Here is a 44,156-nt window from a genome sequence, read left to right as displayed (position 1 = left end):
CGGCGGCGCTGCTCGACGCGGTCCGGTCCGGTTCGCCCCGGGCGGTCGGCCAGCTCACCGAGGTCCGCCGCCGGCTCGTCCCTGGCTGCCGCCGCGGCCGGGGCACGGGCTGCGCGGACCCCGGTCACGACGCCCCCGGGCCGCCCCCGGCGCGCCACGCCGACCCGGCGACACGACGGGACCGGCGGGGACCGGCTAGCGTTCTGGCGTGACCCACGCTGCTCCCGTCTCCCCCGTCGACCGCGCCGGCCTGCGCCAGCGGATCGACAAGTCGCTCACCGAGTTCCTCGCCGGCCAGCGGGGCTGGCTGACGGCCGTCGACGACGGCCTGGTGCCGGTCGCCGAGGCGATCGAGGCGTTCGTGCTCGGCGGCGGGAAGCGGCTGCGCCCGGCCTTCGCGTACTGGGGCTACCGGGGCGCCGGCGGGGTCGACTCCGACCAGGTGGTGAGCGCCCTGGCGGCGTTGGAGTTCGTGCAGGCCAGCGCGCTGATCCACGACGACCTGATGGACCGCTCGGACACCCGGCGCGGCGAGCCGGCGGTGCACCGGCGGTTCGCGGCCCGGCACCGGGCGGCGGGCTGGGGTGGCGATCCGGACGGGTTCGGGGACGCGGCGGCGATCCTCCTCGGCGACCTCTGCCTGGTCTGGTCGGACGAGCTGCTGCACTCGGCCGGCCTCGACCCGCGTACGGTGGCCCGGGCCCGGCCGGTCTTCGACGAGATGCGCACCGAGGTGACCGTCGGGCAGTACCTGGACGTGCTGACCCAGGCCACCGGGGACACCTCGCGGGAACGGGCCGGCAAGGTGGCCCGCTACAAGTCGGCGAAGTACACGGTCGAGCGGCCGCTGCTGCTGGGCGCCGCGCTGGCCGACGCGCCGGCCGAGGTGCACGCCGCGTACTCGGCGTACGGGCTGCCGCTGGGCGAGGCGTTCCAGCTCCGCGACGATGTGCTGGGCGTCTTCGGGGATCCGGAGCGCACCGGCAAGCCGGCCGGCGACGACCTGCGCGAGGGCAAGCGGACCTACCTGGTGGCGGTGGCCCTGGAGGCGGTCGACGAGACCGGCCGGGACCAGCTGCTCGGCGGGCTCGGCGATCCCGGGCTGGACGCCGACGGGGTGACCCGGCTGCGCGAGCTGATCACCGCGTGCGGGGCGCTGGAGCGTACCGAGCGGCGCATCACCGCGCTGACCGAGAGCGCCCTCGCCGCCCTGGCCACGGTCGACCTGGACACCGAGGCCCGGCAGTCCCTGGTCGACCTGGCCATCGCCGCCACCCGCCGCACCGACTGACCCCCACCCCCACCCCCATCCCCCGCCCCCGCCCCGCGGCGGTCGATCATGAAGTTGACGGCGAAGTAGATCTCCGTAGGTGCCGCCAACCTCATGATCGACGAGGGGCCGGGCGGGTCAGAAGCCGAGGGCCTGGGCGCGGCGCTTGACCTCGCGGGCCTGGTCGCCGGCGAGGGTGGCGGCGGGCGTGCCGGCGGCGAGGGTCGGGTCCTCCTCGTAGAGCCAGCGCAGCGCCTCCTCGTCGTCGTACCCGGCGTCGGCGAGCAGGTTCAGCACGCCGGGCAGGTGCTTGAGCACGGTGCGGTTGGCCACCAGGTCGGCCGGCACCCGGCGGACGCCGTCGCGGCGCACCGCGATCAGCTCGCGGTCCCGGATCATCTGGTGCACCTTGCTGATCGACAGGTCGAGGCGCTCGGCCACGTCGGGCAGGGTCAGCCAGCCGGCCGGATCGGTGGGCCCGGGCAGGTTGGCGGCAGCCGGGTCGGCGGGTACGAAATCGCTCACCCGACCACCCTGCCACGCGCCTCGCCGGACCCCGCACCGGCACCCCGTCGGAGGCGGACGACCGCCCTGGTCGCAGGGCCGGGCGTGCGCGCCGGGACCGTCCGGTCGCATCCCGGCTGTAGCATCCTGTTCAACCTTCACCCCACGGACACATAGACTCCCTGCCGATGGACACACAGGTCGCCGACACGTTGCTGGGCTCGCTGATCGACGGGCGCTACCGCATTCGCGGTCGCGTGGCCCGTGGCGGCATGGCGACCGTGTACACCGCCACCGACGAGCGCCTGGAGCGCACCGTGGCGGTCAAGATCATTCACCCGACCCAGGCGCCCGAGGCCCGGGCCCGCCTGGCCGGGTTCGTGGCGCGGTTCACCGACGAGGCGAAGACCATCGCCCGGCTGACCCACCCCAACGTCGTGGCGGTCTACGACCAGGGCACCCACGCCGGCCTCCCCTACCTGGTGATGGAGTACGTGCGGGGGCGCACGCTGCGCGACGTGCTGACCGAACGGCGCCGGCTCAACCCGGACGAGGCGCTGGCCATCGCCGAGCAGATGCTCGCCGCGATCGCCGCCGCGCACCGGGCCGGCCTGGTGCACCGCGACGTCAAGCCGGAGAACGTGCTGGTCGCCGAGGCGCCGACCGGCGGCCCCGCGAACCTGGTGGACAGCGTGGTCAAGGTGGCCGACTTCGGGCTGGCGCGGGCGGTCGAGGCGAGCGCCGAGGAGGAGAACGGCAACCAGCTCATGGCGACCGTGGCGTACGTCGCCCCGGAGCTGGTCACCGAGGGTCGTGCCGATCCGCGCACCGACGTCTACTCCGCCGGCATCGTGCTGTTCGAGATGCTCACCGGCCGGGTGCCGTACGACGGCGACCGCCCGGTGGAGATCGCCTGGCAGCACGTGGACCGGGACGTGCCGGCCCCCTCGACGCTGGTCCCGGCGCTGCCGCAGGCCGTCGACGAGCTGGTCGCGCGGGCCACCCGCCGGGATCCGGGCACCCGCCCCGCCGACGCCGGCGCGCTGCTGGCCGAGGTGCAGGTGGTCCGGGACGAGCTGGGCAACCCGAACTCGCACACCGCGGTGCTGCGCCGGGTGGCGGACGAGACCACCCCGGTAGCCCAGCCGACCATGGTGGTCGCGGCGGTCCGACCGGCCGACCGCCCCGCCTGGGCCCGGCTGCCCGAGGGGGGCGGGCAGCGCTCGCACCGCCGCCGGGCCGCCACCGGGAGCGAGGGCCTGGGTGCCCAGCTGGCCGGCCTGCGTACCCGGGTGATGGGCTCCCCCCGCGGCCGGCTGGCGGTCGCCGCGGCGGCCGTGGTGCTCGGCCTGGTGGCCGCGGTCGGCGGCTGGTGGTTCGGGATCGGCCGCTACACGGTGGCCCCGCAGCTGGTCAGCCTCACCAAGACCGAGGCGCAGGCGCAGGCCGCCCGGGGCGGCTTCACCCTGAAATACGCCGAACCCCGCTACGACGACAAGGTGCCGAAGGACAGCGTGCTGGGGCAGAATCCGGCCTCCGCGGCGCGGATCCTCAAGGGCGGCACGATCACCCTGACCCTCTCCCTCGGCCCGGAGCAGCTGCCGGTGCCGGACGTGGTTGGCCAGGACTTCGAGCTGGCCAAGACCCAGCTGACCGACGCCAAGCTGGTCCCGGTCAAGGGCACCGCCCGGTACAGTGACGAGCTGCCCGCCGGGGTGGTGCTGGACACCGACCCGAAGGTGGGCACGGTGGTCAAGCCGGGCGCGAAGGTGACCCTGGTGCTGAGCAAGGGCCGGGCCCCGATCAGCGTGCCGAACCTGGTCGGCAAGAACCTCAACGAGGCCCGGAACATCCTCGCCCAGCTCGGGTTGACCCCGGTCGAGACGTACAAGGACTCCGACAAGCCCAGGGACGAGGTCCTCGGCCAGAGCCCTGCCGACGGCACCGGCGTGGAGAAGGGCACCCAGGTCAAGCTGGAGGTCAGCAAGGGTCCGGCGCAGGTGACCGTCCCGCGGGTCGTCGACCTGCCCTGCCAGCAGGCGAAGCAGGTGCTGGAGAGCCAGGGCTTCCCGGTCAACATCCAGCTCAACCCCAACGGGACGGCCCGCTTCCAGAACCCGGGCGAGAACACGCCGGTGCCCCCGGGCACCACGGTCACGGTGACCTGCCTGTGAGCGCGCGGCGGCGGGTGGGCTCGCACACCCCGACCTCCGGTGGCCTGGCGAAGGCGGCACTACCGTACGTCGACGCGGCCGGCTCCGAGGTCGTGCAGGTCTACGTCTCCAACTCCCGGGGCTGGGCCCTGCCGGCGGGCGACGCGGCGCAGGACGCCCTGTTCCGGGACGGCTGCGGGGAACGGGCGGTGCCGGTCTTCATCCACGCCTCGCTGCTGGTCAACCTGGGCTCGCCCACCCCGGCCACGGTGGAGCGGTCGGCGCAGACCCTGGCGCACGCGCTGCGCCGGGGCCGGGCGATCGGCGCCGAGGGGGTGGTCTTCCACGCGGGCAGCGCGGTGGACGCCGGCCACGCCGAGGCGGCGATGCGACAGGTACGCGAGACCCTGCTGCCGCTGCTGGACGAGCTGGCGGCGGCCGGCGGGCCGATGCTGCTGGTGGAGCCGAGCGCCGGGGGCGGCCGCTCACTGGCCAGCCGGGTGGAGCACCTGGGCCCCTACCTGGACGCGGTGGACCGGCACCCCATGATGGGCGTCTGCTTCGACACCTGCCACGCCTGGGCCGCGGGGCACGACCTGGCCGCCGAGGGCGGGATGACCACGACGCTGGACACCCTGGTCGCCACGGTCGGGGCGGACCGGTTGAAGCTGGTGCACGCGAACGACTCGAAGGACCTGTGCGGCTCGACCCGGGACCGGCACGAGAACATCGGCAAGGGCACCATCGGCGAGCCGGCGTTCGCCGAGCTGATGCGCCACCCCGCCACCGCCGGCGTACCGGTCCTGGTGGAGACCCCGACCGAGAAGCACATCGGCCACGCCGCCGACATCGCCGCCCTCAAACGCCTCCACCCCTGACCCACCCCCATCGGCCCCCGCCGCGCCGCGCTTGGCCGGCGTTGATCAAGGGTTTGCGTCGGCGGAAGCGCGGATCCTGACGCAAACCCCTTGATCAACACGAAGATCGCGGGGTGGGGGTTAGGCGCGGAGGAGGGTGGTGAGGGTGTCGGCGGCGCGGGTGATGGCGTCGTCCGGCACGTCCAGGTGGGTGACCAGGCGGGCGGTACGGGGGCCGAGGACCGAGATCAGCAGGCCCTGCGCCCGGGCGGCGGCCGCGAGGGCCTTCGCGTCGAGCGGGTGCTTGGTCAGGTCGAGCGGCACGATGTTGGTCCGCACCGGGCTGGCCAGCACCCCGAACGGGGCGACCGCCTCGGCCAGCCGGGCCGCCTTGGCGTGGTCGTCCGCGAGCCGCTCGACGTGGTACGCCAGCGCGTACCGGCCGGCGGCGGCGAGGACGCCGACCTGCCGCATGCCGCCGCCCATCCGCTTACGGACGAACCGGGCCCGGGCGATCTTCTCCGCGCTGCCCACCACCAGCGAGCCGACCGGCGCGCCGAGGCCCTTGGAGAGGCAGACCGACAGGGTGTCGAAGAGGGCGCCGTACTCGTGCAGCGGGACGCCGTCGGCGACGTGCGCGTGCCAGATCCGGGCGCCGTCGCAGTGCAGGGCCAGCTCGTGGTCGTCGGCGATCCGGCGCAGCTCGCGCAGCGTCGCCAGGGGGATCACCCCGCCACCGCCCCGGTTGTGGGTCTGCTCGACGGCGATCGCCCGGGTCGGCACGGCGAAGTAACCGTCCGGGCGCACCATTCCGGCCACCAAGTCCGGGTCGATCTCCGCGCCGACCGCCGGCCAGGTCCGCGACGAGATCCCGCCGTACGCGGCCGCCGCGCCGATCTCGTACGTGACGACGTGCGCGTCGGCGTCGCAGAGCAGTTCGTCCCCGGGCGGCACCAGCAGCTGGAGAGCGATCTGGTTGGCCATCGAGCCGGTCGGGGCGAAGAGCGCCGCCTCGTGCCCGAAGAGCGCGGCGACCTCGGCCTCCAGTTCGGCGACGGTGGGGTCCTCGCCGTACACGTCGTCGCCGACCTCGGCGGTGGCCATCGCCTCCCGCATCCCGGCGGTGGGCCGGGTCACGGTGTCCGAACGAAGATCGATCAGGTCAGCCACGCTCACTCCTCCGGTCAGCCACGGAGCATCTCCGCGACCAGGAAAGCCAGCTCCAGCGACTGCTGGGTGTTCAGTCGCGGGTCGCAGGCGGTCTCGTACCGGTCGGGCAGGTCGAGATCCTCGATGCCCTGGGCGCCGCCGAGGCACTCGGTGACGTCCTCGCCGGTCAGTTCGACGTGCAGGCCGCCCGGGTGGGTGTCCAGCCCGCGGTGCACCTCGAAGTAGCCCAGCACCTCGTCGACGATCCGGTCGAAGTGTCGGGTCTTGTAGCCGTTCGAGGACTCGTGGGTGTTGCCGTGCATCGGGTCGCACTGCCAGACCACCTTGGCGCCGGCCGCGGTGACCTTGGCGACGATCGGCGGCAGGGCGTCCCGGACCCGGTGGTTGCCCATCCGGCTGATCAGGGTGAGCCGGCCGGGGACGTTGTCCGGGTTGAGCTTCTCGCAGAGCTCGATGGCCTCGTCCGGCGTGGTGGTCGGGCCGAGCTTGACGCCGATCGGGTTGGCGATCCGGGAAATGAAGTCGATGTGCGCGCCGTCGATCTGCCGGGTGCGCTCGCCGATCCAGAGGAAGTGCCCGGAGAGCCCGTACGCCCGGTTGCCGGAGATCCGGGTGAGCGCCCGGTCGTACTCCAGGGCGAGGGCCTCGTGGGAGCAGTAGAGGGTGACCGTCCGCAGCGCCTCGTCGTCGGTCATCCCGCAGGCCCGGATGAAGGCGATGGCCCGGTCGATCTCCCGGGCGATCGCCTCGTAGCGTTCGCCGGCCGGCGACTGCCGGACGAAGTCCTTGTTCCAGTCGTGCACCGCGTGCAGGTCGGCCAGCCCGCCGGCCAGGTACGCCCGGAGCATGTTCATCGCGGCGGCCGAGTTGGCGTACGCCCGGATCATGCGCTGCGGGTCGGCGACCCGCGCCTCCGGCGTGGCCTCCAGCGAGTTGATCATGTCGCCGCGGTACGCCGGCAGGCCGCGCGCGTCGGTCGGCAGCGACCGGGGCTTGGTGTACTGGCCGGCGACCCGGGCCACCTTCACCACCGGCAGGGACGCGCCGTAGGTCAGCACGATCGCCATCTGGAGCAGGGTGCGGCCGTTGGCCAGCAGGTGGCTCTCGGTGTTGTCGGCGAAGGTCTCCGCACAGTCGCCGCCCTGGAGCAGGAACGCCTTGCCCTCGCAGACCAGCGCGAGGCGCTGCCGGAGCTGGTCGACCTCGTACGGGGCGACCACCGAGGGCACCGTGTCGAGCACCTTGCAGACCTCGGCGACCTGGACCGGGTCCGGCCAGGGCGGGGTCTGCGCGCGGGGCAGGTCCCGCCAGCGGTCCAGGCCGAGGGCCGCGTCCTCGGCGGAGTCGACGGTCGGACGGCTGGTCTGCAGGCTCGGGCTGCCCACCGCGGGGTGACTCAGTTGATGCCACTCATGGCGCATGACAGAAAGCGTACGGCGACCGCCCGGGCGACCCACCGGCGAGGGGGACGGTTCCGGCCACTGGGAGACGCCCACCACACCGCCGGCCCGGCGCGGGGCAGCTCGGGCGCCGGGTCACGGGGTGGTGGCCGGCTCCGGGGCGTTGCCGCCCGGCGCCTCGCCGGCGATGCACCAGTCGGCTCCGCTGCGGGTGACGGTGAACAGCAGCGGCCGGGTGGCCTTGCGGGTGCCGACGGCGACCGTCACCGCCGTACTGACCTCCTGACCGTGCGGGCCGGAGCGGACGTCGGTGATGGTGGAGTGCGGCACGGTGAAGTGGTCGGCGAAGTCGCCGTTCGGGCCGGTGGCGCCGGCGTCGAAGGCGGCCTGCGCGGGCGCGCAGAGCTGGCTGCGGCCGGCGTCGACGTCCTTGGCGACCATCGCGTCCAGGTACGCCTGCACCCGCTCCCGGCTCTTGGCGGCGGCCTCCGCGGCGGGGGCCTTCTGCGGCGGGCCGGAGCCGGTGCCGCCGTCGGAGTCGTCTCCGCCGGTGAGGCCGCAGCCGGCCAGGGCGGCGGGCAGGAGCGCGAGCAGGGCGACGCCGGTGACCACCCTCCGGTGCGGCTGACCCATCGGTCCCTCCGATCGAGCGCGGGGCATCAGACGTGCCGAGCCGCGAGTGTGTCACATCGACCCGCACGCCGGTCGGCGGCCTCCCCGCCCATCCTCACCCCGGACGCCGGGACCGGCCGGAGCGGCACGCTGCCGGCCGCGCGACAGCGGGCGCGCGGCGTCCGGGGGTTGAGACGCGCGGGCGGGGAGGGGCCGGTGCGGCCCCTCCCCGCCGGGTGGGTGGTGCGTCGGCCCTCGGCTCAGCCGAGACCGCCCTTGATGGCGCTGATCAGCTCACCGTTGCTGGTGTCACCGGAGAGCTCCCAGAAGAACGCGCCACCGAGGCCCTGGTTGTTCGCGTACGTCATCTTGCCGCCGATGGTGGCCGGGGTGTCGTAGCTCCACCAGTTCGAGCCGCACTTGGCGTACGCGGTGCCGGCGATCGTGCCGGTCGCCGGGCAGCTGCCCTTGAGCACCTTGTAGTCCTCGATGCCCTGCTCGTAGGTGCCGGGCGCGGGGCCGGTGGCGGTCCCGCCCGGGGCGGTCTGGGTGACCCCGGTCCAGCCCCGGCCGTAGAAGCCGATGCCGAGCAGCAGCTTGTCGGACGGGATGCCCTTGGACTTGAGCTTCTGGATCGCCGCGTCGGACCAGAAGCCCTGCTGCGGGATGCCGGTGTACGAGGTGAGCGGCGAGTGCGGCGCGGTCGGGCCCTGGGCCGCCCAGGCGCCGAAGTAGTCGTACGTCATCGGCATGAGCCAGTTGAGGTTCGGGGCCGCGCCGGCGTAGTCGGTGGCGTCGATCTTGCCGCCGCTGCTGCCGTCGGCGGTGATCGCCGCGGTGACCAGGAAGCTGGAGCCGAACTTGGCCCGCAGGGCGCTGATCACGTTCTTGAAGGCGTTCGGGCCGCTGCTGTCGCACTGGAGGCCGCAGGCGTTCGGGTACTCCCAGTCGATGTCGATGCCGTCGAAGACGTCGGCCCAGCGGGAGTCCTTGATCAGCGCGTAGCAGGAGTCGGCGAACGCGGCCGGGTTCTGCGCGGCCTGGGTGAAGCCGGCCGACCAGGTCCACCCGCCGAAGGACCAGATGACCTTCAGGTTCGGGTACATCTTCTTCAGCTTGCGGAGCTGGTTGAAGTTGCCGCGCAGCGGCTGGTCCCAGGTGTCGGCCACGCCGTCCACGCTGTCCGCCGCGGTGTACGCCTTGTCGTAGTCGGCGTAGCTGTCCCCGATGCTGCACCGGCCGCCGGTGGTGTTGCCGAAGGCGTACAGCAGGTGGGTCATCTTGGCGGCCGACCCGCTGGTGTGGACGTTCTTCACGTGGTAGTTGCGGCCGTAGACGCCCCACTCGGTGAAGTAGCCGACGACCTTCTTGCCACCGGTGGGCGGCGGGGGCGTGGTCGGCGGAGCGGTCGTGGGCGGGGCGGTCGTGGGCGGCGCCGTGGTGGGCGGGGCGGTCGTGGGCGGAGCGGTCGTCGTCGGGGCGCTGGTGGTCGGGGTGCCGCCGCCGGAGCAGGAGCCGCCGTTGACCGTGCAGTTCAGCGGCGCCTGGTACGGGCCCGTGCCGTTGTAGCCCCAGCTGAAGCTGGCCCCGGGGGCGAGCGGCCCGGCCCAGCTCTTCTTGACCGCCACGTAGTGGTTGCCGCTGCTGGTGACGTCGGCGTCCCAGAAGCTGCTGATGGTCGTGCCGGCCGGCAGGTCGAACTCGATACGCCAGGTGTCCACGCTGGCGCTGGTGCCGTTGGTGACGGTGACCTTCCCCTCGTGGCCGGTCCCCCAGTCCTGCACCTTGGTGAAGGTGGCGGTCACGCTGCCCGCGGCGGACGCGGTCGCCAGAGGCATCGCCGCGGCCACCAGCGCGACCACGGCGCCGGTGGCCCAGAGGGCCCGGCGGAGCGATCTCTTCATACGGCGTCTCCTCAATAGTTAGGAAACTTTCCTGATTGAATGCTGAGACGCTACTCACGCCGTCATCACTTCGTCAAGATGTCGATGCTTCGATCTCTCGCCGCCGCGCGACCGGCCCCGCCGCCGGGCGCGTAGCCTCGGCGCATGAGCGTTTTCGACGTACGGATCGATGCCCTCTCCGGCGGCCCGGCGGACCTCGCGCAGTACCGGGGCCGGGCCCTGCTGGTGGTCAACGTGGCCTCGCGGTGCGGGCTCACCCCGCAGTACGCCGGCCTGCAGGCCCTCGCCGACAGCTACGCGGAGCGGGGCCTGACCGTGCTCGGCGTGCCGTGCAACCAGTTCGCCGGCCAGGAGCCCGGCACGGCCGCCGAGATCGAGGAGTTCTGCCAGGTCAACTACGGGGTGACGTTCCCGCTGACGGAGAAGATCGACGTCAACGGCCCGGACCGGCACCCGCTCTACGCGGAACTGGTGTCCACCCCGGACGCGGAGGGGCACACCGGCGACATCCGGTGGAACTTCGAGAAGTTCCTCATCGCCCCGGACGGCACGGTGGCGGCCCGGTTCGCCCCGCAGGTCACCCCGGACTCCCCCGAGCTGCGGGCCGCGATCGAGAAGGTGCTGCCGGCCTGATCCCCGCCGGCCGGCCCGGGCGGCGGCATGCCCCGGGCCGGCCGGCGCTCAGGCTCGCGCGAGCGCCGAGCGGAGCAGGGCCACCTCGGCGCGGAACTCGTTCGGCTCACCGGCCTCGGCCCACAGCTCGGCCAGCTCGGAATCGTCGGCCACCGCCCGGTCCAGCGCCCGGACGGCCAGTGGCCGCAGCTGCTCGGGCAGGTCCAGCCGGGCCCCGGCGATCAGGAAGTCCGGCGCGCACGGCGAGTCGACGGCCGGCGCGCCCGGCAGGTGGGCGGCGATCACCGCGGCCGCCGCGACCGCCTCGACGGCGAGGTCGGAGTCCAGGTAGCCACCCTCGGCGAGGGCGGCCCGCAGGGCCCGCTCGACCAGGGCCGGTCGCTCCTCCGGCGCGGCGTCGTCCAGGTCACCGCACCAGTCCGCCGCCGTGTCGTTGTCGAACGGTCCCGCCGCCCAGGTCCCCATCGTGACTCCACTTCGTCCGCGCATCAGCGCAGCGGAGACTAGCGGCCGGGTCCGACAGTGCACGCGGGTCCGGGGCGGGACGATCCCCGCCCCGGACGCGTCGTGGCGGTCAGCCCGCGACGGACCGGAAGACCGGGTAGTAGCCGCCGGACTGGCCGGCCGCCGTCGGGTGGTACGAGATGGTCAGGTTCAGGTAGTTCAACGCGTGCAGCCACTTCTCGCCGTAGCTGCAGAGCTGGTGGCCCACGAAGATCGAGCGCACGTCGGCGAACTTGAAGCCGGCGGAGGTGGCGGCCGTCCGCGTGATGTCGTCGACCAGGTTGATCCCCTCGTTGATCTTCGCCCGGGAGGTCGCGCTGAGCCCGACGCAGATCGTGCCGAGCTGGTAGAAGACCGGGTAGCCGACGACCACCACGCGGGCGTTGGGCGAGCGACTCCGGATGCCGTTGTAGACGTTGGCCAGCTTGCCGGGCAGCTCGGTGCGGGCCTTGTCCTCGGCGGCCTGCACGGCGGCCACGCACTGCGTCTCACCCTCGAGCACGCAGGTGGTCATGATGCTGGCGAAGCCGACGTCGTTACCGCCGACCGTGACGCTGACCAGGGTGGTGGTCGAGGAGAGCGCGGAGAGCTGGCTGTTGATGACGGTGGCGGTGGTCGCGCCGGAGCAGGCCACCGAGACGTACGAGGCCGGCTTGATGTTGGTGTTGTAGAGGGCGGGATAGGCGTTGGTGCTGCGCAGGCAGGACCCGCTCTCCGCGGTGTAGCTGTCGGCGCCGACACCGGAGGCGTACGAGTCGCCGAGCGCGACGTACCGGTCGGTGGCGGCGGCCTGGGCAGGGTTGGCCACCGTCAGCACGATGCCGAGGGACGAGGCCAGCGTCAGGGCGAGGGTGGCAAGACGGGATCTCCGCACGTCGCACTCCTGGGGGTGGGAAGTGGTGGTGCGAGATAGATATCAATAATTGGATACCGACGGAAGATCATCGATTCGCACAGGGTGCGGATAGGCGCCAATGACTACAAACCATTGCCGTGCTGTGCCTCGGCTGTGAAGATTTCCGCCAGCACTGTCCGCTGTCGACCACACCGCCCGGCGCAGGTCGCCCGCGGTTCGCGGCAGAGCGGAGTGTGACGAGCGGGGGATGCCCCCGTTCGCGGCATGGCGGGTGGATCAAGCGGGCTGCGGCGGCGGTTCGGCCGGGAAGGTGAGCCGCATCGTCGGTTCGGCGGTCTCCCGGAAGCCGAGCGAGCGGTAGAGCGGCCGCCCCGCCTCGGACGCCCGCAGGTCAATCTTGCGCACGTCCCGCTCCCGTAACCAGGCCAGCAGCGCCGTCATGCAGGCCCGGGAGTGGCCGCGCCGGCGGTGCGCCGGATCGGTGCTGACGTTGAAGACGTAGCCGGTCAGCCCGCTCGGGTTGGTCGGGCCGCCGAGCCGGCGCTCGATCGTGCCCACCGCGCAGGCCGCGAGCCCGCCCCCCGGGGCGTCCACCACGAAGGCCGCCAGCCACGGCTCCGGCTCGGCCAGCCAGTCCCGCAGGCTGTCCCGGGCCACGTCCTGCCACGGGGCCCGGCGCCGGCTCCACACCGGCCATCGCGGCGAGCATCAGCCCGCGCAGCCGGACCAGCTCGACCGCGTCCTCGGGCGTCGCCCGGCGTGCGTCCACCACGGACCGCACGATAGCCGCCGGCCGGTCCCGGCCGGCCCCGGGGCGGTGGGGTTCAGACCGGACGGCGGCCGGCGAAGCCGCACTCGGCGCGGTGGTACCAGCACACGCCGTCGTCCCCCTCCAGCCAGCACCAGAGCACCGCCCGGCCGTCCCGCTCCCCCGGAAAGTCCAGCAGCACCGGGGCGATCCCCTTGACCTGGATGTCGTGCTGGTGCAGCTCCTCCAGCACCGCGTGCAGCCGCGCCTCCAGGGACTTCAGCTCGGCCCGCCCGCCCAGCACACTGACCCCGTGGTCGGCCAGGTCGGCGCGCAGCTCGGCCAGGTCGGCCCGGAGCCGGATCAGCTCGTCGACGCGGGGTCGCAGGGTGGCCACCAGGTGCCGCGCCTGGGCGAGAGTGAACACCGCGCCAGTATGGGGCACGACCGTGTCCGGCGCCGCCTCCCCGGGCTGGCTGATCAACTCCGCCCCGGCGACACGGCGATGTCAGCCCGCTGCGGACAGCCCGATGTCGCCGACCTGGTGAGCAGCGTCCCGGCGCGGCTCAGTCGGCCTGGGCGGCGAGTTCGCGGGCCCGGTCCCGGGCCGCCTCCAGGGCCGCCAGCATGGCCGCGCGTACGCCGTGGTTCTCCAGCTCCCGGATGGCCGAGATGGTGGTGCCGGCGGGCGAGGTGACCGCCTCGCGGAGCTTGACCGGGTGCTCGCCGGAGTCGCGCAGCATCACCGCCGAGCCGATGGCGGTCTGCACGATCAGCTCGTGCGCCACCTGGCGCGGCAGCCCGAGCAGGATGCCGGCGTCGATCATGGCTTCGACCAGCAGGTAGAAGTAGGCGGGACCGGAGCCGGAGAGGGCGGTGACCGCGTCCTGCTGCGACTCGGGCACCCGGAGGGTGGCGCCGAGCGGCTTGAACATCTCCTCGGCGAGGGCCAGGTGCGCGCCGGTGGCGTGGGCGCCGGCGGAGATGGCGCTCATCGCCTCGTCGACCAGCGCCGGGGTGTTGGTCATCACCCGCACCACCGGGGTGCCCTCGGGCAGCCGGCGGTTGAAGAAGCTGGTGGGCAGGCCGGCGCAGAGCGAGATGACCAGCTTGTCGGCCGGCACCTTGGGGCCGATCTCGTCCAGCAGCGCGCCCGCGTCCTGCGGCTTTACCGAGATGGCGAGCACCTCCGCCTCGTCCACCGCGGTGAGGTTGTCCACCACCCGTACGCCGTACCGGGCGGTCAGCTCCTGCGCGCGGGCGGGCCGCCGGGCGGTGGCGAGCAGCCGCTCCACCGGCCAGCCGGAGCGGAGCAGCCCGGAGAGCATCAGCTCGCCGATCTTGCCCGCGCCGATCACCGCGACGGTGTGCACCTCGGGTGCCATGACGCCGTACCCCTCTCGCCTCGCGGCGGGGCGCGGCGGACCCGTCGGGGCCGCCGCGCCACCGGCCGTCGATCAGCTGCCGAAGAAGACCTCGGCCTCGGCGTACCGCTCCAGCGGCACGGTCTTCAGCTCCCGGGTGGCCTCGGCGAGGGGGACCCGGACGATGTCCGTGCTCTGCATCGCGACCATCTTGCCCCAGTCGCCCTCGTGCGCCGCGTCGATCGCCTGCAGGCCGAGGCGGGTGGCGAGGACCCGGTCGAACGCGGTCGGGGTGCCGCCACGCTGGATGTGGCCGAGCACCACGGTGCGGGCCTCCTTGCCGGTCTTGGCCTCCAGCTGCTCGGCGAGCCACTGGCCGATGCCGCCGAGGCGGACGTGGCCGAAGGCGTCGAGCTCCTGGTTGTGCAGGACCATCTGGCCGTCGAGCGGCTGGGCGCCCTCGGCGACCACGACGATCGGGGCGTACTGGTGCTGGAAGCGCTTCTCGACGTACCCGGCGACCTGCTCGACGTCGAACTGCCGCTCCGGCAGCAGGATCACGTTGGCGCCACCGGCCAGGCCGGCGTGCAGGGCGATCCAGCCGGCGTGCCGGCCCATCACCTCCACGACCAGGGTGCGGTGGTGGCTCTCCGCGGTGGTGTGCAGCCGGTCGATCGCCTCCATGGCGATGTTGACGGCGGTGTCGAAGCCGAACGTGTAGTCGGTGGCGCCGAGGTCGTTGTCGATGGTCTTCGGCACGCCGATGACGTGGACGCCCAGCTCGTGCAGCTTGGTGGCGACGCCGAGGGTGTCCTCGCCGCCGATGGCGATCAGCGCGTCGACGCCCTGGGCGGCCAGGTTCTCCTTGATCCGCTCGACGCCATTCTCGATCTTGAACGGGTTGGTCCGGGACGAGCCGAGGATGGTGCCGCCGCGCGGCAGGATGCCGCGGACCTCCGCGATGCCCAGCGGCTTGGTCAGGCCCTCCAGCGGGCCCTTCCAGCCGTCCCGGAAGCCCACGAACTCGTGACCATAGGTGGCGACGCCCTTGCGGACCACCGCCCGAATCACCGCGTTGAGACCTGGGCAGTCGCCACCGCCGGTGAGCACGCCGATACGCATGATCTGCTCATCCTCCTGGAGCATCAGGTAAAGCCCGGATAAGCCCCAGGATATGTGTCAGATCAGACCATCGGCGCCGTTGCCGGCCCGGGGCGGGCCGTCAGTGCGCACTGTAGTCGGCCCAGGTGTACGCCGACACCGCGGCCCGACCGGTTTCCGGCTACCGGTCAGTAGCTGACCTCGCGGTTCTCTCCCGCCCGGGGTGGCCGCCCGGTCACCGCCGCCCGGGCGAGCCCGAGCAGGTTGACCACGGCGCCGCCGGGAGAGTCCCAGTACTCCGCGGACCCGGCGTGCACCTTGATCAACGTCAGCCCCGGGGTGTCCGGCCCGTCCGGGAACCAGGCCTTGAGCAGCGGGTGCCACAGCCGCTCGGCGCGGGCGGCGTCCCAATCCTCCTGGGCGGTGCCGGCCACCGACACCCAGGCCTGGTGGCGCTGGTCCGAGAAGCCGACGTTGACCTCCGGATTCACCCGGATCTGGCGGACCTTGGCGGAGTCCGCGTACGCGAAGAACCAGAGGTCGCCGTCGAACTCCGCCTCCTGCAGCGCCATCGGCCGGCTGACCAGCCGCCCGTCCACGGCGGTGGTGGTCAGCAGGCCGATCCGGGCGGCCCGGATCAGCTCGGTGACCCGGCGGCGGGCGTCGGCGGTGCTGGTCGGCTCGTTGCTCATGGGGGCACTCCTCGCTCGGCTCGGATGCCGACCCCGTGCCCCGGACAGAACCGGTCAAACCTGCGCGACGGTCACCGTTCGGTCAGCGCCCGCCACCGGGCCAGGTTGTGCCGGGCGTCCACCAGGGCGTCGTGCCGGTCCGCCTCGGCGTCCGGCAGCCGTGGCCGCCCCCGGTCGTCCCAGAGTTGGCGCAGTTCCTTGGTGAACCGGGGGATCTCCCGGGGCAGCGCCGGCATCGCGCCCCACAGCTGAGCCAGCACCACGTGGTCGTACGCCGCGTACCAGGCCCAGAGCTCCAGCTGCTCCCCCGGCCGGTCGCGGACCGGCGCCATCAGGAACTCGTAGAGGTCGTCCCGGATCCGCTCCCGGGACCGCCAGGCCCGGTCGGCCGGCGAGGGGAGCTTGTCCAGGACGTTGCGGCGCACCCAGGGCACGGCCCGGGAGTCGTCGAACTCGGTGGAGACCGCGTAGAACTCACGGCCGTACTCGTCGACGACGCCGATCGACACCAGATCGACGGTACGGCCGTCCTCGATGAACTCGCAGTCGTAGAAGTAGCGGTAGACCATCCCCGCCATCCTCGCCCACCGCCGTCCGGCGCCGGCGGGCGGGGCGTCCGTCGAGGTCACCGCCCCCCGCGCCGCAGCTCGGGACGGTCACGGAAGTGTCTCCGGGGGTGTACAGCACGCGACCGGAGCGTCATGATCTGATGTGTACCGCTACCGGACGCCGAACCGGTTCTGATGCCTCGTGCCGGGGATGACAGGTTCACCCGGTGTGCGAGTTGTGGTCCTTGACCGGGGAGGGGTTGGGCCGTGGAGGTTCGCCTGCCGGAGCCGGGTGACGCGCTCACGGGCGTGGAGATGTTCGCCGGGCTGGAGCCGGAGGTGCGGCAGCGGGTCATCGCCGCGGCCGTGCCGCGTACGTACCGCAAGGGTCAGTTGCTCTTCGTGGAGAACGACCCCGGCGAGTCGCTGATCGTGCTGCGCCGGGGGGCGGTGGCGGTGTTCCGCACCGCGCCGACCGGCGAGCGGGCCGTGCTGTCGGTGATCCGACCGCCGGACGTGCTCGGCGAGGTCTCCCTGCTGGACGCCTCCACCCGGTCGGCGTCGGCCGAGGCGATCGAGGACTGCGCCGCCCTGGCGCTGTCCCGCCCGGCCTTCATGGAACTGGTGCACTCCAACCCGCGCATCCTCGACGCGGTGATGCGCTCGCTCGGTGGGCTGATCCGCCGGCTCACCGAGCAGAACGCCGACCACGTCTTCCTCGACCTGCCCGGCCGGGTCGCCAAGACGCTGGTCCGGCTGGCTGGCGAGAGCCAGGCCCCGATGATCACGATCGAGCTCAACCAGAGCCAGCTGGCCGAGATGGCCGGCGGCTCCCGGCAGAGCGTCAACCAGGCCATCGGCTCGTTCGCCAGCCGGGGGTGGCTGCGCACCGAGGGTCGCCGCATCGTGGTGACCGACGTGGCCGCGCTGCGCCGCCGCGCCGGCATGAACGACCGCTGACCGACACGCGAAGGGCCGGGGTTGCCGCCCCGGCCCTTCGCACGTCGGCTCCGTTCAGACGGTGGCGCTGCCCGGCCCCGCCCACGCGGTGGTGCTGCCCGGCCCGGCCCACTCGGTGGTGTCCTTGCCGCCGCTGGACCCCTCGCTGACGATGCCCTCGGCCTGGAGCGTGGCGAGCGTGGCGGCGTCCACGTCGACGGACTCCCCCGCCGAGTGCGCGACGCCGTCGGCGTCGGTCCAGTCGCTCTCCAGCTTCACGTACACCATGTCGTCCCCCTTGTGATCGCGGTCGTCGTCGTCCGGCAGCATGAATGTAGTCCGCGTGGCCCGGCGCTGGCTGCCCGGACGAGTGTCCACAAGCCAACAGCCCGGTACCTGACAGGTCGGGCGACGGTGATACTCGGGGTGGACGCCGCGGGGGGCGGCGCCCGGCCGGGTCCGGCCGGAAAATCCACCAGTGGAGGGTGTCATCTCCGCGCAGTGTGACCGTTGTGGACGTACCGCCGCCGACGGCGACCGCTTCTGCGGTGGCTGCGGCGCGGAGCTGGGCGCCGTCTGCCCGCACTGCCTGCGCCCGCTCGCCGCCGACGTGACCTTCTGCACCTCGTGCGGATCGCCCCGCGCCGGGGCGAAGCAACCGGTCGCGGCGCCGCAGGAGGACCGCCGCCGGGTCAGCGTGCTCTTCGTCGACCTGATCGACTTCACCCCGTACGTCGAGCGGGCCGACCCGGAGCAGGTCCGGGGCATGCAGACCGGCTTCTTCTCCGCGGCCAAGCGGGTGGTCGGGCAGTACGGCGGGGTGGTCGAGAAGTACATCGGTGACGCCGTGATGGCGCTCTTCGGCGCCCCGGTGGCCACCGAGACCGACGCGCTGCGCTGCGTCCGGGCGGGGCTGGAGCTGCAACGCGTGCTCACCCGGTTCGCCCCCACCGGCCGCGACGAGCTGCGCTTCCGGGTCGGGGTGGCGACCGGCGAGGCGCTGGTGGACGTGGCCGCCGCACGCGACGGCGGCCAGGCGATCGTGGCCGGCGACGTGGTCAACACGGCGTCCCGGATGCAGTCGGTGGCGCCGCCCGGCGGGGTGCTGGTCTGCGGCGCCACCCACGCGCTGACCAAGGACGCCATCCGGTACGAGGAACAGCCGCCGGTCACCCTGCGCGGCCGCTCCACCCCCACCGAGGTGTGGCTCGCCCTCTCCCCGGTCCGCCGGCAGCCCACCGACCGGGAACCCGACACCACTCCGCTGATCGACCGCGAGCACGAGCTGGGGCTGCTGGTCAACGCCCTGCACCGGTCGCTGCGGGACCGGCTCCCGCAGGTGGTGACGGTGTTCGGCCGGGCCGGCATCGGCAAGAGCCGGCTGGTCCGCGAGCTGTACCGGCACGCCGGCCGGCTGGTCGACGAGCCGTTGACCTGGCGGACCGGGCGGTGCCCGCCGTTCGGCGAGAACGTCACCTTCGCCGCGCTGGCCGACATCGTGAAGACCGAGGCCGGCATCCTCGACACCGATCCGGCGTCCACGGCGGCGCAGCGGCTCACCGCCGCGATCGCCGAGCTGGTCGGGCCGACCGAGCGGGACCGGATCGTGGACGCGCTGCGCCCGCTGGTCGGGTTGGCCGGCACCGCCCTGCCGGCGGAGGAGGCCGAGTCGGCGTGGCGGCGGTTCCTGCTGGCCCTCGCGGCCCGGCGCCCCACCGTGCTGGTCTTCGAGGACCTGCACTGGGCCGACGACGCCATGCTGCGCTTCGTCGAGCTGCTCGGCGCCGCCGCCCGGGACGTGCCGCTGCTGCTGCTCTGCACCGCCCGGCCGGAGCTGGTCGACCGGGATCCCAGCTGGGCGGGGACGATCACCGGCTCGGTGACCATCACCCTGCCGCCGCTGCGGGACACCGGCATCGCCTCGCTCTACGCGCACATGTTCGGCCAGGCCGCGTTCCCCGCCGAGATGCTCACCCCGCTGGTCGAGGTGGCCGGCGGCAACCCGCTCTACGCCCACGAGTACGTCCGGATGCTCATCGAGCAGGGCGCGCTGCGTCAGTCGGGGCGCGGCTGGTCACTGGAGAAGCACCTCGAGCTGCCCATGCCGGAGAGCGTGCACGCGGTCATCGCCAACCGGGTCGATCTGCTCGACGCCAAGGACCGGGCGGTGCTGCTGGCCGCCTCGGTGGTGGGCGTGCAGTTCTGGCCGGGCGCGGTGGCCGCCGCGCTCGGCCAGCAGGTCGAGTCGGTGGAGCGGGCGCTGCGCCGGCTGGAGCAGCGCGACTTCGTGCACGAGCAGGCGGCGTCCACCATGGCCGGGCAGCCGGAGTTCCGGTTCCGGCACGTCCTGGTCCGGGACGTCTGCTACCAGCGGCTGCCGCGTACCGAGCGGGTGGCCCGGCACGAGCGGACCGCGGACTGGCTGGACGCCCTGTCGCAGAGCCGGGACACCGACCTGGCCGAGGTGCTCGCCCACCACCGCTGGGCGGCCCACGAGATCGCCCGCACGCTCGGCATGGACACCCACCGCTACGCCGGCCCGGCCCGCGCCGCGCTGCACCGGGCGGCCCGCCGGGCGTACGCCCTGCACGGGCTGGACGCGGCCGCCGCGCACGCCGGCCGGGCGCTGGGTCTCGCCGACGACAGCGACCCGGTCGGCCGGCTGCAACTGGAGCTGCTGAGCACGGAGATCTCGTTCTACCGGGACGGCAACGCGTTCCTCTCCGGCGGCGGGCCGGGGCAGCTGCACGCGCTCGCCGACCGGCTGCTCGCGCACGGCGACGACGCCTGCGCCGCCCGGGCGTGGACGCTGCTCGGTCAGGCGGCCTGGCTGCGCGCCGACCGGACCGCCGCGGTGGCCTGCCTGAACCGGGCGGTGGCGCTGTTCGAGCCGCTGCCGGACAGCAGCCAGAAGGCCGACGCGTACGCCGAGCTGGGCCGGCTGCACATGCTCAACTACGAGCGGGACCCGGCGATCGCCGCGGCGGAGACGGCGGCCCGGATCGGTGAGCGGCTGGGGCTCTCCGAGACCCGCACGAACGCCCGGATCACCGCGGCGACCGCCCGCTACCAGTCGGGTGACCGGTCGGGGCTGGACGAGCTGCACGCGCTGGTCGAGTTCAGCCGGGCGCAGCAGCTGCTGGCCCTGCACCGGGCGGTGCAGAACCTGGCGTACGCGGTCCGCGAGGAGGGCGACTGGCTGCGCTCGGACGCGCTGCTGACCGCCGGGCCGGAGCGTACGGCCAGCGGGCAGACGCTGACCACCAGCTATTCCGGCGAGGCGATGCGGGCGTACTTCGACGGGGACTTCGGCCGGCTGATCGCCGCCGCCGACGCCTTCGTCGACACGCCGACCGGCGGCTGGGACATGCAGGTGCGGGGCCTGCGCTCGTGCCTGCTGGTGCTGCGCGGGCAGCCGGTGCCGCCGGCGCCCCGGCCGGCTCCCGCCCCGCGCGAGGGTGGTGCCGAGCCGGCCCGGCACCGGGACGACGTGGCCGCCGCGCTGGACGACGCCCGGCGCAGCGGCTTCCACCGGCCGCACTGGACCATGCTGGGGATGGCCGCGCTGTGCCGGGCCCTGCAGGGGCGGATGGACGAGGCGGCGGAGCTGATCGACGAGCTGGCCGGCTCCTGGTCGGCCGTGCCGGCCCTGGCCAGCGGCGAGTGGATCGCCGCCGCGGCGTACGCGGCCAGCCTGGTCGGCCGGGACGCGGCCGTGCGGGTCCGCGCCATGCTGGACCGGCTCGGTCACCGGACGCCCTGGTCGGAGGCGGCGCTGCGGACGGTGACCGGGGCCCTCGCGGCGGCGGACGGTGACCACCGGCGCGCCGGTGAGCTGCACCTGGCCGGCGCGGAGATCTACGGCCGCATCCCGGACGTGACCGACCGGATGCTGGCCCTCGCCCTGGCGGTGGCCGAGCTGGACCGCGCCGGGGACGATGTCGCCGCCGCCGCGCCGCTGGCCGAGGTGCGCGCCTTCGCCCAGCGCAACGAGGCTCCCGGCCTGCTCGCCCTGGCCCGCCACCCGGTCCCCGACGCCGGCCCGGCCGTCGCCTGCTGACCTCACCCCGCCGCCCCCGATGGGACTCTTTCACGGAAACTGGCCCCATTCCGCGTCGGATGGGGCCAGTTTCCGTGAATCAGCGCGGATGCTGGGCGGGAGCGGGGGTGGGGGTGGGGGTGGGGGTGGGGGGGTTAGGCGGGGATCGGCTCCCGGGGCTGGACCTTCGCCTTCTGCGCGTACCTGTCGACGTACTCGCGGCCGGAGAGCTCCATCAGTTCGTACATGATCTCGTCGGTGACGGCGCGCTCGACGAACCGGTCACCGGCCATCCCGGCGTACCGGGAGAAGTCCAGGGGCGCGCCGAAGCGGATCCGCACCCGGCCGAGGTTGGGGATGATCTGGCCGGTCGGCTGGATCGCGTCGGAGTTGAGCATCGCCATCGGCACCACCGGCGCGCCGCTCTCCAGGGCGAGCCGGGCCACCCCGGTCTTGCCACGGTAGAGCCGGCCGTCGGGCGATCGGGTGCCCTCCGGGTAGATGCCGGCGATCCCGCCGGCCCGCAGCACCCTGAGCTGGGTGTCCAGGGCGGCGCGGGCGGCGCGGCCACCGGACCGGTCGACCGGGATGGTGCCGGAGCCGACGAAGAACATCTTCGTCAGCCACCCCTTGACGCCCCTCCCGGTGAAATACTCCGCCTTCGCGATGAATGTGACTTTTCGCTTGACGATGAGCGGGGTGAAGATCGAATCCGAGAAGGAGAGGTGGTTGCTGGCCAGGATCACCGGGCCGGTCTCCGGGACGTTCTCCAGCCCTTCGACCTGCGGGCGGAAGATCAACCTCAGCAGCGGGCCGAGGATGATGTACTTCAGCAGCCAGTACAGCACCGGGGTCCTTCCAGGCGGGCGGCGGTGACACCCTACGACAACTCCACCTCGGCGCGTCCGGGGCGCCGTCGGCGAGCGGGAACTGTCGGGGAGAAGCCTACGAACCGGGAGCGGCACGCCACAACGCACTCCCGGAACCGGGTGCCGACGTGTCACGATTCAGGGCACGACGTGCGGGGCGTCGGGTGGGAGGCACCGACGTGGTGCGGCGAGGAGGTGTCCGGTGTCAGCGGGTGGGCCCCGTCGGGGGCGGCGGGACAACGGGCTCGACGCGGCCGAGTACGCGGTCGCGGGCGACGTCGATCCACGCGTCGGTGAGCACCTGCTCGACGTGCTGGCCGCGGGCGGCATCGCCGCCTACCTCCAGCCCTCCGCCGACCTGAATCCGGTCACCCGCACCACCACCGTGCCGGCCCGCCCGGTCGACCGGCTCTACGTCGACCGCTCGCACCTGACCACCGCCCGGGACTACCTGACCCAGCTCGCCGACGAGGGCGCCCCCGAGCCGCCCCGGGACGACGAGCCCGACATCGAGGCCGAGTGGGCCAGGATCATCGCCGGCTTCCACACCGCCCCGGCCGCCGGCAACCACCCGTGGCCCGCCGCCGAGGACGTCGACGACCCCGTCGACCCGACCGGCCCGACCGGCACCGCCGGCACCCGCACCGACGAGCCCGCCGGCCCGACCGCCACCGACGTGCGGCGACTGCCGTACGCGGCGGACGTCTCGGGGATCTCGGTCGGCCGCGGCCGGCCCGACGAGCCGTCGCTGCTGGACGGGCTGGACACCTTCGGCGCCGACCTGCCGGACGACGAGGAGCACTACACCCCGCCGCCCCCGCCGCCGCTGCCCCACTTCTCCAAGTACGCCGTGGTCGGCGTGCTCTGCATCGTGGTCGGGTTCCTGCTCTTCCTCTCCCCCACCCTGCTGCCGGTGACCGACCCGTCGGTGGTCACGCTGCTCGGCTTCACCGGCATCCTCGCCGGGTTCGTGATGCTGATCTGGCGGCTGCGTCCCGGCGACTCCGACGAGCAGGATCCGGACGACGGCGCGGTCGTGTAACAGGGGTGTAACTTACGGTCAGTAGTAATACCCCTGTCCGTCACATCCCGCACCGGCTGTCCGGTTTGTACGTCCGTTCCGGTCGCCGGTCCCCCTGCTGATCGGAATGCCCGAGATGCGACAGAGCCCCCTCGTGGTGGTGGCCCACCGCCTCCCCATCGACGACAGCGTGGCGCCGGACGGCGCCTGCGAGTGGCGCCGCAGCCCCGGTGGTCTGGTGAGCGCCCTGCATCCACTGCTCCGCGACACCCCGGCCACCTGGGTCGGCTGGGCCGGCGGCACCGGTCCCGCCCCGCACCTGCCGGACGTGGACGGCGTACGGATGCACAGCGTGCCGCTGACCGGCGACGAACTCCGCGACCACTACGAGGGGTTCGCCAACGCGACCCTCTGGCCGCTCTACCACGACGCCGTCGAGCATCCGGAGTACCACCGCCGCTGGTGGGAGGCGTACCAGCGGGTCAACCAGCGGTTCGCCGAAGCGGCGGCCGAGGTGGCCGAGCCGGGCGGCCTGGTCTGGGTGCAGGACTACCACCTGCAACTGGTGCCCGGGCTGCTCCGCGAGCTGCGCCCCGACCTGCGGATCGGCTTCTTCCTGCACGTGCCGTTCCCGCCGCCGGAGCTGTTCATGCAGCTTCCCCGCCGGGCCGAACTGCTGCGCGGGATGCTCGGCGCCGACCTGGTCGGCTTCCAGCGGGCGCAGGCCGCGCACAACTTCGCCCAGCTGGCGGCGAAGGTGCTCCAGCTGCCCGCCACCGACCGCCGGATCGCGGTCGGCGACCGGGTGGTCCGGATCGGCGCCTTCCCCGTCTCCATCGACACCGCCGAGATGTCCGCGCTGGCCGCCCGGCCCGAGGTCGTCGACCGGGCCGACCGGCTCCGCCAGGACCTCGGCGGCCCCGAGCACGTCATCCTCAGCGTCGACCGGATGGACTACACCAAGGGCATCGAGCAGCGGCTCAAGGCCTACCGGGAGCTGCTGGCCAGCGGGGACGTCAAGGTCCGGGACACGGTGCTGATCCAGGTGGCGGTGCCCAGCCGGGAGCGGGTCGCCCGCTACCAGATCCTCCGCGACCGGGTGGAGCACCAGGTCGGCCGGATCAACGGCGAGTTCGGCCGGGTCGGCGAGCCGGCCATCCACTACCTCACCCAGCCCTTCGACCGGGCCGAGCTGGCCGCCCTCTACCGGATCGCCGACGTGATGGCGGTGACCCCGCTGCGGGACGGGATGAACCTCGTGGCCAAGGAGTACGTCGCCGCCCGGGTGGACGACACCGGGGCGCTGCTGCTCAGCGAGTTCGCCGGCGCGGCCGCCGAGCTGCCCCAGGCGTACCTGGTGAACCCGCACGACCTGGAGGGGCTCAAGCAGGAGCTGCTGCGGGCGTTGCGGGCCACGCCGGAGGACGTCGCCGCCCGGATGCGGGCGATGCGGGACCACCTGCGGCACAACGACATCCACGCCTGGGCCGGGTCCTACCTGAGCGCGCTGGAGGAGAGCGGCTCCCTGCTCGGCCGGCGCGTCACCGCCGGCTGACCGCGCTGCTCAGCCCAACGGCCGCGCCGGGTCCTTGTCCAGCCAGTCCAGGATCGCGTCGATCGGTTCCCGCCAGCGGGCGTCGAGCATCAGGTCGTGCCCCATCCCGGGGAAGAGCAGCGGGGCCGAGGCGTACCGGCGGGCGGCCCGGGTCAGCGCCGACGCCGGCACCACCCGGTCGTCCGGGCTGCCCAGGACCAGCACCGGCGGGCGGCCCACCGCCGGCTCCGGCTCCCGGCCGGTGAGCAGTTGCCACTGCGCCCGCCGGCTGGCCCGGCCCAGTTGGGAGACGTACCGGCGGGCGTCGGCGTCGGCCAGGTCCCGGCTGAACAGCTGCCGGCGGTTCAGCCGTAGGCCGGCGCCGAAGACCGCCGGCAGGGTACCGACCGGGTTGCGCCGCAGCGCCGTGCCGAACGTCGCCCAACCGCCCAGCACCGGCGCCACCAGCACCGCCGCCCGGGCCGGGTAACGGGCCAGGGCGTGCGTGACCACCCGGGCGCCGGCCCCGTGCCCCACCAGCACCGCCTGCCGCGGCAGGCCCGCCGCCGCCTGGACCACGTCATGGGTGTACGCGCGCAGCGTCGCGTCCGGCGCCGGCTCGCTGCCGCCGTGCCCGCGCAGGCTCACCGCGTACGCCGGGAAGCCGCGCGAGGCGGCGTGCCCCAGCCAGTGCTCGGCGAACGCCCACGCGCCGTGGCCGAAGCCGGGCACGAACAGCAGCGGCGGCTTCGCCTGCTCCAGCTCGGGCACCGCGGACAGCAGCTCGCGGCGCGCCGGGCGCTCGGGACGCGCCCACTCCCACGCCCGGACGACCCGAACCCGTTCCGCGGTCACCGGGCCGCTCCTTCGACAGTCACTTGCCCTCCAGGTCGTAGAGGGCGCGCTGGAGCGCGCGCAGGTAGTCGGCGTGCCCGACCTCGAACCAGTGCCGGGTGCTGTCCTTGACCTTCGCCGAGTACCGCTCGCCGAGCCCGGCGGCGACCTTCCGGCCGAAGGTGGCGGCCCGTTCCGGCCGGCTGGTGCGCAGGGTGAGCAACCGGGCGAAGAGCACGCTCTGCCAGTGCGAGATGGCGAAGATGCCGGAGTCCGGCTGGACCAGGCCCACCACGGCGAGGGTGGGATGACCGGCGGCGAAGGCGTTGAGCCAGAGCCGCGGCCGGCCCGAGCCCTCCTCGTCGCCGAGCACCCGGCCCTCGAGGAACTCGAAGCGCGGCAGGTAGCCGGTGGCGAAGACGACCAGCTCCGGGTCGATCTGCCGCCCGTCGGTCAGCTCGACCGTGCGGTCGTGGAACCGGGCCACGTCCGACACCGGGGTGATCTCGCCGTGGCCGACGTAGTAGACGAGCTGGCTGTTGGCGATCGGGTGCGTCTCGTACACCCGGTGGTCGGGCTTCGGCAGGCCGAACCGGGTCAGGTCGCCGACGGTCAGCCGCAGCGTCCAGTGGTAGAGCCACTGCCGTACCCGCAGCGGCACCCGCAGCGCGAGCAGCGTGTCGTTGACCTGGTCGGCGGGGCGGCCGAAGACGTACTTCGGGGCGTACCAGTAGCCGCGGCGGGTGGAGTGCCAGCAGTGCGACGCCTGCTGGGCCGCCTCCACCGCGATGTCGCAGCCGGTGTTTCCGGCGCCGACCACCAGCACCCGCTTGCCGCGCAGCTGGGCCGGGTCCTTGTAGGACGAGGCGTGCATGACCTCGCCGCGGAACTGTTCCAGGCCCTCGTACCGGGGCAGCTTCGGCGACCAGTTGTGCCCGTTGGCCAGCACCACCGCCGCGTACCGGGAGGTGCGTTCCGGACCGTACCCGCCGGTGCTGCGGGTGGTGACGTCCCAGCGGTCCCCCTCGACCGGCTCCACCCGGACCACCTCGGTGCCGAACCAGATGTGCTGGCGCAGGTCGAAGTGGTCGGCGTAGCGCTCGAAGTAGGACAGCAGTTGGGCGTGGTGCGGGTAGTCCGGCCAGTCGTCCGGCATCGGGAAGTCGGGGAACTGGGTGAACGGCCGGGACGAGATCAGGTGGGTGCTGGCGTACACCGGGCTGCGGTCGTGCCGCCAGTTCCAGGCGCCGCCGACGCCGGTCTCGCGCTCGTAGCAGTCGACGCCGAAGCCGTGCTCGCGGAGGTTCTTCACCGCGGTGAGGCCGCTGGCCCCGGCGCCGATGACGCAGACGGTGTCGCCCCGGTCGGAGACCGGGCGGCCGAGGTCGGTGGAGGAGGACACCGGGGACATCTCCTTTGTGCGGCACGCGTGCCGGGTCGGTGCGAAATCCTGCCGACAATGCCCGCCGTTGTCCAGCCCGACGGGCTGGACGGCGGTGCCGAGCCGCCGCGCGGTGAGCGGTGGTCAGTCGCCGGCGGGCAGCAGCAGGTCGACCAGGACCGGGAAATGGTCGCTGGCCCGGCGGGTGGTCGGGGTGTCGACCACGTCGTAGTCCACCACCGTGACCCGCGGGTCGACGAAGAGCGCGTCGATACGCCGGCGCGGGTTCGCACACGAGTAGGTGTGCCGCTCGGCCCGATCCATCGCCACCGCCGCGTCGGTCAGTCCGGCCGCGACGGTTCGCCAGGCCGGCCCGTCCGGCCCCTCGTTGAGGTCGGCCCCGGCGATCACCGGCAGCGTCGCCGCGGCCAGTTCCCGCTTGAACGCCGCCGCCTGGGCGGGCCGCTCGGCCGGGTCGGTGGAGAGGTGGGAGCCGGCCAGCAGGAACCTGCTCCCACCCACCAGGCACTCGGCGTACGCGGCCCCGCGCAGGTGGCGTCCGGGGGTCAGCGGGTAGCGCTGGCAGCGGGTGTCCACCACCCGCACCCGGAGGCTGGTGAGCAGCAGGTTGCCCAGCGCGGGCAGGCCACCGGCCGCCACCACCAGGCCGAACGCGTCGGCCAGCGAGGCGCACTTCTGCCGCCACCGGAACCGCCGCGGCCCCTCCTGGACGATCACCACGTCCGGCTCGGCCGCGCGGACCACCTCGGCCAACGCGGCCGTGTCGTCCCGCTGGCTGTGGATGTTGTACGACAGCACCCGCAGCGGCACCCCGGCACCGGCGGCCCCGGCGGCGCTCACAGGCGCCGGGCGAGGTCGGCCGCGCCGATCACCCCGGCGCTGTTGCCCAGTTCCGCGGGCCGGATCTCGGCCACCGGAAGGCGGCTGCGCTGGGCCAGCGCCTCGCCGTACGAGCGGCGGGCCGGGCCCATCAGCAGGTCACCGGCGTCGATCACGCCGCCGCCGACGACGAGCACCTGCGGGTCCAGGATCTGCGCCATGTCCGCCATGCTGGTGCCGAGCCAGCGCCCGACCTGGGCGAACGCCTCGGCGGAGACCGGGTCCCCGCCCTTCGCGGCCGCGGTCACCATCGGGCCGGTGACCGCCTCGGCCTCGCCGCCGGCCAGCTCGAGCAGGGCGGTGGCCCGGTGCGGCTCCTGGCGCGCGGCGGCGCGGGCGAACCGGACCAGGGCGCTGCCGCTGGCATACTGCTCGATGCAGCCCAGCCGGCCGCAGCCGCACTGGTGCCCGTCCGGCACGGTGAGCATGTGCCCCAGCTCGGCCGCGATGCCGTTGGCCCCGCGCAGCAGCTCCCCGCCGAGCACGATGCCGCCGCCGACGCCGGTGCCGATGGTGAACATGACCATCGAGTCGTCGGCGTCCCGGGCCGCGCCGTAGCGGAACTCCGCCCACGCGGCCACGTTCGCGTCGTTCTCCACGATCACCGGCAGGCCGGTGGCGGTGCTGACGTACTCGCGCAGCGGCTCGTCCCGCCAGGCGAGGTTGGGGGCGAAGAGGACGGTGGAGCGGGACGCGTCGATCCAGCCGGCCGCGCCGATGCCGACCGCCGCCACGTCGTGCCCGGTGGCCAGCTCGGTGACCAGCTCGATGATGGTGTCGCGGGTCTTGGCCACGTCATCGGCGGGGGTGTCCCGTCGCGTCTGCACGAGAACTGCGCCGGTGTCGTCCACGACACCGCCGGCCACCTTCGTGCCACCGACGTCGACTCCGATGGTCAGCGTCACCGCTGCCACTCCCCTCTGCTGTGCTGCCCGACCTCACCCGGACCGGCCGGGCGAGGTCAGGATGACCTGGTCAGGCCCCGTCGCCTGGTGCGTCCTCGCCCACCTCGCCGGACACCCGCGAGGCGGGCACCACGGGACGGCCGGCCGGCGGCCGGGTCGTCACCGGCGCGTCCGGCCCGGCGACATCGGCGGGCGACTCCGACGACTCCAGCTCGGCGCGTCTGACGCCGCGCCGCGACCTGGAGCCGTCGACCGCACCCGAATCGGCCGCGCCCTCCCCCCGGGTGGCGGCGGACCACACGTCCTGCTCGGGTGCCGGCTGAGAATCATGCCCGGTACGGGTGGCCTCGCGCCACACGTGGTCCCCGGTCGGGTTCCCGGCGATCGACTCCTCGCCCCCGTCGGCACCCGGCGCGGCGGGTTCGGCCGGGGCGAACGCGCGCAGCAGGCTGGCCACCCCGGCGGCCAGGTCGCCCGCGCCGGTGGCGAGCCGCTCGGCGAATTCGGGACTCGGGTCCCGCAACGCGGCGATTCCGCGACAGATCGGGCAGACGCAGCATTCCGGCGAGCCGGTGGCGAAACCCCCACCGGCCGCGGTGCCGCCGGCGGCCGCGCCGCCGGCGTCCCCACCTGCGGGGGTGTGACCGAGGACACCCGACAGGATCCCACCGAGCGGACCCCAGGGGCCGGCCCCGGGCGCGGCGGCGGCCAGCCGGGCGGTGGCCAGCAACGTGGCGACGAGGCGCTCGGCCTCTTCCCGGGCCGAACCCGGATCAGTGGTGCCCATGGGTCGGCTCCTCTACCGTGACGACCGGTCCGGCGGTCGGGTCAGTGGGCCGCACCGGATGCTTCTACCCGGCGCTTGAGCTGCTTCAACGCCGCATCCATGATCATTTTCTCGGCCTTGCGGCGAAACATGCCGAGCATGGCCACGGAGAGCTCCACCTCCAGGGTGTAGGTCACCGTGGTGGTGGTCCCGTCCGCGTCGCCGACCAGGTCGTACGACCCGCGCTGGGACTTCTGCATCTTCGAGGGCGCCACCAGGTGCCACTCGATCCGGGAGATGTCCTCGGCGTACTCGTAGGCCAGCACGTACTCGTCGGCCATCACCCCCGCGTCGAGGGTGAACCGGACCTGGCTGGCGTAGCCGTCCTCGTACTCCTCGATCACCTCCGCCCGCCGCACCGCCTCGGCCCACTCGGGGTAGCGGGGGAAGTCGCAGATGACCGCCGCCACCCGGTCCGGTGCGGCGCCGATGATGATCGACTGGGTGGAGGAGTCCGCCATGGGGGGGAGGCTACCCGGCGGCGGCCACCCGCGCGCCGCTCCACCCCGCCGGTGGCGCACCGTGGCGCGGCGGCGCGGGCCCCGGGCGTCCCACCAGCCGGGCGGGCAACCTCCCTGGTCCACCGGACCGAACCAGCGGGTAGGTTTCGACAGAGCCGGCCCGGGCCGGCACGGCCAGTGCGAGCACGAGGGAGTGCAGGTGCGCGAGTTCTCCGTCCCGCCGATCGTCACCGTCGGCGACGCGGCCAACCTGACCGACCCGGTCTGGGAAAACGCCGAGGTCGCCCCGGACACCGTGCAGTTCGTCCGGCGCACCGGCGGCCCGGGCGCCGCCACGGACGTCACCTGCCGGCAGTTCCGGGACGAGGTGGTCGCGGTCGCCCGCGGCCTGGTCGCGGCCGGCGTCTCCCCCGGCGACCGGGTGGCGCTGATGAGCCGCACCCGCTACGAGTGGACCCTGCTCGACTACGCCATCTGGGCCGCCGGCGCGGTCACCGTGCCGATCTACGAGACCTCCAGCGCCGAGCAGGCCGCGTGGATCCTCGCCGACTCCGGCGCGGTCTCCGCCGTGGTGGAGAGCACCGCGCACGCCACCCTGGTCGCCGGGGTCCGGGACCGGCTGCCCGAGCTGCGCGAGGTCTGGCAGATCGAGCTCGGCGCGGTGGACCAACTGGTCGCCGCCGGCGAGTCGGTCGACCCGGCCGAGGTCGAGGTCCGCCGCTCCACGCTCACGGCGGACGACATCGCCACCATCATCTACACCAGTGGCACCACCGGGCGCCCCAAGGGCTGCGTGCTCACCCACCGCAACATCTACGCCGACATCGCCAACGCGGTGCCGGTGCTGCCGAACCTGTTCCGCCAGGGCGCCTCCACCCTCCTCTTCCTGCCGCTCGCGCACGCCTTCGCCCGGCTCATCCAGGTCGGCGTGGTGCAGGCCCGGGCCACCATGGCGCACTGCTCGGACACCAAGAACCTGGTCGCCGAGCTCCAGGACTTCAAGCCCACCTTCGTGCTCTCCGTGCCCCGGGTCTTCGAGAAGGTCTACAACGGCGCCCGGCAGAAGGCCGAGTCGGAAGGCAAGGGCAAGATCTTCGACCGGGCCGAGAAGGTCGCGATCGCGTACAGCGAGGCGCTGGAGACCGCCGACGGGCCCGGCCTGGCGCTGCGCGCCCAGCACGCGCTCTTCGACAAGCTGGTCTACCGCAAGCTGCGGGCGGCGATGGGCGGCCGGTGCCGCGACGCGATCTCCGGCGGCGCGCCGCTCGGCGCCCGGCTCGGACACTTCTTCCGGGGCGTCGGCGTGACCATCTGCGAGGGGTACGGCCTCACCGAGACCTCGCCCGCCGCCGCCGCGAACCTGCCCGGCCACACCCGGGTCGGCACGGTGGGCCGGCCGCTGCCCGGGGTGACCATCCGGATCGCCGACGACGGCGAGATCCTGATCTCCGGCGACATCGTCTTCCGGGGCTACTGGCACAACGAGCCCGCCACGGCCGAGGCGCTCACCTCCGACGGCTGGTTCCGCACCGGCGACCTCGGGCGGCTCGACGAGGACGGCTACCTGAGCATCACCGGCCGGAAGAAGGAGATCATCGTGACCGCCGGCGGCAAGAACGTCGCCCCGGCGGTGCTGGAGGACCAGGTCCGGGCCCACCCGCTGGTCAGCCAGTGCCTCGTGGTCGGCGACCGGCAGCCGTTCATCGCGGCGCTGGTCACCATCGACGAGGAGGCGCTGCCCGGGTGGCTCGCCGCCAACGGCCGGCCGGCGGACACCACCGTCGCCGACCTGCGCGCGGACGAGGCCCTGCTGGCGGAGGTCCAGGGCGCGGTCGACCAGGCCAACCAGTCGGTCTCCAAGGCCGAAGCGATCAAGGTGTTCCGGATCCTGCCGCAGGACTTCACCGAGGCCACCGGCGAGCTGACCCCTTCGCTCAAGGTCAAGCGGCAGGTCGTGCACAAGACGTACGCGGCGGAGATCGCCGACATCTACCGAGGCTGACTACCATCCGTCACGTGCCCGCCTCCACAGCCAGCCAGCCGCAGACCCAACCCCTGGCCGCCGCCGCGCGCCTGGTCCTCCTCGCGCTGGTCGCCGCCCTGACCCTGTTCGCCACCGGCGAACCCGCCCAGCTCTGGTGGATCGCCCTGCTGGGCGTCGCCGGGTTGCCGGCCGTGCTGGCCCCGCAGCACCGGCTGCTGGGGCTGCTCAGCCGCTTCGCCGAGGTGGTGGTCCTCGGGCTGGCCGCCAGCCAGGTCGCCGCGGACACCCACCTGACCGGCGTGACCGGCGGGCTGGGGGCCTCGGCGGTGCTGCCGTACCTGGCCGTGCCGGTGACCGTGACGGCGCTGCGCCGCAGGTACCGCGAGGGCGCCGCGCTGCTCGCGGTGGCGGCGGCCACGCTGCTGGTCAGCGCCGCCTTCACCGAGGTCGACGGCGGGCGGCAGCTCGGTCAGCTCGGCTACCTGGCGGTCTGCGCGCAGTGGCTGATCCTGGCCGGGCTCGGCCTCTACACCGCCGGCACGTTCCAGCGGGTGGTCCGGGTCCGCGGCGAGAAGCCCCAGCCGTACGCGGAGGCGACCCGGCTGCTGACCCAGCTGCGGACCGTGGCCCGCCAGCTGCCCGGCGCCACCCTGGACCCCGGCGGCATCTCCGAGCACCTGCTGGAGGAGCTGCGGATGGTGGCCAAGACCGACCGGGGCGCGGTGCTTTCCGCCTCGGGCGGCGGCCGGCTGGTGGTGCTCGCCCAGATCGGCGTGGACCGGGTGGACTGGGAGACCACGCTCGACGCGGACTCGGCCATCGCCGACGCCTGGGCCAGCCAGCAGCCGCAGACCTCGTCCCGGTCGCAGGCCCGCTCGCAGCACTCCGGCGAGGTGTCCGCGCTGATCGTGCCGCTGGTGGCCGGGGTACGCACGGTCGGCCTGGTGGTGATCGAGGCGGACACCCCGCACGCGTACCCGCCGGCGGTGATGTCCCGGGTCACCGCGCTGACCGGGCCGGCGGCGCTGCGCCTGGAGGCGGCCCTGCTCTTCGACGAGGTCCGGTCGCTGGCCACCAACGAGGAGCGGCAGCGGCTGGCCCGGGAGATCCACGACGGGGTCGCCCAGGAGCTGGTGATGGTCGGGTACGGCATCGACAACGCCCTGGCCACCGTGCACGACGACGCGGAGGAGACCGCCGACTCGCTGCGCACGCTGCGGCAGGAGGTCACCCGGGTGATCACCGAGCTGCGGCTCAGCCTCTTCGAGTTGCGCAGCGAGGTGGACCGGCACGGCGGGCTGGCCGCCGCGATCGCCGAGTACGCGCGCACCGTCGGCGCGTCCGGAGGCCTGCGGGTGCACCTGTCCCTGGACGAGTCGACCGCCCGGCTGCCCGCCGCCACGGAGGCGGAGCTGCTGCGCATCGCCCAGGAGGCGGTGACCAACGCGCGCAAGCACGCCGGGGCGTCGAATCTGTGGGTCACGTGTGAGGTGGATCCCCCGTACGCCCAGATCGAAGTGTCGGATGACGGTCACGGCATCGGTGACCAGCGCCCCGACGGGCACTATGGTCTTGCGATCATGGCGGAGAGGGCGGAACGTATCCGGGGCCGGCTGGAGATCAGGCCGCGGCAACCCAGCGGCACGACCGTGGCGGTGGTCCTCGGCTCCTCGCCCCGGCGCGATAAGGTGCGCGGCAGCGCCGCGGCAGCAGAAGGGGAGTAACCCGAGGATGACCACTAGTCCGACACCGGCCACCCGTACCAAGGTTCTCCTTGTCGACGATCACGACCTGATCCGCAAGGGGCTGCGGCACGCCTTCGAGCGGGACCGGCAGTTCGAGGTCGTGGGCGAGGCCGCCACGGCCGCCGAGGGCGTCCGCCAGGCCGGCGCGCTGCAGCCGGACGTGGTGATCATGGACCTGCGGCTGCCCGACGGCAGTGGCCTGGAGGCGACCCGCGCGCTGCGCAAGTCCAGCGCGTCCATGGGCATCGTCGTGCTCACCATGTACGCGGGCGACGACCAGCTCTTCGGTGCCCTCGAGGCGGGCGCCAGCGCGTTCGTGCCGAAGACCGCCCCGGCCGACGAGGTGGTGGCCGCCGCCCGGCACGCCGCGTCCTCCCCCAGTGCGTTCACCGCGGCCGACCTGGCCGAGGCGATGAAGCGGCGGCTGGCCCCGTCCGGCCCGCAGCTCTCCCCCCGCGAGGGCCAGGTGCTGCGGCTGCTCGCCGACGGCATGAGCGTCGCCGGCATCGCCAAGCAGCTGTTCGTCAGCGAGTCGACGGCCAAGACGCACATCTCCAAGCTCTACGAGAAGCTGGGCGCGGCCAACCGGGCGCAGGCGCTGATGACGGCGCTGCGGCTGGGCCTGCTGGAGGCCCCGGACGCCCCCAAGTTCTGACCCCGCGTACGGCGGCGGCCCGCGTCCACCCGGACGCGGGCCGCTCCGGCGTACCCGGCGGGGGCGACCGCGGACGGTGAGGGGCCGATCGCGCAGCGACCACGGTCTTTGCACGGGGTCGGCGGGCGGGCAGAATACCCGGGTGGTCGCGCGGGCGTGGTCCCGCGCGTCGTCGACACAAAGGGGCAACGGCATGCAGCGGCCGGACTGGGCACCTGACACGATCGACATCGAGCGCCCCAGCGTCGCCCGCATGTACGACTACTACCTCGGCGGCTCGCACAACTTCGCGGCCGACCGGGCCGCCGCCCGCGCCATGGTGGAGGCCGTGCCGGAGGCCCCGCTGATGGCCCAGGCCAACCGGGCCTTCCTGCGCCGGGCGGTGCAGTTCCTGGCCGAGTCGGGGGTACGCCAGTTCCTCGACATCGGCTCCGGCATCCCGACCGTGGGCAACGTGCACGAGATCGCCCAACGGATCGACCCGGAGTGCCGGGTGGTCTACGTCGACGTCGACCCGGTCGCGGTCGCGCACAGCCGGGAGATCCTGGCCGGCAACGAGCGGGCCACCGTGATCCAGGAGGACCTGCGCCGGCCGGCGGAGATCCTCGCGCACCCCGAGGTGACCAGGCTGCTGGACTTCGACCAGCCGGTGGCCGTGATGATCGTGGCGGTGCTGCACTTCGTTCCCGACGCCGACCGGCCGGAGGAGATCCTGCGGACGCTGCGGGCCGCGCTGGCCCCCGGCAGCTACCTGGTGATGTCCCAGGCCAGCGACGACGACCGGGGCGAGACGGGCGAGCGGGCGGAGGCCGAGCGGGTCTACCGCCACACCGACAGCCAGCTCTGGATCCGCAGCCGGGCCGAGTTGTCCGCGCTCTTCGCCGGCTTCGAACTCATCGACCCGGGTGTGGTCTGGGTGCCGCAGTGGCGCCCGGAGTCCCCGGAGCAGGCGGAGGACGCCGCGAAGGCGGTCTTCATCGGCGGCGTCGGGCGGCTCGGTGGCTGAGTCGAGCGGCGCCGGTCGCTCCTGCCCGGGTGCCTTCGCCCGAGCCTGGGCCAAGGCGGTCTCCGGGACGAGCTACCTGCCGATGACCCAGGCACAGCTGGAGGCGCTGCTGCAGCGGCTCACCGGGCGGCTGGCCGCGGCGATCCAGTCAGAGCCGTTCGACCTGCGCATCGGCCAGCAGGTCGGCGCGGAGCTGGTGCAGGCGCACATCGCCTCCGCCGAGGGGCTCGGCCGGACCGTCGAGGTCATCCAGCTGCGCCTGGTCCGCGACCTCGGCCTGGTCGCCGACGACGTGGAGGACCGGATGGCCCGGCTGCTCGCCACCGTGGCCACCGGGTACGCCCGCGCCCTGCGCGACCGCACGCTTGACGAGCAGGAGTCGATCCGGCGGGCCGCGATGATGGCCCGCGCACAGGCCGAACGGGCGCTGCGGGAGAGCGAGGCCCGGTTCCGCCACCAGGCCACCCACGACCCGCTGACCGACCTGCCCAACCGCACCCTGTTCACCGAGCGCCTCGCGGCCGCCATCGCCGGGGCGGACCGGGTCGGGGTGTGCTTCCTCGACCTGGACCGGTTCAAGGTGGTCAACGACAGTCTCGGCCATCAGATCGGCGACCTGCTGCTGGTCTCCGTGGCGCAACGGCTGCGGCGGGCCCTCGGCGAGCACCTGGTGGCCCGGCTCGGCGGTGACGAGTTCGTCATCCTGGTCGAGAGCACCGCCGGCACCGACGACGCCGTACGGGTCGCCGAGGCGGCGCTCGCCGCGGTCAGCGAGCCGGCCCTGGTCGACGGGCACGAGCTGACCGTCTCGGCCAGCATCGGCATCGTCGAACGGCCGGCGGCCGGCACCTCGCCGATGGAGCTGATGCGTGCGGCCGACAGCACGTTGCACTGGGCCAAGGCGGCCGGCGGGGCCCGCTGGTCCATCTTCGACGCCGATCGCAACCGGCGCGAGCTGGCCCGGTACGCCCTCTCCGCGGCCATCCCGGCCGCGCTGGACCGGGGCGAGTTCTACCTGGACTACCAGCCGCTGACCTCGCTGCGCGACGGCCGGGTGCTCGGCATGGAGGCGCTGGTCCGCTGGCGTCACCCGGAGCTGGGCGTACTCCGCCCGGACAGCTTCATCGGGCTGGCCGAGGAGACCGGGCTGATCGTGCGGCTGGGCGCCTGGGTGCTGGCCGAGGCGTGCCGGGAGGCGCGCGGGTGGGCCGACGTGGCCGGCGACGCCCCGTTCGTCAGCGTCAACCTGGCCGTGCAGCAGGTACGCCGGCCGGGGCTGGTGGACGAGGTGCGGGACCTGCTGCGGCGCACCGGCCTGCCGCCTGGACGGCTCCAGCTGGAGATCACCGAGAGCACCATGATGAGCACCGCCGAGGAGCCGGTACGCGCGCTGCGGGTGCTGGCCGACCTGGGCGTCCGGATCGCCATCGACGACTTCGGCACCGGCTACTGCAACCTGGCGTACCTGCGGGACCTGCCGGTGACCGAGCTGAAGGTGGCCGGCGAGTTCGTGACCGGGCTGCGCGCCCCGGCCGACGACCCGGCCAGCCGCACCGACGAGCGGATCCTCGCCTCGCTGGTGTCGCTGGCCCACGCGCTGAAGGTGACGGTGACCGCCGAGGGGGTGGAGACCGCCGAGCAGGCCGAACGGCTGCGGGCGATCGGCTGCGACGCGGCGCAGGGCTGGCACTTCGGCCGGCCGGGGCCGGCGCGGCAGCACCTGGACCGCTCCCCCGCCCTCACCGGCACCACCGTCTGACCGGCCCCCGGGTCAGGCCCGGGTCAGGCCCGGGCCTGCGGCCGGCGGCCGTCCGCCCCGTCCAGGTAGGCCAGCACGGCCAACACCCGCCGGTGGTCGTCGGTGGACGGGGGCAGTCGCAGCTTGCTGAAGATGCTGTTGATGTGCTTGCTGACCGCCTTCTCGGTGATGAAGAGCCGCCCGGCGACCGCCGCGTTGGAGCGGCCCTCGGCCATCAGCCCCAGCACCTCCCGCTCCCGCGCGGTCAGCTCGGCCAGCGGCTCCGCCGCGCCCCGGTTGGCGAGCAGTTGGGCGACCACCTCCGGGTCCATCACCGTCCCGCCGCCGGCCACCCGGCGCACCGCGTCGACGAACTGGTCCACGTGGGACACCCGGTCCTTGAGCAGGTAGCCGACCCCGCCCAGCCGGTCGGAGAGCAGCTCCCGGGCGTACAACTGCTCGACGTGCTGGGACAGCACGAGGACCGGCAGCCCGGGCAGCTCCGCCCGGGCCCGGATGGCGGCCTGCAACCCCTCGTCGGTGAAGGTGGGTGGCAGCCGCACGTCGACCACAGCGATGTCCGGCCGGTGCGCGGTCAGCGCGGGCAGCACTGACGGTCCGTTGTCGACGGCGGCGACCACCTCGAAGTCGAACGCCTCCAGGATGCGGATCAACCCGTCCCGGAGGAGGGCGAGGTCCTCGGCGATGACAACTCGCAAGGCAGCTCCATGCTGACGACGGTGGGCCCACCGGACGGGCTGGACACCCCCATCGTTCCATCGAACGCCGAAAGCCTGCGCCCGATACCGGCCAGGCCGGTGCCCGCCACCGGATCGGCCCCGCCCCGGCCGTCGTCGCCGACCACCAGGCGCAGCCGGCCGTCGACGTGGCCGAGCCGGATCCAGGCCCGGGTCGCCCCACTGTGCTTGGTGACGTTCGCCAGCGCCTCGGCCACCGCGAAGTACGCCGCCGACTCCACCGGCGCCGGCGGGCGGCCCGGCAGGTCGACGGTCACCTCGACGGGCAGCGGTACGGCCAGCGCCAACGCCCGTACCGCGCCGTCCAGGCCCCGCTCGGCCAGCACCGGCGGGTGGATGCCGCGGACCAGGCCGCGCAGCTCGGCCAGCGCCTGCCCGCTGGTCTCCCGGGCCTCGGCGAGCAGTCGCCGGACCGCCTCGGGGTCGCGCTGCACGAGCTGCTCGGCCAGGCCGATGCTCATGCTCAGCGCCACCAGCCGGGCCTGCGCCCCGTCGTGCAGGTCCCGTTCGATCCGGCGCAGCTCCGCGGCCTGGGCGTCCACCGTCTCGGCCCGGGTGACGGTGAGCTGGCGTACCCGCAGCGCCAGCTCGGCGCTACGGGTGGGCGGCAGGAGGAACCTGGCGAAGGTCACGTGCAGCCACACCAGCCAGCGCCCGGCGGCCAGCCCGCCGGCCAGGAACAGCGCGCCCAGGGGGAAGCAGAGCAGCGCCTGGAGCAGGTTGCCGATCGGCCAGAACGGGCCGTAGCCGTACCAGACGCCCGCGGCGTGCAGCACCAGCGGCAGCCCGAGCAAGCCCTCCAGGCCGTACAGCGGCACGACGAACGCGGCCAGGCAGACCGCGCCGGTGACCGCGCCGGGCAGCAGCCAGGCCAGGTCCCGCCAGGTGGCCGGGTCGCTGACCACCCAGCGGAACCGCCGCCAGGTGCCGTACTGCGCACCGGCCGGCGCCGGCAGGTACGGCGTGGCCATCGGCGACCCGGCCCAACCGGCGAGCCGGCGGTGCAGCCCGGTGACCAGGCGGACCAGCGCCGTGGCCAGCGGGAACAGCGCGAACCCGACCCCGAAGGCGGGGATCAGCAGCAGCGACGCCAGCGCCAGCACGAAGAGCACCACGTGGGTGGCCAGCGACAGCACGGCGATCAGCAGCCCCTGCGCCGCGGTGACCGCGCCGGGCCGCAGCCACCCGCGGAGCTGTCCGCGCACCGAGCCGTCCACGGGGCCCATTCTCCGGTACCGCCGCCACGGAAATCGGTGGTGCTGGCACCACCTCGGCCGGCGAGGTGCCACCCCTGACCGGTGGCCCGCACCCGGCGAAGGATCGGTGGCGAGGGCCGCGGGTGCGGCGTTCGGCCGGCGGTGGCTCCCCCGGCCCACCTGACGAGAGGAACTCGGGATGTCTCCGCAACGACTGGCCGGCGTGCCTGCCGGCCGCCGCGGCAAGTACGCGGTCCTCCTGCTCTGGCTGGCGCTGCTCGCCGTCGCCGGCCCGCTGGCGGTGCGGCTCGGCGAGGTGCAGGACAACTCGACGCTCGGCGCGCTGCCGGCGAGCGCGGAGAGCAGCCGGGCCGTACGGCGGGCCGAGGCGGCCTTCCCGGACGCGCGCCGGCAACTGGCCATCGCCGTCTACGTCCGCGACACCGGCCTCACCGCCGCCGACCGGGCGCGGGTCGACGCGGACCGCGCCGCCTTCACCGCGTACGCCGACGGGGGTGTGGTGGCCCCGCCGGTGGCCAGTGCCGACGGCCGGGCGCTGCTGCTCTCCCTCCCGATGGCCGCCGACGAGGACCGGCGCGCCGAGGCGGTCGCCGCGCTCAAGGACCGGCTGGCCGACGGTGCGCCACCCGGCCTGCGGACCGCGCTGACCGGCGACGCGGCCGCCGAGCACGACGTCTTCGACGCGTTCGGCGGGATGGACGGCGCGCTGCTGCTCGCCACCGCGGCCACCGTCGCCCTGCTCCTGCTGGTCACCTACCGCAGCCCGGTGCTGTGGCTGATCCCGCTGTTCGCGGTCGGGGTCGCCAACCAGCTCGCCGGCGGGGTGGTCTACCTGCTGGCGAAGCACGCCGGGCTGGCCGTCGACTTCCAGAGCCAGACCATCCTGACCGTGCTGGTCTTCGGCGTCGGCGTGGACTACGCCCTGCTGCTGATCGCCCGCTACCGCGAGGAGCTGCGCCGCCACCCCGACCGGCACGCGGCGATGGCGGTGGCGTTGCGCCGCTCGTACGGCGCGGTGTGCGCCTCGGCGGCGACCGTCGCGATCGGACTGCTCTGCCTGCTCGCGGCGGACCTGCCGGCCACCCGTGGCCTGGGCCCGGTCGGCGCGGTCGGCATCGGCGCGGCGCTGCTCGCCATGACCACCCTGCTGCCGGCGGTGCTCGTGCTGTGCGGGCGCTGGCTCTTCTGGCCGTTCGTGCCCCGTCACGACCCGGCCGCGGCGACCCGGGACCGGACCTCCGACCACGGCGTCTGGCGGCGGATCGCCGGGCTGGTCGCCGGCCGGCCCCGCGCGGTCTGGCTCGGCACCGCCGCCGCGCTGGTCGCGCTGACCTTCGGCATCGGCAACCTCAGCCTGGGCCTGCCCGACGAGGAGTCCTTCACCACCGAGGTCGGCTCGGTCACCGGGCAGCGGCTGATCGCGGCCCACTACCCGGGCGGTTCGGCCGCGCCGGCCGAGATCCTCGCCGCCGCGGGCAGCGCCGACCGGGTGGTGGCCGCCGTCCGCACGGTGCCCGGCATCGCCGAGGTGGGCGCCGCGGAGCCCTCGCCCGACGGCCGGTGGGTACGCGTCCCGGCGGTCCTCGCCGCCGCCCCGGACAGCGACGCCGCCCGGGACACGGTGGCCCGGCTGCGGAGCGTGGTGCACGCGGTGCCCGACGCGCGGGCGCTGGTGGGTGGGCGGACGGCCACCCTGCTGGACGAGCGGCGCACGGTGGACCGGGACGACCGGGTGGTCATCCCCCTGGTGCTCGCCGTCGTCCTGGTGATCCTGGTGCTGCTGCTCCGGTCGCTGGTCGCGCCGCTGCTGCTGATGGCCAGCGTGGTGCTGTCGTACGCGGCCGCGATGGGCGCCGCCGGGCTGCTGCTCGACGCGCTGGGCCACCCCCGGCTCTTCGTCGGGGTCCCGTTGCAGGCGTTCCTGTTCCTGGTGGCGCTCGGAGTCGACTACACCATCTTCCTGATGACCCGGGCCCGCGAGGAGGTCGCGTCGATCGGCCACCGGCCGGGGGTGCTGCGCGCGCTGACCGTCACCGGCGGGGTGATCACCAGCGCGGGCGTGGTGCTCGCCGCCACCTTCGGCGCGCTGCTGGTGCTGCCGCTGGTGCCGTCGGTGCAGATGGGGGTCATCGTGGCCGTCGGCATCCTGCTCGACACGTTCCTGGTCCGCAGCCTGCTGATCCCGGCGCTGACCCTGGACCTGGGCGCCCGTACCTGGTGGCCGGGCCGCCCGTCCCGCCGGACGTCCCGGCCGGCCCCGCCGCCCGCCCCCGAGCCGGCCCTGGCCCACACCTGAGCGCGCCCCGCCCCGCGCCGGGCCCCACGTCGGGCCCCGCGAAGATCGCGCTGAATCGTGGATGGAGTGGCCTCGACATGCCGTCGAGGCCACTCCATCCTGGTTGGAGCGCGATCTTGCCGAACAGTCCGGGTGGGGGTCAGCCGGCGAGGATGCTGGTCATCCGCTCGGCCTGGGTTTCCCAGCGCCACTCCTTCTCCACCCAGGCACGGCCGGCGGCGCCCAGCTGGCGGGCCAGGTCCCGGTCGGCGAGCAGGGTGGCCACCCGGTCGGCGAGCTGGGCCACGTCCCGGCCCGGGACCACGTACCCGGTCTCGCCCTCGCGCACCGCGTCCGGGGCGCCGCCGGAGTCGCCGGCCACGACCGGCAGCCCCGTCGCGCTGGCCTCCAGGTAGACGATCCCCAGCCCCTCGACGTCCAGCCCCCGGTTGCGGGTGCGGCAGGGCATGGCGTACACGTCGCCGGCGGCGTAGTGGGCGGGCAGCTCGGCCGACGGCACGGAACCGGTGAAGACCACATCGCGTTCCACCCCGGCCTGCCGGGCCAGCTTCTCCAGCGTCCCCCGGTACGGCCCGCCCCCCACGATCAGCAGCGCCGCGTCCGGAACCCGGCGCCGGATCGCCGGCAGCGCCCGGATGAGCATGTCCTGCCCCTTGCGCGGCACCAGCCGCGACACGCAGACCACCACCGGCCGGTCGGCCAGCCCCAGGCGCAGCCGCACCCGCTCCCCGTCCACCGCCGGGTGGTAGGTGTCCACGTCGACGCCGGGGGCGAGCCGGCGCAGCTCGGTCAGCCCGTCCAGCACCCGGGCCAGCCGGACCCGGGTGTACTCGCCGAGGTAGGTGGTGACGTCCACGCCACGGCCGATCCGCCGCAGCGCGGACCGGGCGCCGGGCAGCGCCGCCCAGCCGGCCTCGTGCCCGTGGGTGAGGGCCACCGCCCGCCGGATCCCGGCCCGCCGGCGCAGCCCCGCCGCGAGCAGCCCGAGCGGGGCCGCCGCGCCGAACCACACCGTGTCGCAGTCGTACGCCCGGGCGAGTTTCGCCGCGCGCCGGGCGACCAGCGGGGTGGGCAGCAGCACCTTGGTGCGCTCCCGGATCACCTCGAACGGCTGGTCGGCATCGAACTTGGCGGCGCCGCGCCAGCTCGACGCGTAGACCACCACCGAGCCGGCGGGCTGGCGTACGGCCAGGTGGTGCACGAAGGACTGGATGCCGCCGGGGCGGGGCGGGAAGTCGTTGGTGATCAGCAAGGTCCGGCTCATCCGCCGATCTCCCTGGCGTAGGCGCGGGCGGCGGCCATCCGCTCCACGGTGGACGGGTGGGACGCCGACCAGAGGTATTCCCAGCGGGGCGGGTCCGGGTCGGCCAGGTTCACCCCGGCCAGGCGGCGCTGCATCGCCTCAAAGGTGACCGGATCGCCGGTCAGGGCGAGCGCGTGCGCGTCGGCCCGGGCCTCGACCCGGCGCGACACCAGGGCCTGCACCGGGGTGGCCACCAGCCCGGCCAGCGTGACCAGGGCGATCAGCAGCGGAAACGCGGCCGGCTGGGCGACCGAGTCAACGCCGGCCAGGCGCAGCAGCGGCGGCCGGGAGCCGACCAGGTAGAGCGCCACCACCGCGAACGCGGCCCCGAGCGCCCCGGTGAGCGTGCCGATCCACACGTCCCGGTCCTTGGCGTGCCCCAGCTCGTGCGCGACCACGCTGGTCACCTCCTCGGGGGTGGCCTCGCGCAGCAGGGTGTCGTAGACCACCACCCGCCGGGTCGGCCCCAGCCCGGAGACGTACGCGTTGACCGCCCGGGTCCGCCGGGAGGCGTCGGCGACCAGCACGTCGCGGACCGGCACCCCGTCCCGGGCGGCCATGCTCATCAGCTCGCCGCGCAGCGGGCCCGGCTCCATCGGGGTGAACCTGTTGAACACCGGCTCGACCAGGACCGGCAGCACGAACGACAGCAGCACCACCAGCAGCGCGGCACCGGCCGCGCCGAACGCCCACCACCAGCGCGGGGCGAGCCGGACGACCGAGTAGAAGCCGAGCAGGACCACCGCGCCGATGACCGCGCTGACCGCGTACGACTTGAGCAGGTCCACCGCCCAGCCACCCCAGCCCTGGGTGCTCAGCCCGTAGCGGGTGAGCACGGTCTGCCGCCAGGCCGCGAAGGGCAGGCTGAGCAGGTCGGCGACGAGCAGCACGGCCAGTCCGCCGAGCACCGCCTGGGCGATCCAGTGGTCGCCGAAGGGCCGGCCGGCGAGCGTCACCAGCCGGGCCCCGACCGGGGTGAGCCCGAGCAGCAGCGCGACCACCAGCCCGACGGCGAGCGCCGACCACGCGGCCGGGCGCAGCGCGCCGTGGAACGCCCGGCCCCGGGCCACCTGGTCGACCGGGAGGGTACGCAGCGCGGCCAGCTGGTCGGCGCGGGGCGCCGGCGGCCGGTGCCACGGGATCAGCAGCACGGCGGCGACGACCAGCGCGACGGCCAGCCCGGCCAGGGTCAGCACCGCCCAGCCGCGCGGGCTCACCGCGGCACCCCGCCGTCGCGCCGTACCCGTTTCATCCCGCTCCTCCTGCCGTGAGCGCCCATCCTAAGGCCCGGCGCACCCGCCGCGACCCCGGTGCCCGCGGGCCCGGACGCCTGCCCTGCGCGCCGCTGTCGGCGTTCCGCGCGCGAATTGCGGAAAGGCGGGGTCCCGCCACCGGCGGAGACCCCCGGTTGCCGCAGCCGGAGTCGATC

Annotated in this window: 39 protein-coding genes; 14 read left to right on the top strand and 25 right to left on the bottom strand. The window is 74.1% G+C overall.

All coding sequences use genetic code 11. The annotated features are described in order from the left end of the window. Positions 1-208 precede the first annotated feature (208 nt). A complete protein-coding gene (locus tag EFE23_RS16820; RefSeq protein ID WP_123241877.1) occupies positions 209-1,291 on the top strand; it encodes a polyprenyl synthetase family protein in 1,083 nt (360 codons plus the stop codon). Positions 1,292-1,408: 117 nt separating this feature from the next. Here the strand turns inward: EFE23_RS16820 and EFE23_RS16815 are convergent, their stop codons facing one another. Further along, positions 1,409-1,795 carry an Rv2175c family DNA-binding protein gene (locus EFE23_RS16815; protein ID WP_123241876.1) on the bottom strand — a complete coding sequence of 129 codons (387 nt, stop codon included), beginning with the start codon at positions 1,793-1,795 and terminating at the stop codon, positions 1,409-1,411. Positions 1,796-1,962: 167 nt separating this feature from the next. Here EFE23_RS16815 and pknB point away from each other — a divergent pair, with 167 nt between their 5' ends. Both pknB and EFE23_RS16805 read left to right on the top strand, forming a co-directional pair. Beyond that, positions 1,963-3,948, top strand: coding sequence for a Stk1 family PASTA domain-containing Ser/Thr kinase (pknB, locus tag EFE23_RS16810; protein ID WP_123241875.1), 1,986 nt, complete (start codon positions 1,963-1,965; stop codon positions 3,946-3,948). Then, on the top strand, positions 3,945-4,805 hold the full coding sequence (locus EFE23_RS16805) for a deoxyribonuclease IV (RefSeq protein WP_199737110.1): 861 nt from the start codon (positions 3,945-3,947) through the stop codon (positions 4,803-4,805). The genes pknB and EFE23_RS16805 overlap by 4 nt, the downstream gene beginning before the upstream one ends. A 120-nt stretch (positions 4,806-4,925) precedes the next feature. Here the strand turns inward: EFE23_RS16805 and EFE23_RS16800 are convergent, their stop codons facing one another. The 4 genes from EFE23_RS16800 to EFE23_RS16785 form a co-directional block, all read right to left on the bottom strand. Then, entirely contained in the window at positions 4,926-5,945 is a 1,020-nt protein-coding gene (locus EFE23_RS16800; protein WP_123241882.1) for a threonine aldolase family protein, read from the bottom strand. A gap of 23 nt (positions 5,946-5,968) precedes the next feature. Next, entirely contained in the window at positions 5,969-7,375 is a 1,407-nt protein-coding gene (locus EFE23_RS16795) for a class II 3-deoxy-7-phosphoheptulonate synthase (RefSeq protein WP_123241874.1), read from the bottom strand. A 114-nt stretch (positions 7,376-7,489) separates the two neighbouring features. After that, positions 7,490-7,987: a hypothetical protein gene (locus tag EFE23_RS16790; protein ID WP_123241873.1), complete on the bottom strand. Its 498-nt coding sequence runs from the start codon at positions 7,985-7,987 to the stop codon at positions 7,490-7,492. A gap of 239 nt (positions 7,988-8,226) precedes the next feature. Next, positions 8,227-9,870, bottom strand: coding sequence for a glycosyl hydrolase family 18 protein (locus tag EFE23_RS16785; protein WP_123241872.1), 1,644 nt, complete (start codon positions 9,868-9,870; stop codon positions 8,227-8,229). Positions 9,871-10,014: 144 nt separating this feature from the next. On the opposite strand from EFE23_RS16785, the gene EFE23_RS16780 reads away from it, so the two are divergent. Next, on the top strand, positions 10,015-10,503 hold the full coding sequence (locus EFE23_RS16780) for a glutathione peroxidase (protein WP_123241871.1): 489 nt from the start codon (positions 10,015-10,017) through the stop codon (positions 10,501-10,503). A gap of 48 nt (positions 10,504-10,551) precedes the next feature. Here EFE23_RS16780 and EFE23_RS16775 read toward each other — a convergent pair whose 3' ends face one another. From EFE23_RS16775 to EFE23_RS16740, 8 genes are all read right to left on the bottom strand, one after another. After that, positions 10,552-10,968 carry a DUF4259 domain-containing protein gene (locus tag EFE23_RS16775; RefSeq protein ID WP_123241870.1) on the bottom strand — a complete coding sequence of 139 codons (417 nt, stop codon included), beginning with the start codon at positions 10,966-10,968 and terminating at the stop codon, positions 10,552-10,554. Positions 10,969-11,077: 109 nt separating this feature from the next. Then, positions 11,078-11,881, bottom strand: coding sequence for an SGNH/GDSL hydrolase family protein (locus EFE23_RS16770; RefSeq protein ID WP_123241869.1), 804 nt, complete (start codon positions 11,879-11,881; stop codon positions 11,078-11,080). Between the two features lie 258 nt (positions 11,882-12,139). Then, complete coding sequence (locus EFE23_RS16765) at positions 12,140-12,553, bottom strand: GNAT family N-acetyltransferase (RefSeq protein ID WP_233601026.1); 414 nt, start codon at positions 12,551-12,553, stop codon at positions 12,140-12,142. A 134-nt stretch (positions 12,554-12,687) separates the two neighbouring features. Beyond that, positions 12,688-13,038, bottom strand: coding sequence for a DUF2203 domain-containing protein (locus EFE23_RS16760; RefSeq protein ID WP_123241868.1), 351 nt, complete (start codon positions 13,036-13,038; stop codon positions 12,688-12,690). A gap of 139 nt (positions 13,039-13,177) precedes the next feature. After that, positions 13,178-13,996 (bottom strand): pyrroline-5-carboxylate reductase, encoded by an 819-nt coding sequence (proC, locus tag EFE23_RS16755; protein WP_123241867.1) that lies wholly within the window; start codon positions 13,994-13,996, stop codon positions 13,178-13,180. Between the two features lie 72 nt (positions 13,997-14,068). Then, positions 14,069-15,097 carry a 6-phosphofructokinase gene (locus tag EFE23_RS16750; protein ID WP_123241881.1) on the bottom strand — a complete coding sequence of 343 codons (1,029 nt, stop codon included), beginning with the start codon at positions 15,095-15,097 and terminating at the stop codon, positions 14,069-14,071. A 167-nt stretch (positions 15,098-15,264) separates the two neighbouring features. Continuing rightward, positions 15,265-15,768 (bottom strand): pyridoxamine 5'-phosphate oxidase family protein, encoded by a 504-nt coding sequence (locus tag EFE23_RS16745; RefSeq protein WP_123241866.1) that lies wholly within the window; start codon positions 15,766-15,768, stop codon positions 15,265-15,267. Between the two features lie 71 nt (positions 15,769-15,839). Continuing rightward, positions 15,840-16,337 (bottom strand): polyadenylate-specific 3'-exoribonuclease AS, encoded by a 498-nt coding sequence (locus tag EFE23_RS16740; protein WP_123241865.1) that lies wholly within the window; start codon positions 16,335-16,337, stop codon positions 15,840-15,842. A 246-nt stretch (positions 16,338-16,583) separates the two neighbouring features. On the opposite strand from EFE23_RS16740, the gene EFE23_RS16735 reads away from it, so the two are divergent. Continuing rightward, a complete protein-coding gene (locus tag EFE23_RS16735) occupies positions 16,584-17,276 on the top strand; it encodes a Crp/Fnr family transcriptional regulator (protein ID WP_073838866.1) in 693 nt (230 codons plus the stop codon). A 54-nt stretch (positions 17,277-17,330) separates the two neighbouring features. Here the strand turns inward: EFE23_RS16735 and EFE23_RS16730 are convergent, their stop codons facing one another. Continuing rightward, on the bottom strand, positions 17,331-17,585 hold the full coding sequence (locus tag EFE23_RS16730) for a hypothetical protein (protein WP_233601025.1): 255 nt from the start codon (positions 17,583-17,585) through the stop codon (positions 17,331-17,333). A gap of 148 nt (positions 17,586-17,733) precedes the next feature. Between EFE23_RS16730 and EFE23_RS16725 the strand changes: the two genes are divergently transcribed. Further along, complete coding sequence (locus EFE23_RS16725) at positions 17,734-21,315, top strand: ATP-binding protein (protein ID WP_123241864.1); 3,582 nt, start codon at positions 17,734-17,736, stop codon at positions 21,313-21,315. A 134-nt stretch (positions 21,316-21,449) separates the two neighbouring features. Here EFE23_RS16725 and EFE23_RS16720 read toward each other — a convergent pair whose 3' ends face one another. After that, positions 21,450-22,142 carry a lysophospholipid acyltransferase family protein gene (locus tag EFE23_RS16720; RefSeq protein ID WP_123241863.1) on the bottom strand — a complete coding sequence of 231 codons (693 nt, stop codon included), beginning with the start codon at positions 22,140-22,142 and terminating at the stop codon, positions 21,450-21,452. A gap of 223 nt (positions 22,143-22,365) precedes the next feature. Between EFE23_RS16720 and EFE23_RS16715 the strand changes: the two genes are divergently transcribed. Beyond that, positions 22,366-23,205, top strand: coding sequence for a DUF308 domain-containing protein (locus EFE23_RS16715; RefSeq protein WP_123241862.1), 840 nt, complete (start codon positions 22,366-22,368; stop codon positions 23,203-23,205). 115 nt (positions 23,206-23,320) lie between these two features. Next, positions 23,321-24,739 (top strand): alpha,alpha-trehalose-phosphate synthase (UDP-forming), encoded by a 1,419-nt coding sequence (locus EFE23_RS16710; RefSeq protein WP_123241879.1) that lies wholly within the window; start codon positions 23,321-23,323, stop codon positions 24,737-24,739. Positions 24,740-24,748: 9 nt separating this feature from the next. Here the strand turns inward: EFE23_RS16710 and EFE23_RS16705 are convergent, their stop codons facing one another. The 6 genes from EFE23_RS16705 to EFE23_RS16680 all read right to left on the bottom strand — a co-directional run bounded on the left by EFE23_RS16705 (position 24,749) and on the right by EFE23_RS16680 (position 30,025). Further along, a complete protein-coding gene (locus EFE23_RS16705) occupies positions 24,749-25,573 on the bottom strand; it encodes an alpha/beta hydrolase (protein WP_123241861.1) in 825 nt (274 codons plus the stop codon). Positions 25,574-25,592: 19 nt separating this feature from the next. After that, entirely contained in the window at positions 25,593-26,963 is a 1,371-nt protein-coding gene (locus tag EFE23_RS16700; RefSeq protein WP_123241860.1) for a flavin-containing monooxygenase, read from the bottom strand. A gap of 114 nt (positions 26,964-27,077) precedes the next feature. Further along, positions 27,078-27,794: an endonuclease/exonuclease/phosphatase family protein gene (locus tag EFE23_RS16695; RefSeq protein ID WP_123241859.1), complete on the bottom strand. Its 717-nt coding sequence runs from the start codon at positions 27,792-27,794 to the stop codon at positions 27,078-27,080. Continuing rightward, complete coding sequence (locus EFE23_RS16690) at positions 27,791-28,738, bottom strand: ROK family glucokinase (RefSeq protein ID WP_123241858.1); 948 nt, start codon at positions 28,736-28,738, stop codon at positions 27,791-27,793. The genes EFE23_RS16695 and EFE23_RS16690 overlap by 4 nt, the downstream gene beginning before the upstream one ends. A gap of 70 nt (positions 28,739-28,808) precedes the next feature. Further along, the gene (locus EFE23_RS16685; RefSeq protein WP_123241857.1) at positions 28,809-29,525 is read right to left on the bottom strand and encodes a hypothetical protein; all 717 of its coding nucleotides are present in this window, start codon (positions 29,523-29,525) and stop codon (positions 28,809-28,811) included. A 41-nt stretch (positions 29,526-29,566) separates the two neighbouring features. Then, positions 29,567-30,025 (bottom strand): SRPBCC family protein, encoded by a 459-nt coding sequence (locus EFE23_RS16680; protein WP_123241856.1) that lies wholly within the window; start codon positions 30,023-30,025, stop codon positions 29,567-29,569. Between the two features lie 199 nt (positions 30,026-30,224). Between EFE23_RS16680 and EFE23_RS16675 the strand changes: the two genes are divergently transcribed. The 5 genes from EFE23_RS16675 (at position 30,225) to EFE23_RS16655 (ending at position 37,174) form a co-directional block, all read left to right on the top strand. Then, on the top strand, positions 30,225-32,027 hold the full coding sequence (locus tag EFE23_RS16675; protein WP_123241878.1) for an AMP-dependent synthetase/ligase: 1,803 nt from the start codon (positions 30,225-30,227) through the stop codon (positions 32,025-32,027). Between the two features lie 14 nt (positions 32,028-32,041). Continuing rightward, positions 32,042-33,733 carry a sensor histidine kinase gene (locus EFE23_RS16670; protein ID WP_123241855.1) on the top strand — a complete coding sequence of 564 codons (1,692 nt, stop codon included), beginning with the start codon at positions 32,042-32,044 and terminating at the stop codon, positions 33,731-33,733. Between the two features lie 7 nt (positions 33,734-33,740). Beyond that, on the top strand, positions 33,741-34,409 hold the full coding sequence (locus tag EFE23_RS16665) for a response regulator transcription factor (RefSeq protein WP_007072219.1): 669 nt from the start codon (positions 33,741-33,743) through the stop codon (positions 34,407-34,409). Positions 34,410-34,602: 193 nt separating this feature from the next. After that, on the top strand, positions 34,603-35,415 hold the full coding sequence (locus EFE23_RS16660; RefSeq protein WP_123241854.1) for an SAM-dependent methyltransferase: 813 nt from the start codon (positions 34,603-34,605) through the stop codon (positions 35,413-35,415). Between the two features lie 82 nt (positions 35,416-35,497). Then, positions 35,498-37,174, top strand: a complete 1,677-nt coding sequence (locus tag EFE23_RS16655) for a putative bifunctional diguanylate cyclase/phosphodiesterase (protein WP_204334372.1) — start codon at positions 35,498-35,500, stop codon at positions 37,172-37,174. Between the two features lie 23 nt (positions 37,175-37,197). On the opposite strand, the gene EFE23_RS16650 is transcribed toward EFE23_RS16655, so the two are convergent. Further along, positions 37,198-37,872 (bottom strand): LuxR C-terminal-related transcriptional regulator, encoded by a 675-nt coding sequence (locus tag EFE23_RS16650; protein WP_123241852.1) that lies wholly within the window; start codon positions 37,870-37,872, stop codon positions 37,198-37,200. Next, positions 37,824-39,137: a sensor histidine kinase gene (locus tag EFE23_RS16645; protein ID WP_123241851.1), complete on the bottom strand. Its 1,314-nt coding sequence runs from the start codon at positions 39,135-39,137 to the stop codon at positions 37,824-37,826. Before EFE23_RS16645 ends, EFE23_RS16650 begins: the two co-directional genes overlap by 49 nt. Before the next feature lie 169 nt (positions 39,138-39,306). Here EFE23_RS16645 and EFE23_RS16640 point away from each other — a divergent pair, with 169 nt between their 5' ends. After that, the gene (locus tag EFE23_RS16640; protein ID WP_123241850.1) at positions 39,307-41,424 is read left to right on the top strand and encodes an MMPL family transporter; all 2,118 of its coding nucleotides are present in this window, start codon (positions 39,307-39,309) and stop codon (positions 41,422-41,424) included. Between the two features lie 139 nt (positions 41,425-41,563). On the opposite strand, the gene EFE23_RS16635 is transcribed toward EFE23_RS16640, so the two are convergent. Both EFE23_RS16635 and EFE23_RS16630 read right to left on the bottom strand, forming a co-directional pair. Further along, the gene (locus tag EFE23_RS16635; RefSeq protein ID WP_123241849.1) at positions 41,564-42,688 is read right to left on the bottom strand and encodes a glycosyltransferase family 4 protein; all 1,125 of its coding nucleotides are present in this window, start codon (positions 42,686-42,688) and stop codon (positions 41,564-41,566) included. Next, a complete protein-coding gene (locus tag EFE23_RS16630) occupies positions 42,685-43,944 on the bottom strand; it encodes a M48 family metallopeptidase (protein ID WP_123241848.1) in 1,260 nt (419 codons plus the stop codon). Before EFE23_RS16630 ends, EFE23_RS16635 begins: the two co-directional genes overlap by 4 nt. Between the last annotated feature and the right edge of the window lie 212 nt (positions 43,945-44,156).

It is taken from the genome of Micromonospora solifontis (assembly GCF_003725545.1).
In the GTDB taxonomy this organism is placed as follows: Bacteria; Actinomycetota; Actinomycetes; order Mycobacteriales; family Micromonosporaceae; genus Micromonospora; species Micromonospora solifontis.
This window is presented reverse-complemented; position numbering and strand designations above follow the sequence as displayed.

What these genes read in the sequence shown, in the direction of transcription:
- EFE23_RS16740 (WP_123241865.1), bottom strand. Translation starts at nt 16,337, where the DNA reads ATGGTCTACCGCTACTTCTACGACTGCGAGTTCATCGAGGACGGCCGT.
- pknB (WP_123241875.1), top strand. Translation starts at nt 1,963, where the DNA reads ATGGACACACAGGTCGCCGACACGTTGCTGGGCTCGCTGATCGACGGG.
- EFE23_RS16780 (WP_123241871.1), top strand. Translation starts at nt 10,015, where the DNA reads ATGAGCGTTTTCGACGTACGGATCGATGCCCTCTCCGGCGGCCCGGCG.
- EFE23_RS16655 (WP_204334372.1), top strand. Translation starts at nt 35,498, where the DNA reads ATGACCCAGGCACAGCTGGAGGCGCTGCTGCAGCGGCTCACCGGGCGG.
- EFE23_RS16750 (WP_123241881.1), bottom strand. Translation starts at nt 15,097, where the DNA reads ATGCGTATCGGCGTGCTCACCGGCGGTGGCGACTGCCCAGGTCTCAAC.
- EFE23_RS16680 (WP_123241856.1), bottom strand. Translation starts at nt 30,025, where the DNA reads ATGGCGGACTCCTCCACCCAGTCGATCATCATCGGCGCCGCACCGGAC.
- EFE23_RS16700 (WP_123241860.1), bottom strand. Translation starts at nt 26,963, where the DNA reads ATGTCCCCGGTGTCCTCCTCCACCGACCTCGGCCGCCCGGTCTCCGAC.
- EFE23_RS16790 (WP_123241873.1), bottom strand. Translation starts at nt 7,987, where the DNA reads ATGGGTCAGCCGCACCGGAGGGTGGTCACCGGCGTCGCCCTGCTCGCG.
- EFE23_RS16640 (WP_123241850.1), top strand. Translation starts at nt 39,307, where the DNA reads ATGTCTCCGCAACGACTGGCCGGCGTGCCTGCCGGCCGCCGCGGCAAG.
- EFE23_RS16775 (WP_123241870.1), bottom strand. Translation starts at nt 10,968, where the DNA reads ATGGGGACCTGGGCGGCGGGACCGTTCGACAACGACACGGCGGCGGAC.
- EFE23_RS16645 (WP_123241851.1), bottom strand. Translation starts at nt 39,137, where the DNA reads ATGGGCCCCGTGGACGGCTCGGTGCGCGGACAGCTCCGCGGGTGGCTG.
- EFE23_RS16710 (WP_123241879.1), top strand. Translation starts at nt 23,321, where the DNA reads ATGCGACAGAGCCCCCTCGTGGTGGTGGCCCACCGCCTCCCCATCGAC.
- proC (WP_123241867.1), bottom strand. Translation starts at nt 13,996, where the DNA reads ATGGCACCCGAGGTGCACACCGTCGCGGTGATCGGCGCGGGCAAGATC.
- EFE23_RS16730 (WP_233601025.1), bottom strand. Translation starts at nt 17,585, where the DNA reads ATGCTGCCGGACGACGACGACCGCGATCACAAGGGGGACGACATGGTG.
- EFE23_RS16795 (WP_123241874.1), bottom strand. Translation starts at nt 7,375, where the DNA reads ATGCGCCATGAGTGGCATCAACTGAGTCACCCCGCGGTGGGCAGCCCG.
- EFE23_RS16745 (WP_123241866.1), bottom strand. Translation starts at nt 15,768, where the DNA reads ATGAGCAACGAGCCGACCAGCACCGCCGACGCCCGCCGCCGGGTCACC.
- EFE23_RS16660 (WP_123241854.1), top strand. Translation starts at nt 34,603, where the DNA reads ATGCAGCGGCCGGACTGGGCACCTGACACGATCGACATCGAGCGCCCC.
- EFE23_RS16635 (WP_123241849.1), bottom strand. Translation starts at nt 42,688, where the DNA reads ATGAGCCGGACCTTGCTGATCACCAACGACTTCCCGCCCCGCCCCGGC.
- EFE23_RS16785 (WP_123241872.1), bottom strand. Translation starts at nt 9,870, where the DNA reads ATGAAGAGATCGCTCCGCCGGGCCCTCTGGGCCACCGGCGCCGTGGTC.
- EFE23_RS16665 (WP_007072219.1), top strand. Translation starts at nt 33,741, where the DNA reads ATGACCACTAGTCCGACACCGGCCACCCGTACCAAGGTTCTCCTTGTC.
- EFE23_RS16685 (WP_123241857.1), bottom strand. Translation starts at nt 29,525, where the DNA reads ATGGGCACCACTGATCCGGGTTCGGCCCGGGAAGAGGCCGAGCGCCTC.